This is a genomic window from Ensifer sp. Root1252 (assembly GCF_001425885.1).
Lineage (GTDB): Bacteria > Pseudomonadota > Alphaproteobacteria > Rhizobiales > Rhizobiaceae > Ensifer > Ensifer canadensis.
The window spans coordinates 615,787-670,738 of sequence record NZ_LMDT01000012.1; the positions used below are offsets into that span (position 1 = coordinate 615,787).

General features: G+C 61.8%; 55 protein-coding genes and 1 pseudogene (1 of these 56 cut by a window edge). 27 read left to right on the forward strand and 29 right to left on the reverse strand.

Annotated elements, in window-relative coordinates:
• Positions 1–92 precede the first annotated feature (92 nt).
• A complete protein-coding gene (locus tag ASD02_RS15545) occupies positions 93–446 on the forward strand; it encodes a DMT family protein (RefSeq protein WP_025427294.1) in 354 nt (117 codons plus the stop codon).
• A gap of 25 nt (positions 447–471) precedes the next feature.
• Here the strand turns inward: ASD02_RS15545 and ASD02_RS15550 are convergent, their stop codons facing one another.
• From ASD02_RS15550 to ASD02_RS15575, 6 genes are all read right to left on the reverse strand, one after another.
• Entirely contained in the window at positions 472–1,200 is a 729-nt protein-coding gene (locus ASD02_RS15550; RefSeq protein WP_082555547.1) for an RDD family protein, read from the reverse strand.
• Between the two features lie 354 nt (positions 1,201–1,554).
• Positions 1,555–2,379 (reverse strand): ATP-binding cassette domain-containing protein, encoded by an 825-nt coding sequence (locus ASD02_RS15555; protein ID WP_025427292.1) that lies wholly within the window; start codon positions 2,377–2,379, stop codon positions 1,555–1,557.
• 51 nt (positions 2,380–2,430) lie between these two features.
• Positions 2,431–3,213 (reverse strand): ABC transporter permease subunit, encoded by a 783-nt coding sequence (locus ASD02_RS15560; RefSeq protein ID WP_051509170.1) that lies wholly within the window; start codon positions 3,211–3,213, stop codon positions 2,431–2,433.
• A 101-nt stretch (positions 3,214–3,314) separates the two neighbouring features.
• Complete coding sequence (locus ASD02_RS15565; RefSeq protein WP_025427290.1) at positions 3,315–4,268, reverse strand: aliphatic sulfonate ABC transporter substrate-binding protein; 954 nt, start codon at positions 4,266–4,268, stop codon at positions 3,315–3,317.
• Positions 4,269–4,458: 190 nt separating this feature from the next.
• Positions 4,459–5,049: a hypothetical protein gene (locus tag ASD02_RS15570; RefSeq protein WP_025427289.1), complete on the reverse strand. Its 591-nt coding sequence runs from the start codon at positions 5,047–5,049 to the stop codon at positions 4,459–4,461.
• 11 nt (positions 5,050–5,060) lie between these two features.
• Positions 5,061–5,447 (reverse strand): acyl-CoA thioesterase, encoded by a 387-nt coding sequence (locus tag ASD02_RS15575; protein WP_025427288.1) that lies wholly within the window; start codon positions 5,445–5,447, stop codon positions 5,061–5,063.
• A gap of 213 nt (positions 5,448–5,660) precedes the next feature.
• On the opposite strand from ASD02_RS15575, the gene ASD02_RS15580 reads away from it, so the two are divergent.
• From ASD02_RS15580 to ASD02_RS15620, 9 genes are all read left to right on the forward strand, one after another.
• Positions 5,661–7,475, forward strand: coding sequence for a methyl-accepting chemotaxis protein (locus ASD02_RS15580; RefSeq protein WP_057214291.1), 1,815 nt, complete (start codon positions 5,661–5,663; stop codon positions 7,473–7,475).
• A 286-nt stretch (positions 7,476–7,761) separates the two neighbouring features.
• Positions 7,762–8,313 (forward strand): Kazal-type serine protease inhibitor domain-containing protein, encoded by a 552-nt coding sequence (locus tag ASD02_RS15585; RefSeq protein ID WP_025427286.1) that lies wholly within the window; start codon positions 7,762–7,764, stop codon positions 8,311–8,313.
• Positions 8,314–8,812: 499 nt separating this feature from the next.
• Positions 8,813–10,066: an extensin family protein gene (locus ASD02_RS15590; RefSeq protein ID WP_025427285.1), complete on the forward strand. Its 1,254-nt coding sequence runs from the start codon at positions 8,813–8,815 to the stop codon at positions 10,064–10,066.
• A 245-nt stretch (positions 10,067–10,311) separates the two neighbouring features.
• Positions 10,312–11,133, forward strand: coding sequence for a sulfite exporter TauE/SafE family protein (locus tag ASD02_RS15595; protein ID WP_025427284.1), 822 nt, complete (start codon positions 10,312–10,314; stop codon positions 11,131–11,133).
• Positions 11,134–11,434: 301 nt separating this feature from the next.
• Complete coding sequence (locus ASD02_RS15600) at positions 11,435–11,767, forward strand: metalloregulator ArsR/SmtB family transcription factor (protein WP_025427283.1); 333 nt, start codon at positions 11,435–11,437, stop codon at positions 11,765–11,767.
• A complete protein-coding gene (locus ASD02_RS15605) occupies positions 11,764–12,171 on the forward strand; it encodes a YeeE/YedE family protein (protein WP_025427282.1) in 408 nt (135 codons plus the stop codon). The genes ASD02_RS15600 and ASD02_RS15605 overlap by 4 nt, the downstream gene beginning before the upstream one ends.
• The gene (locus ASD02_RS15610; protein ID WP_025427281.1) at positions 12,168–12,656 is read left to right on the forward strand and encodes a YeeE/YedE family protein; all 489 of its coding nucleotides are present in this window, start codon (positions 12,168–12,170) and stop codon (positions 12,654–12,656) included. Before ASD02_RS15605 ends, ASD02_RS15610 begins: the two co-directional genes overlap by 4 nt.
• Before the next feature lie 112 nt (positions 12,657–12,768).
• Positions 12,769–13,695, forward strand: a complete 927-nt coding sequence (locus tag ASD02_RS15615) for an ABC transporter ATP-binding protein (RefSeq protein ID WP_025427280.1) — start codon at positions 12,769–12,771, stop codon at positions 13,693–13,695.
• A complete protein-coding gene (locus ASD02_RS15620) occupies positions 13,692–14,453 on the forward strand; it encodes an ABC transporter permease (RefSeq protein WP_025427279.1) in 762 nt (253 codons plus the stop codon). The genes ASD02_RS15615 and ASD02_RS15620 overlap by 4 nt, the downstream gene beginning before the upstream one ends.
• 36 nt (positions 14,454–14,489) lie before the next feature.
• On the opposite strand, the gene ASD02_RS15625 is transcribed toward ASD02_RS15620, so the two are convergent.
• The 4 genes from ASD02_RS15625 to ASD02_RS15640 form a co-directional block, all read right to left on the reverse strand.
• Positions 14,490–15,158, reverse strand: coding sequence for a hypothetical protein (locus ASD02_RS15625; RefSeq protein ID WP_057214295.1), 669 nt, complete (start codon positions 15,156–15,158; stop codon positions 14,490–14,492).
• A gap of 116 nt (positions 15,159–15,274) precedes the next feature.
• A complete protein-coding gene (locus ASD02_RS15630) occupies positions 15,275–15,976 on the reverse strand; it encodes a TIGR02281 family clan AA aspartic protease (RefSeq protein ID WP_025427277.1) in 702 nt (233 codons plus the stop codon).
• Positions 15,973–16,194 carry a DUF1289 domain-containing protein gene (locus ASD02_RS15635; protein ID WP_025427276.1) on the reverse strand — a complete coding sequence of 74 codons (222 nt, stop codon included), beginning with the start codon at positions 16,192–16,194 and terminating at the stop codon, positions 15,973–15,975. The genes ASD02_RS15630 and ASD02_RS15635 overlap by 4 nt, the downstream gene beginning before the upstream one ends.
• A gap of 165 nt (positions 16,195–16,359) precedes the next feature.
• Positions 16,360–17,148 carry an adenosylcobinamide-GDP ribazoletransferase gene (locus ASD02_RS15640; RefSeq protein ID WP_057220815.1) on the reverse strand — a complete coding sequence of 263 codons (789 nt, stop codon included), beginning with the start codon at positions 17,146–17,148 and terminating at the stop codon, positions 16,360–16,362.
• A gap of 151 nt (positions 17,149–17,299) precedes the next feature.
• Here ASD02_RS15640 and cobT point away from each other — a divergent pair, with 151 nt between their 5' ends.
• Both cobT and ASD02_RS15650 read left to right on the forward strand, forming a co-directional pair.
• Positions 17,300–18,316 carry a nicotinate-nucleotide--dimethylbenzimidazole phosphoribosyltransferase gene (cobT, locus tag ASD02_RS15645; RefSeq protein ID WP_025427274.1) on the forward strand — a complete coding sequence of 339 codons (1,017 nt, stop codon included), beginning with the start codon at positions 17,300–17,302 and terminating at the stop codon, positions 18,314–18,316.
• Between the two features lie 226 nt (positions 18,317–18,542).
• Entirely contained in the window at positions 18,543–18,956 is a 414-nt protein-coding gene (locus ASD02_RS15650; RefSeq protein ID WP_025427273.1) for a diacylglycerol kinase, read from the forward strand.
• A gap of 100 nt (positions 18,957–19,056) precedes the next feature.
• Here the strand turns inward: ASD02_RS15650 and ASD02_RS15655 are convergent, their stop codons facing one another.
• Together ASD02_RS15655 and ASD02_RS15660 are read right to left on the reverse strand one after the other, a co-directional pair.
• Positions 19,057–19,599 carry a GNAT family N-acetyltransferase gene (locus ASD02_RS15655; RefSeq protein ID WP_025427272.1) on the reverse strand — a complete coding sequence of 181 codons (543 nt, stop codon included), beginning with the start codon at positions 19,597–19,599 and terminating at the stop codon, positions 19,057–19,059.
• Between the two features lie 3 nt (positions 19,600–19,602).
• Positions 19,603–21,138 (reverse strand): HAMP domain-containing sensor histidine kinase, encoded by a 1,536-nt coding sequence (locus tag ASD02_RS15660; protein ID WP_025427271.1) that lies wholly within the window; start codon positions 21,136–21,138, stop codon positions 19,603–19,605.
• 150 nt (positions 21,139–21,288) lie between these two features.
• Between ASD02_RS15660 and ASD02_RS15665 the strand changes: the two genes are divergently transcribed.
• The 3 genes from ASD02_RS15665 to ASD02_RS15675 all read left to right on the forward strand — a co-directional run bounded on the left by ASD02_RS15665 (position 21,289) and on the right by ASD02_RS15675 (position 23,129).
• Entirely contained in the window at positions 21,289–21,948 is a 660-nt protein-coding gene (locus tag ASD02_RS15665) for a thermonuclease family protein (protein WP_081788859.1), read from the forward strand.
• Entirely contained in the window at positions 21,941–22,576 is a 636-nt protein-coding gene (locus ASD02_RS15670) for a uracil-DNA glycosylase family protein (protein ID WP_057208708.1), read from the forward strand. The genes ASD02_RS15665 and ASD02_RS15670 overlap by 8 nt, the downstream gene beginning before the upstream one ends.
• Before the next feature lie 64 nt (positions 22,577–22,640).
• Positions 22,641–23,129 (forward strand): Lrp/AsnC family transcriptional regulator, encoded by a 489-nt coding sequence (locus ASD02_RS15675; protein WP_025427268.1) that lies wholly within the window; start codon positions 22,641–22,643, stop codon positions 23,127–23,129.
• A gap of 31 nt (positions 23,130–23,160) precedes the next feature.
• Here ASD02_RS15675 and ASD02_RS15680 read toward each other — a convergent pair.
• The 4 genes and pseudogenes from ASD02_RS15680 to ASD02_RS15695 all read right to left on the reverse strand — a co-directional run bounded on the left by ASD02_RS15680 (position 23,161) and on the right by ASD02_RS15695 (position 26,934).
• A pseudogene (locus ASD02_RS15680) lies at positions 23,161–24,152 on the reverse strand (carbon-nitrogen hydrolase family protein).
• A gap of 254 nt (positions 24,153–24,406) precedes the next feature.
• Positions 24,407–25,129, reverse strand: coding sequence for a DNA alkylation repair protein (locus tag ASD02_RS15685; RefSeq protein WP_025427266.1), 723 nt, complete (start codon positions 25,127–25,129; stop codon positions 24,407–24,409).
• Positions 25,126–25,995, reverse strand: coding sequence for an NAD(P)-dependent oxidoreductase (locus tag ASD02_RS15690; RefSeq protein ID WP_025427265.1), 870 nt, complete (start codon positions 25,993–25,995; stop codon positions 25,126–25,128). The genes ASD02_RS15685 and ASD02_RS15690 overlap by 4 nt, the downstream gene beginning before the upstream one ends.
• Positions 25,996–26,106: 111 nt before the next feature.
• Entirely contained in the window at positions 26,107–26,934 is an 828-nt protein-coding gene (locus tag ASD02_RS15695) for a class I SAM-dependent methyltransferase (RefSeq protein ID WP_057208705.1), read from the reverse strand.
• Positions 26,935–27,116: 182 nt separating this feature from the next.
• On the opposite strand from ASD02_RS15695, the gene ASD02_RS15700 reads away from it, so the two are divergent.
• Complete coding sequence (locus tag ASD02_RS15700; protein WP_025427263.1) at positions 27,117–27,842, forward strand: DUF2270 domain-containing protein; 726 nt, start codon at positions 27,117–27,119, stop codon at positions 27,840–27,842.
• A gap of 153 nt (positions 27,843–27,995) precedes the next feature.
• On the opposite strand, the gene ASD02_RS15705 is transcribed toward ASD02_RS15700, so the two are convergent.
• The 4 genes from ASD02_RS15705 to ASD02_RS15720 all read right to left on the reverse strand — a co-directional run bounded on the left by ASD02_RS15705 (position 27,996) and on the right by ASD02_RS15720 (position 31,020).
• Positions 27,996–28,262, reverse strand: a complete 267-nt coding sequence (locus tag ASD02_RS15705; protein ID WP_025427262.1) for an usg protein — start codon at positions 28,260–28,262, stop codon at positions 27,996–27,998.
• A gap of 175 nt (positions 28,263–28,437) precedes the next feature.
• Positions 28,438–29,268, reverse strand: a complete 831-nt coding sequence (locus ASD02_RS15710; protein ID WP_025427261.1) for an ABC transporter permease — start codon at positions 29,266–29,268, stop codon at positions 28,438–28,440.
• The gene (locus tag ASD02_RS15715; RefSeq protein ID WP_025427260.1) at positions 29,265–30,068 is read right to left on the reverse strand and encodes an ABC transporter permease; all 804 of its coding nucleotides are present in this window, start codon (positions 30,066–30,068) and stop codon (positions 29,265–29,267) included. Before ASD02_RS15715 ends, ASD02_RS15710 begins: the two co-directional genes overlap by 4 nt.
• Positions 30,069–30,237: 169 nt before the next feature.
• Positions 30,238–31,020 (reverse strand): ABC transporter substrate-binding protein, encoded by a 783-nt coding sequence (locus ASD02_RS15720; protein WP_057208703.1) that lies wholly within the window; start codon positions 31,018–31,020, stop codon positions 30,238–30,240.
• A gap of 415 nt (positions 31,021–31,435) precedes the next feature.
• Here ASD02_RS15720 and ASD02_RS15725 point away from each other — a divergent pair, with 415 nt between their 5' ends.
• Together ASD02_RS15725 and ASD02_RS15730 are read left to right on the forward strand one after the other, a co-directional pair.
• On the forward strand, positions 31,436–33,784 hold the full coding sequence (locus ASD02_RS15725) for an OmpA family protein (RefSeq protein WP_025427258.1): 2,349 nt from the start codon (positions 31,436–31,438) through the stop codon (positions 33,782–33,784).
• Positions 33,785–33,884: 100 nt separating this feature from the next.
• Entirely contained in the window at positions 33,885–34,628 is a 744-nt protein-coding gene (locus tag ASD02_RS15730; protein ID WP_025427257.1) for a polysaccharide deacetylase family protein, read from the forward strand.
• A 75-nt stretch (positions 34,629–34,703) separates the two neighbouring features.
• Here ASD02_RS15730 and mobB read toward each other — a convergent pair whose 3' ends face one another.
• The 3 genes from mobB to ASD02_RS15745 are packed head-to-tail and all read right to left on the reverse strand — an operon-like array spanning position 34,704 to position 36,818.
• Positions 34,704–35,231, reverse strand: a complete 528-nt coding sequence (mobB, locus tag ASD02_RS15735) for a molybdopterin-guanine dinucleotide biosynthesis protein B (RefSeq protein ID WP_025427256.1) — start codon at positions 35,229–35,231, stop codon at positions 34,704–34,706.
• Positions 35,228–35,893 carry a molybdenum cofactor guanylyltransferase MobA gene (gene mobA, locus ASD02_RS15740; RefSeq protein WP_051509168.1) on the reverse strand — a complete coding sequence of 222 codons (666 nt, stop codon included), beginning with the start codon at positions 35,891–35,893 and terminating at the stop codon, positions 35,228–35,230. Before mobA ends, mobB begins: the two co-directional genes overlap by 4 nt.
• A 16-nt stretch (positions 35,894–35,909) precedes the next feature.
• Positions 35,910–36,818 carry a DMT family transporter gene (locus tag ASD02_RS15745; RefSeq protein WP_025427254.1) on the reverse strand — a complete coding sequence of 303 codons (909 nt, stop codon included), beginning with the start codon at positions 36,816–36,818 and terminating at the stop codon, positions 35,910–35,912.
• Between the two features lie 455 nt (positions 36,819–37,273).
• On the opposite strand from ASD02_RS15745, the gene ASD02_RS15750 reads away from it, so the two are divergent.
• Positions 37,274–39,826: a methyl-accepting chemotaxis protein gene (locus tag ASD02_RS15750; protein WP_025427253.1), complete on the forward strand. Its 2,553-nt coding sequence runs from the start codon at positions 37,274–37,276 to the stop codon at positions 39,824–39,826.
• A 266-nt stretch (positions 39,827–40,092) separates the two neighbouring features.
• On the opposite strand, the gene moaA is transcribed toward ASD02_RS15750, so the two are convergent.
• A complete protein-coding gene (moaA, locus tag ASD02_RS15755; protein WP_025427252.1) occupies positions 40,093–41,142 on the reverse strand; it encodes a GTP 3',8-cyclase MoaA in 1,050 nt (349 codons plus the stop codon).
• A gap of 148 nt (positions 41,143–41,290) precedes the next feature.
• On the opposite strand from moaA, the gene ASD02_RS15760 reads away from it, so the two are divergent.
• Both ASD02_RS15760 and ASD02_RS15765 read left to right on the forward strand, forming a co-directional pair.
• Positions 41,291–41,665, forward strand: coding sequence for a DUF971 domain-containing protein (locus tag ASD02_RS15760; protein ID WP_025427251.1), 375 nt, complete (start codon positions 41,291–41,293; stop codon positions 41,663–41,665).
• Positions 41,666–41,689: 24 nt separating this feature from the next.
• Positions 41,690–43,510 carry a monovalent cation:proton antiporter-2 (CPA2) family protein gene (locus ASD02_RS15765; protein ID WP_057220816.1) on the forward strand — a complete coding sequence of 607 codons (1,821 nt, stop codon included), beginning with the start codon at positions 41,690–41,692 and terminating at the stop codon, positions 43,508–43,510.
• Between the two features lie 26 nt (positions 43,511–43,536).
• On the opposite strand, the gene ASD02_RS15770 is transcribed toward ASD02_RS15765, so the two are convergent.
• On the reverse strand, positions 43,537–44,022 hold the full coding sequence (locus tag ASD02_RS15770; protein ID WP_025427249.1) for a MarR family transcriptional regulator: 486 nt from the start codon (positions 44,020–44,022) through the stop codon (positions 43,537–43,539).
• Between the two features lie 47 nt (positions 44,023–44,069).
• Between ASD02_RS15770 and ASD02_RS15775 the strand changes: the two genes are divergently transcribed.
• The 3 genes from ASD02_RS15775 (at position 44,070) to ASD02_RS15785 (ending at position 46,670) form a co-directional block, all read left to right on the forward strand.
• Positions 44,070–44,978 (forward strand): alpha/beta fold hydrolase, encoded by a 909-nt coding sequence (locus ASD02_RS15775; RefSeq protein ID WP_025427248.1) that lies wholly within the window; start codon positions 44,070–44,072, stop codon positions 44,976–44,978.
• 212 nt (positions 44,979–45,190) lie between these two features.
• On the forward strand, positions 45,191–45,799 hold the full coding sequence (locus ASD02_RS15780; RefSeq protein WP_025427247.1) for a pyridoxamine 5'-phosphate oxidase family protein: 609 nt from the start codon (positions 45,191–45,193) through the stop codon (positions 45,797–45,799).
• A 64-nt stretch (positions 45,800–45,863) separates the two neighbouring features.
• The gene (locus tag ASD02_RS15785; RefSeq protein WP_038576151.1) at positions 45,864–46,670 is read left to right on the forward strand and encodes a M15 family metallopeptidase; all 807 of its coding nucleotides are present in this window, start codon (positions 45,864–45,866) and stop codon (positions 46,668–46,670) included.
• A 33-nt stretch (positions 46,671–46,703) separates the two neighbouring features.
• Here ASD02_RS15785 and ASD02_RS15790 read toward each other — a convergent pair whose 3' ends face one another.
• The 3 genes from ASD02_RS15790 to fumC form a co-directional block, all read right to left on the reverse strand.
• Positions 46,704–47,348 (reverse strand): L,D-transpeptidase, encoded by a 645-nt coding sequence (locus ASD02_RS15790; protein WP_025427245.1) that lies wholly within the window; start codon positions 47,346–47,348, stop codon positions 46,704–46,706.
• 175 nt (positions 47,349–47,523) lie between these two features.
• Positions 47,524–48,594, reverse strand: coding sequence for a GGDEF domain-containing protein (locus ASD02_RS15795; protein ID WP_025427244.1), 1,071 nt, complete (start codon positions 48,592–48,594; stop codon positions 47,524–47,526).
• 189 nt (positions 48,595–48,783) lie between these two features.
• Positions 48,784–50,205: a class II fumarate hydratase gene (gene fumC, locus ASD02_RS15800; RefSeq protein WP_107027596.1), complete on the reverse strand. Its 1,422-nt coding sequence runs from the start codon at positions 50,203–50,205 to the stop codon at positions 48,784–48,786.
• Positions 50,206–50,708: 503 nt separating this feature from the next.
• On the opposite strand from fumC, the gene ASD02_RS15805 reads away from it, so the two are divergent.
• Positions 50,709–52,604: a murein L,D-transpeptidase gene (locus ASD02_RS15805; RefSeq protein ID WP_025427242.1), complete on the forward strand. Its 1,896-nt coding sequence runs from the start codon at positions 50,709–50,711 to the stop codon at positions 52,602–52,604.
• Between the two features lie 253 nt (positions 52,605–52,857).
• On the opposite strand, the gene ASD02_RS15810 is transcribed toward ASD02_RS15805, so the two are convergent.
• Positions 52,858–53,535 carry an HAD family hydrolase gene (locus ASD02_RS15810; RefSeq protein WP_025427241.1) on the reverse strand — a complete coding sequence of 226 codons (678 nt, stop codon included), beginning with the start codon at positions 53,533–53,535 and terminating at the stop codon, positions 52,858–52,860.
• Between the two features lie 223 nt (positions 53,536–53,758).
• Between ASD02_RS15810 and rpiA the strand changes: the two genes are divergently transcribed.
• Together rpiA and ASD02_RS15820 are read left to right on the forward strand one after the other, a co-directional pair.
• Positions 53,759–54,454 carry a ribose-5-phosphate isomerase RpiA gene (gene rpiA / locus ASD02_RS15815; protein WP_025427240.1) on the forward strand — a complete coding sequence of 232 codons (696 nt, stop codon included), beginning with the start codon at positions 53,759–53,761 and terminating at the stop codon, positions 54,452–54,454.
• A 121-nt stretch (positions 54,455–54,575) separates the two neighbouring features.
• A protein-coding gene (locus tag ASD02_RS15820; RefSeq protein WP_025427239.1) for a DUF2059 domain-containing protein crosses the window boundary here: on the forward strand, positions 54,576–54,952 show its 5' portion. Its footprint extends 172 nt past the window's final position; 377 of the gene's 549 nt are visible here — the first part of the coding sequence; it begins with the start codon at positions 54,576–54,578; the stop codon falls past the right edge of the window.

Consider the following 54,952-nt stretch of genomic DNA (forward strand, 5'->3'; position numbering starts at 1 on the left):
GCCGATCGCGCGTCTCAGATGATGTTTGCGCTTGTCATAGCGCGAGCGGCAAGATCATCCTGCCGGAACGATTCGCGCCTTCGAGGATCCTCATGTCGTTCTCCATCAATCCGGCCTATCTCTGGCCGATCCTGCTGCTCCTGATCTCCAACGTCTTCATGACATTCGCCTGGTATGGGCACCTGAAATACACGTCGTCGCCGCTGTACATGGCGATCGTCGCCAGTTGGGGCATTGCCTTCTTCGAATATTGTCTGGCCGTGCCGGCAAATCGTATCGGCCACGAGGTCTACTCCGCGGCACAGTTGAAGACGATGCAGGAGGTAATCACGCTCTTGGTGTTCGCGGCGTTCTCGGTCTTCTGGCTGAAGGAATCGATCGGCTGGAACCATCTCGTCGGCTTCTCCCTGATCGCCATCGGTGCCTCGTTCATCTTCAAGGGGTGAGCGGGTCAGCCTACTGCATAATTCCTTAAATCGAATCTGCTTTAGCGGTAAAATTATGCAGATAGTTCAAAGCGTTACAGCGTTCTTGGCGCGTCCTGTTTGACGCGCGGCGCTGTAATGGCGTCATCTGTCCGTCAGGACGCTGTCGCTGCAGGTGAACCCGCCGTTCGCTGAACGGTTCGCCTGACGCGACATGGGAGCCAGTCAGACGATCGTAGATTGTCTGGCCGCGCCAGCGCATGAAGGGAAAAACCCACCAGATCAGAGCGAAAAGCGTGAAGACCAGAAAGCTGGCCAACAGGATGACCTGGGCGGGAGCGCCGAAAACAGTCACGGTTTCGACTGCATCCATCAGAATGTCGCCGGTGCCAAAGATCGCTAACGCCGACAGGAGCATCATCGGCGCACCGAATACAGTGAGCAGTATTGACGGCAGCATCCGTAACGTCTCTCGCTTGGCGGCCGAGGCAAACGGCAGCGGTTCGCCGTTGCCCTGAACCACGCGCAAGGCGAGCAGCCGTTTGCCGGGCGTGGTGCCGAAGCGTGCTATGAAGCCGGCACTGCACAAGCAGAAGAAAACCAGCGGCGCGAGTTGGTCCAGAACGCCGCGTCCGACCTGCATGGATTCAAATTCAATCGGCTTGCCGGTCTCGTCGATCGCAAGACTGATCGAGCGTTGTGCCGGTTTGTCATCAACATCGATCAATGTTGAAACGAACGCCCTGCCTTCGGGCACTCCCCATATGGACGTCATGCAGATCTGGTTCTCACGCGTCTGTCCTGTGGCGAGCGGCCATTCGCGGTCGATTCTATCTGCAAGCGCGCTCTGCCCGGCAGGTTCGCATTGGGTTGTCGCGGAAACGAAGAAGCGTGGCGCTCAGGGAAGAACGAACGCAAGGGTGACCGCAATAACGATTGCGACGACGTAAAAGAGCAGAGTGTCAATCACAAAGGCTGCGAAGCGGCGCCAGAAGAAACGCGGAGGAACGGTATCGGCGGTCGCTGAGTTCATGTTCCAACCTACTATGCGGGCAATGATTGCATTGCTTCCACGGAGGGTTGTGTTCGTCAATGGGCATCGTCCCAAACAGCGATCGAAAGCGGCACCTTATCCCCGGCCGAACAATCGATCCAGGATTTGCCCTTCGAGCCGGGCGGTTTCGGGGCTGCCATGTCGGCGCGGGCGGGCGAGCGGGATCGACAGGTCGAGCGCAATGCGGCCTTCATCGATGACGACGACGCGGTCGGCAAGCGCCACGGCCTCGGCCACATCGTGGGTGACAAGTACGGCGGTAAAGTTCTGTTGTTGCCAGATGCGCTCCAGGAGCTGCTGCATCTCGATGCGCGTCAGGGCGTCGAGTGCGCCAAGCGGCTCGTCAAGCGCCAGGATGAAGGGGTGAGCGACCAGCGCCCGGGCCAGCGCCACGCGCTGCTTCTGCCCACCCGACAGCACCGACGGCCATTCCTCAGCGCGGTCGACAAGACCGACGTCTTTAAGGATCTGGAGCGAGAGGTCGCGGGCGACTTCGCCCTTGGCGATGCCGGTGAGGCCGATTTCGACATTGCGGCCGATCCTCGCCCAGGGCAAAAGCCGCGGCTCCTGAAACATGATGCGGCTGCGCCGCTCCGACGCCCTGCCGCCGGCAACGGTCAGGGTGCCACTCGTTGGGCTATCCAGCCCGGCGAGGATGCGCAGCAAGGTGCTCTTGCCGCAGCCGCTCTTGCCGATAACGGCGACGAACTGCCCCTGCGGTACATCGAGATCGATGCCGTCGAGAACGGTCTTGTCACCGAAGCGTTTGGTGATGCCGCGGAGCGAGAAGGCGAGCGGAGCGTTTGTCGAAACTGGTGACGGCGAGGTGGGAGCCAGGCTGGTCGCGGGGGTGTCGCTCGCTTCCTGTTTCTGTTTTGGATGTAGGGCGATGACGGACATCGGGATTGCTCCATTTTTCCTCGGGATCGGGCTCGTCCAGTTCAACGGCAATCAGGCCGGCTGGAAGGCCGGGTGCCATTGCAGCGTCAGTCGCTCGAGCAACCGTGCGAAGCTATCTGCGAGTTTGCCGAGCAGCGCGTAGATCAGGATCGACAGGATGACGACATCGATCAGCAGGAACTCCCGTGCCTGCATCGCCATGTAGCCGAGGCCTGAGGAGGCCGCGATCGTCTCGGCCACAATCAGCGTCAGCCACATGATGCCGAGCGCATAGCGCAGGCCGACGAAGATTGCCGGCAGGGCGCCTGGCAGGATGACGCGGAAGAAGAGTTCGCGCCTCGACATGCCGTAGATCCGGCCCATCTCCACGAGCTGCGGGTCGACTCCCTGGATGCCGAGCAGCGTGTTGACGTAGATCGGGAAGAAGACGCCGAGCGCGACGAGGAACAGCTTGGCCTCTTCGTCGATGCCGAACCACAGGATGACCAGCGGGATCAGTGCCAGATGCGGAATGTTGCGCACCATCTGCAGCGTCGTGTCGGTCAGATCCCGGCTCAAGCGTGACAGGCCGTTGGCAAGTCCGAACGCAAAACCGATCGAACCGCCGATGACAAAACCCGAAAGTGCCCGCAGCGTGCTGATGCCGATGTTTTCGACAAGCTCTCCCGAGGCGAGGAGACGGACGAAGGCGGCAAGCACGGCCGAGGGCGGCGCCATCACGCTCTCGGAAATCAGGCCCGCGCGGGAAGCCGCTTCCCAGGCAAGGATCAGGGCGGCGGGCAGCAGCCAGCCCGCAAGGTTGCGCGCGACGGTGTTCGGTGCGGTTCTCACCATGGCTTAGGTCCTCGTCTGTTCGGGGCCTTCTGTCTTCGCGGCGCCGGCGCCGAAACTTCCGTCTCGACGCCGGCCGGTTCTCGCCTTGGGAGGGAGAGGGATCAGTTGCCCGGCGCCGTCCAGACAGCATCGGAAATGGTGATCTGCTTGGGGATGAGCCCGAGCTTGAAGAAGCGATCGGCGGTCTGCTGCTGGCCGGCGACGATATCGTCGGTGATCGGCCCGATCGAAAAGACGCTGCGGTTCGCCGCGATCGTCTGTGCCTCAAGCGGCACGCCGGTCACCTCATGCAAGGCGGCCGCCACCTTGTCGCGGTTGGCGTCGGCCCAGACGGAGGCCTCCTTCAGCGCTGCAATCGTGGTGGTGACGGCGTCTGCATGGTTGGCAGCGAAGTCGCGGTTGGCGAGGAAATAGGTGTTGACCTTCAAGGTCTCGGCCGACGTCGTCAGAATGCGTGGCTTGTAGCGCGTTTCGGCGATGGCGAAGAATGGATCCCAGACAGCCCAGGCATCGATCTTGTCGCTGGCGAAGGCGGCCGCCGCATCGGCGGGGCTCAGATAAACAGGGGTAACGTCGCCGAAGCCGATGCCTGCCTTCTCCAGAGCAGCGACCACCAGATTGTGGGCGCTGGTGCCCTTGCCGACACCGATCTTCTTGCCCTTGAGATCCGCGAGCGTCTGGATCGGCGAGCCCGGCTTGACGAAGATCGCTTCGCCCTTGCCGTTCGACGGAAGTGCAGCGGCATAGACGATCGCCGAGCCGGCGGCCTGGCCGAAGATCGGCGGTGCGTCGCCGGTCCAGCCGACATCGATGGAACCGACGTTCAACGCTTCGACCAGCGGTGGCCCGGCGGTGAACTCCACCCAGGAAACGGCGATGCCTTTCGGCTCCAGCGCTTTCTCGATAACCTTCTGCTGCTGGGCGACAACAGGCAGGCCGGTCTTTTGGAAGCCGATGCGGAATTCCTTCAGCTCTTCGGCCATGACGCCGAAGGAGGCCAGTACTGCGGCGGTGAAGAGGCCGGTGCCGAAAAGCCGTCTGGTCAGTTTGAACATCTGTCCCGCTCCTGTTTGCTGGCGGGCCTAGGGCGCCGTCCGGTGAACTGGGATCAGTGTAAGAGAAGAATATAAAATTTATGGAGTTTGTTTGTTTTGTTGTCGGCGCATTTTGCGGAACGCTTTTGCGGCAGGAGAGGCAGCTCGGGAATAACGTCATTGTGGTGGTCAAGAACAGCCTTGGCGGTGTTCAATCCAAGAGGTCGAAGGCGCGGTACATCCAGACAAGCTGATAGGTGACGGCGCCGATGAGGAACGCGGCATGGAAACGCCGGTTCGGCGTCCAGGCGGCGATCAGGCAGAGCACAATGTAGGTCACGTTGCGGATCGGGTATTCCAGTCCGTAGGACGTGAAATAGGCCTTGCCCTTGAGCGCGGTGTCGACGAGGTCGACGGCAAAGGCGAGTGCCAGAAACGCAAAGAACCAGCTTCGCCGCGACATGAAGTAATGCTCGTAGTCGCTGTAATCCTCCAGTGTCGTCGGAAACAAGAGCACGCAAAGAAAGAAGAAGACGCAGCAATAGAGGATGAGAAAGAGATAGACGGTGACGTCAAGCACAGGCAGGGCATGGAGGTGGAATTCCCACCACCAGAAGTGCACGAGAAAGACGAACATGAACAGGACCCAGCCGAGGTGGATCCAGTAGACCCCGGTCTTTCCCGGATGCTGCACGAAGAGGGCAAGCCCGCTCAGCAGTCTCGCAAGGCTGAGACTGACGACCATGCCCATGACGACGCGGATATGCGAGAAAATCGCCGGATCAGGTAGGGTCGGATCCATGAACGCTCCTCCTATTCCTCCGGTACCGCCTTCGGCTTGCCATTTTCGTCGAGCGCGACCATGACGAAGATCGCGTCGGTCACCTTTTCCATCAGATGCGAGAGATAGCGCTGCGCCCAGGCCTCGACCTTGAGCGTCATCGATGTGCGTCCGACCTTGACGACATCGGTGTAGATGCAGAGCGTATCGCCGATCTTGATCGGTAGCGCGAAGGCCATTTCCTTCACCGCTGCCGTCACCACGCGGCCACGGGCCCGCTCGGCGGCGCGAATGCCGCAGGAAAGGTCCATCTGCGCCATGACCCAGCCGCCGAAAATATCGCCGGCGGCATTGGCGTCGGCAGGCATTGCGAGCGTGCGCAAGGTCAGTTCGCCGGTCGGTTTGTTGTCTGCGGTCATGCGGCCTGTCTCCCTGTGTCGGGAAAGATGTAGCGCATGGTTGCTTCGTCAGGGAAGAGCGGCGGGCGACAAATCGCGTTAGTCCATGATGGCGAACGCCATTCCTTTCGAAGGTGATAATTCAGAATTGTAAAAATTAGGGATCGTTTGTTAGGGGCTTTGCAAAGCGCGGTCCCTATCCTGCACGCTTCTACTGGAGGCAGGGGACTGGGGATGAAACGATTCAGGATTTCGGTGCGGCTCTACGCGCTCGTCGCGTTCGCACTTTTGACCATGGCGGCGGCGCTGACCTTCGGTCTGCTTCAGGCGCAGGACAAGCTCGTGGGCGAACGCAAGGCGATGCTGTCGGCAATGAACGAGAACGCCATTGCGGTGTTCGACGCCTACCACAAACAGGAAGTGGCCGGCACGCTGTCGCGCGAAGACGCGCAGAAGCGCGCCCTCGAAGCGATCAAGGCGATGCGCTACCAGGGCAGCGGTTACTTCTGGATCAACGACATGCATCCGACGATGATCATGCATCCGATCAAGCCGGAACTGGATGGCAGGGATCTTTCCGCCAACAAGGATCCCAATGGCAAGCACCTCTTTGTCGAATTTGTGAAGACGGTGGAAAAGAGCGGGCAGGGCTTCGTCGACTACTACTGGCCGAAGCCGGGCGCCGACGAGCCTGTGCTGAAGTATTCGCACCTCGCCGGCTTCAGGCCCTGGGGCTGGGTGGTCGGCACCGGCGTCTATTCCGACGACCTCACCGCCATGTTCCGTGAACGCGCGTGGCAGGTGGCCGGCATTCTTCTCGCCGCGGCGCTGGCGATCGTGATGGCGGCGCTGGCGATCGTGCGCAGCGTCGTCAAGCCGGTCGAAAAGCTGAAGGCCTCGATGCGGTCGATTGCCGATGAGGACCTGTCATCCGAAGTGCCGGAAACCGACCGCGGAGACGAGATCGGCCAGATGGCCAAGGTTCTCGTCGTGCTGCGCGACTCGGTGCGCGAGCGACTGGAGCTGCGCTTCCGCGAGGCCGAGCAACAGGACAGGCTGGCGTCCGAGCGGCGCGGCAATGAGCAGCGCCAGCGGGCAACGGCCGACGCACAGGCCGATGCGATGGAGACAGTCGGTGCCGCCCTCGAACTGCTGGCAAGCGGTGACCTGACGGCTGAAATTGGCGATATCGCCCCTGAGTACGGCAAGCTGAGGCAGGACTTCAACACGGCCGTTGCTGCTCTGCGCGATGTCATCGGTTCAATCTCGCATTCGACCGAGATCGTCACCGCCAGCGCTGGAGACATTTCGGAGGCGGCCAACAACCTGTCGCGCCGTACCGAACAGCAGGCGGCGGCACTGGAAGAGACGGCAGCTGCCCTCGACGAGATTACGTCGACGGTGCGTCATTCCTCCGACCGGGCCAACGAAGCGCGCAACATGGTCGATGAGACCAGGGCGAGTGCTGCGAAATCCGGCGGCATCGTGCGCAATGCCATCGACGCCATGGGGCGGATCGAGACCTCATCGAGCCGGATCAGCCAGATCATCGGCGTGATCGACGAGATCGCCTTCCAGACCAACCTTCTGGCGCTGAACGCCGGCGTCGAAGCGGCGCGGGCAGGCGAAGCCGGCCGTGGCTTTGCCGTGGTTGCGCAGGAAGTGCGCGAACTGGCGCAACGTTCTGCCGGTGCCGCCAAGGAGATCAAGGCACTGATCGGAACATCGGTGCGCGAAGTTGGCGCCGGCGTCGAGCTCGTGCGCTCGACCGGCGATGCGCTGACGGAGATCGAAGCGCTGGTCAACCGCGTCAACGAACAGGTCGCCTTGATTGCAACGGCAGCCCGCGAACAGGCGACCGGCCTGGCGGAGGTCAATACCGCCGTCAACAGCATGGACCAGATGACCCAGCAGAACGCCGCCATGGTGGAGGAGACGACGGCAGCAAGCCAGACGCTCGCAGCCGAGAGCCGCGAACTGAAGATGCTGCTGACCAAGTTCCGGTTGCGGGAAACAGCAAGGCAGACCGCTTACGGTCGCGCTGCCTGAGCACGACGCCAGCGTGATCAATGAAGGGCCTGTGTGCGGCAGCACGCGGGCCTTTCTGCATTTCGGACTGTATGCGGCACGCGCCGATCAAGCTGAAATTTGAGTGCGGTGTGAGGCGGGTTCGGCTTGCTCCCGTTCGTTGACGACCGAGCAGTTCAACCATTGGTTTGTCGAAGCGGGAGCGGGCTTGACCAATCCGTGTGCGGAGATAGATACGGCTGAACGGGAGGTGGAATGACGCGGCATGGCGCCGGGTCGCCTGTCTGCCGGTGTTAGAGGGATATTGATGGCGCTTCTCAGACTTCTTTTTACGCGGCCGGGGGCGGCAATTCTGTTGGCATTCGGATTTCTGTCCGCGTGTACCGTCGTGGTTGACGAGCCGAGGCCCGGTCCGGGGCCGATCCGTCCGCCGATGTGCACGATGGAATATGCGCCGGTCTGCGGGGCGCGGGGCAACCGCACGCGTACCTTCTCGAATTCGTGCCAGGCGCGGGCCGACGGCTTCAACGTAATCCACCGCGGCGAGTGCCGCCCGGATTACCGTCCGCCGGAGCCGCAGCCGCAGGCCTGCACGCGTGAATATGCTCCGGTGTGCGGCCAGCGCGGTCGCCAGCAGCAGACGTTCTCGAATGCCTGCATGGCGCGGGCCGATGGCTTCCGGGTGGTTTCGCCAGGCGAATGCCGCCGCGACGACGACCGTCCGCCGCAGGGCCAGTTCTGCACCCGCGAATACGCACCGGTCTGCGGTCAACGCGGCAGCAGAGTTCAGACCTTCCCGAATTCCTGCGAAGCGGGCGGCGCCGGCTTCCGGGTCGTACACCCCGGTGAGTGCCGCTAAGCACGCCTACTGCATGTTTCCTCAAATCGTATTCGATTTAAGGATAAAAACTGCAGCAATTCAAAGTGCTACAGCGACCTTTGCGCGTCTAATAAGACGCGCGGCGCTGTAAGCTGTAAGAACAAAGGCCCGCGTCGAGCAATCTGCGCGGGCCTTTTTGCGTCGGCATGCCATCGGTATCGCTGATGCCGGCGTCGCCGCGGAGAAAATCATGCCGCAGGTTTCATGCGTTACAGCGTCCTTTGCGCGTCAGCGCGGCGCTGTAAGCCCGACACGATTTCGACTGCCGACCTGCTTGATGTTGGGTGTGCCTCGCAAGGCTTCATTTACCGTGTTTGCATAAAATAGGTTCCAAATCGGGCTTTTTCGGCGGCGTGCCCGGTTTGCGACACAGGCGGCCTGCACCGTTTTGATTTCGGGTGGGTGCGCACGTATGGGCTTCTTCGAAAATCGATGCCGATTTTCGGGCGCATACGCTGGATGAAGGCGGCAAATCGGTATGGCGTATGTTTCCTCACTCCATCGTCCGTTGGCGGCGCTCGCGCTGTCGCTCTCTCTTGTCGCCTGCACGACCGATGTATTGACGCCCTCGGCCCGTATCGACGGCGGCGAACGCGTCGGTGCGATCAGGCCCGTTCCTGTCGATGCCGTGCCCGAGCAGGAGGTAGCCGCCTATCCTTCCGGAGAGCCGGTTTCGACTTTCAGCAACAGCGGCGGCACAACAATGCCTGCCTCGACGCATCAGCAGAAACGCCGCGCCTTGCCGATGATCGACAGCGAGGAGGCGGCGCGTTCGGGCGCCCAGCAGGTCAACACTGGTTCGACCGCCATTCCGTCCGAAGGCGTCAACATGGATCAGATGCTTGGCGTGGAGCCGGTGGTCGGGCTGGCGGAGGAGCAGAGCAACGAGATCGCCGAGGGCAATGCCAGCCAGCCTGTCGTCGGTGGTATCGGCGAGGACAATGTCCGCCAACTTGGCAGTCCGCCGCAGACCTTGAACGAGGCGCAGGCGAGCCTTGGCGGCGACCCGGATCTGCCACCGCTGACGGAAGAACAGATTGCAGCCGAAGAGGCTGAGCGTATCCGTGCCTTCGAGCGGCAAAAGGCGATGCAGCGCGCTCAGGAGCCGCAGCAGGTGGCGATGCTGCCGCGCACCCGCAATCCGATGGCGGAGCCGGAATCACAATATACCGGCCAGATGCCTCGCTCTGAAGTCGCCTGCCGCCAGCGGCTGCGCAAGCTCGGCGTCGAGTTCCGCGATATCCCGCGCATCAGCAACGGCCCTTCCTGCGGCATCGACTATCCGATCGAACTCGGCGGTCTGTCGGGCGGCATCGACGTCAAGCCCGCCGTCAAGCTCAACTGCGAAGTGACCGAAGCCTTCGCGAAGTGGGTGAAATACGAGCTGGCGCCATCGTCGCGCTATCGCTACTGGTCCGGCGTCAAGACGATCAAGCCGCTCGGCGGCTACTCCTGCCGCACCATGAACTCGCGCCGGGGCAACCCGATGTCCGAGCATGCGCATGGCAACGCCATCGATGTCGGCAAGTTCGTGCTGAAGAACGGCAAGGAAATCGACGTGCGCAAGAAGGGCTTCTTCGCCTTTCGCGAGAAGGGGCTTTTGAAGGCCGTTCGCACCGACAGCTGCAAATACTTCAATACGGTTCTCGGCCCCGGCAGCGATCCCTTTCACAAGGATCATTTCCACTTCGACCTGCGGACGCGCAAGACCGGTTATCGTCACTGTGATTGAGCATCCGTCAGCATCGCGCCTATCGTGAGCCGGCAAAAAAAGAGGCCGGCGGAGGTGGTGCCGGCCTGTATCCGGAGAAAGGGGGAGGCTCCGGAGATCAAGTGATGCGTGCAAATCACGTGGCGGGCGTGCCGCGTGCCACGCCAAACTGATTGAAAAGCATCACCGTTTTGTGACAGAACTGCCGCGTCGGCGGCAATGTTGCGTTCGTTCGCCGGATTCCCACTATTACGATGGAGCACGCCGTGCCGCCGGTTTCGGAACTGATGATGTTTGCCCTGGCGCTGGCCGCCGCCGGCGTGGTCGCAGGGCTGCTTGCCGGTCTCTTTGGCATTGGCGGCGGAGCGATCCTCGTTCCCGTCTTTTACCAGGTCTTTGGGCTGCTCGGCATCGACGATGCGGTTCGCATGCATCTTTCGGTCGGGACGTCGCTTGCCATCATCGTGCCGACCTCGGTGCGGTCCTTCCTGTCGCACTACAAACGCGGCGTCGTCGACATGGCGCTGTTGCGAAACTGGACCATTGCCGTGCCGCTTGGCGCGATCCTTGCGTCGGTCATCGCGGCTTCTATCAGCAGCGGAACGCTTCGGCTGATCTTTGCGGTGATCGCGCTTGCCGTCGCCTTTCGCATGCTGCTCAACCGCGCGAGCTGGCGGCTTGGATCCGACCTGCCGGCCAATCCGGTGAAATGGCTGGTCGGCGTGGCGATCGGCATCCTCTCGGGGCTGATGGGCATCGGTGGCGGCGTTCTCAACAACACCTTCATGACGCTCTATAACCGCCCGATTCACCAGGCGGTCGCGACGTCTGCGGGCGTCGGTGTGTTGATCTCTATCCCTGGTCTGTTCGGCTACGTCTGGGCCGGGTGGGGCATGCCGGGCCTGCCGCCGTTTTCGACCGGCTTCATCAACTGGATCGCCGTTGGCCTGATCATACCGATCACCCTGCTGGTTGCGCCACTCGGCGTGCGCGCCGCTCACGCCATGAACCGCCGGCAGCTCGAGGTCGGATTCGGCATTTTCATGATTCTGATTGCAGCCCGTTTTTTCTACAGCCTGTACGGTTAAGCCGTTTTTATACCGTAGGTTTTAGCGCTTCCTCATGGTTGATTTCAGGAATCGACCCAACTTTGGCGCGTCGTTCTCCCGTGGTGCGCAATTGTAACAAGCTGAATTTGCGGTATTATTTTCTCTGTGAGGATCGGTGCGGGCCGAAGTGGGTCGGTAACGCGTTTGTGTGTCGTCTGGCTTGCGTATAAGTAATATGATATTATATTACTTCATATAACAATCATGGATAGAATCCGGGCTTGTCCCGGACGCATTGTTTTAGGGTTCTACTCACTCCTTGATACGACGGGAGGACGGCATGGGAACTGTGATGCGATTTCCCGGCGTGCGCGCCGACATGACCGCGCATGCCACAGAAGTTTCGAAGATCCTGCGCACGCTTGCCAATCGCAACAGACTGCTGATCGTGACGACGCTTCTCGAAGGGGAGCATTCGGTGGCGGCACTTGAGGAATTGCTCGGAATCCGACAGCCGACGCTCTCACAGCAACTGACTGTGCTGCGGGAAGCCGGCGTCGTTTCGACGCGGCGGCAGGCCAAGCAGGTTTTCTATCGCCTGAGCCATGATAAGGTCGCCCGGCTCGTGGGCACGCTTTGTCAAATCTTCTGTCGCGAAGGCGCGAAAAAATGAATGAGTACTGGAATGCGCTTGCCGGAGGCCTGCTGATCGGGCTTTCGGCGGCAATACTGATGGTGGCAAACGGACGTGTGGCCGGTGTCAGCGGAATTGCCGGCAGGCTGCTGCAGGGTGTGCAGGCCTCGACCGGCATCGTCTTCGTTCTTGGCCTGCTGGCTGGCCCGGTGATCTACCGTCTTTTCTCCGGCATCTGGCCAACCGTCACCGTCACCTCCTCCTGGCCGTTGCTGGTGGTCGGCGGGTTGCTTGTCGGCTTTGGCTCGCGCATGGGTTCAGGCTGCACCAGCGGACATGGTGTCGTCGGTCTCGCCCGGCTTTCCCGCCGGTCGATTGCAGCGGTTGCGACCTTCATGATCGCTGCCGTCGTCACCGTCTATCTCCAAGGTTTCGTCCAATGAACGGCAGCGCCTTCCCGCGCCTGTTGGCAACGCTTGCCTCCGGCGTGATCTTCGGTATCGGCCTGTCGCTCTCCGGCATGTTGGATCCGGCCCGCGTTCGCGGCTTTCTCGACGTCACGCGCGACTGGAACCCGAGCCTTGCCTTCGTGCTCGGAGGCGCTGTCGCCGTCTCGGCGCTTGGCGTTCTCTTGACCCGGCGCATGCGGCGCCCGCTGCTCGACGATGCCTTTCATCTGCCTTCGAACCGCGTGATCGACCGTCGCTTGATCATAGGCTCGGCGATCTTCGGTGTCGGCTGGGGCCTTGTCGGCCTATGTCCTGGCCCCGCGCTGGCATCGCTGTCGCTCGGGTTGCCGGCGACGGCACTCTTCGTGGTCGCCATGCTTGCCGGCATGGTGCTGCACGACCGGTTGCCGCGGGTGGGATCGCGTCAGCAAGGTGAGGGCCGAGGTCCGATCGGAATGGAAAGCGGCCGATTGTCCTGATGTTGACGCTCTGTCACCTTGTTTTTTGCGGGGCGCGGGCTGCAAATCGTGATGAAACGGCCCATATAGGCGTGACCTGCCGACTTCGCCCCCCGCATTCCGGATCAGCTTCATGGCACCAATCGTTTCCGTTTCCAATCTTTCGAAGACCTATGCCTCGGGCTTCAAGGCGCTGAAAGGCGTTAGCCTCGATATCGAGCAGGGCGAGATCCTGGCCCTGCTTGGTCCGAACGGGGCGGGCAAGACCACGCTGATCTCGATCATCTGCGGCATCGTCAACCCGAGTGGTGGTACCGTGACGGTCAACGGCCATGACGTCGTGCGCGATTTTCGCGAGACGCGGTCGATGATCGGTCTGGTGCCGCAGGAACTGACGACGGACGCCTTCGAGACCGTCTGGAACACCGTCACCTTTTCGCGCGGCCTGCACGGCAAGAAGCCGAACCCGGCCCATATCGAAAAGGTGCTGAAGGATCTGTCGCTGTGGGACAAGAAGGACAACATGCTGCGCGAGCTTTCCGGCGGCATGAAGCGTCGTGTGCTGATCGCCAAGGCGCTGTCGCATGAACCGCGCGTGCTCTTCCTCGACGAGCCGACGGCCGGCGTCGACGTCAGCCTGCGCAAGAGCATGTGGGAAGTCGTCGAGCGGCTGCGCGCCTCGGGCGTGACGATCATCCTGACGACGCACTACATCGAAGAGGCAGAAGAGATCGCCGACCGCATCGGGGTGATCAACGGCGGCGAGATTCTGCTGGTCGAGGACAAGACGGCGCTGATGTCGAAGCTTGGGCGCAAGCAGTTGCGGGTCGACCTGTCGCATCCGCTGGAAGCCGTGCCCGAAACGCTCTCGGGCTACAACCTGATGCTTGAGGGTGATGGTCATTGTCTGATCTACGATTATGACACCAGCGCCGACCGCACCGGCATAACCTCGCTGCTGGCGGCTCTTGCCGAGGCCGGCGTGCGCCTCAAGGATATTTCCACGCGGCAGAGCTCGCTGGAGGATATTTTCGTCGAGATCGTGGGAGCAGGACGATGAACATCGAAGCGATCAAGTCGATCTATTTCTTCGAGATGGCGCGCACGCGGCGCACCCTGTTGCAGAGCGTGGTGTCGCCGGTCATTTCCACCTCGCTCTACTTCATCGTCTTCGGCGCGGCGATCGGCGCGCGCATCCAGGAGATCAACGGCGTCTCCTATGGCGCCTTCATCACGCCGGGCCTGATCATGCTGACGCTTCTGACGCAGTGCATCGGCAACGGCTCGTTCGGCATCTATTTTCCGAAGTTCACCGGCACGATCTACGAGGTGCTGTCCTCGCCGGTCTCGATGATCGAGATCGTGCTCGGCTATGTCGGCGCGGCGGCGACCAAGGGGTTGATGATCGGCACGATCATCCTGTTGACGGCTTCGCTGTTCGTCGATCTTTCGATCGCCCATCCCATCGCGATGGTGTTCTTCTTCGTGCTGACAGCCGTGTCGTTCAGCCTGTTCGGCTTCATCATCGGTATCTGGGCCAAGGACTTCGAGCAGTTGAACCTGATCCCGATGCTGGTCATTCCGCCGCTGGTGTTCCTGGGCGGCAGCTTCTACTCGATCGACATGCTGCCGCCGTTCTGGCAGGCGGTCAGCCACTTCAACCCGGTGCTCTATCTCATCAGCGGTTTCCGTTGGAGCTTCTTTGAAGTGTCCGACGTCAACCCAGTCTTCAGCGCCGCGATCATCCTGGTGTTCCTGACGATCTGCCTGTCGGTTCTCGCTTGGATCTTCCGCACCGGCTACCGGCTGCGGAACTGACGGCGGAGAGCCAAAACCTGCGGGCGCCAGCCGATATCAGGCGGGCGTTGCGCCTGTGCCGAAGACGATAGCGGCGCCAACCAGGAAAATAGCGATCAGCGCTTGAAACAAAGTCCACACGACGCGCAGGGCCGCCTGTGATGTCGACAGACCGAGGTCGGACTTGAACCAGCGCGTTTCGACGATCACGTACCAGACGAACGCGACAAGGATGAAGGCGAGGCCTGCGGCAAGCGCCTTCTGGTTTTCCGCTCGGGAGAGCAGCGTACCGATGCTGAGTGCAAGCGCGAACGGCGCCGTGATGTAACATTGGCTGTAGAAGGGCGCCCTCAGCGTGTGTCTGGTCAGCCGCACGCCCTTGCGGTGCAGCAACTTGACTGCCATCAGCAGCGGCAGAATGCTGAAGGCGACGGCGCGAAACATCAACAGATTGGAATGGCTTGCAAGCAGCGGCGGCGGTGCCCAAGGCGTCGTCTGGTTGACAAGCCCGAGTTCGACGCCGTGGGCGAGCAGCAGAAAGAGTGGCGGGCTCAGCGTCTCGGTATATTGCTCGGACACATCGTCCGTCAGCTCCACATCAGCATAGCGCATCATCGCCTGCGGTTGCCGCAGTGTGCGCCACATCGTCAGCGGATAGAACAGCAGCCATGACACGAGTTCATAGAGAAGCTCTTCGATCGACTTCAGCAATCGCATGAAATCCATGAGGCGCTTCTCCTTGACGTCTGTCGTGCAAAAATAATCGGCGGTTTTGCGATGGCGATAGGCGCAGGCCGGATCTCGCCAACATGCACGAAGACGCGTTCGCCGCAAATGCCCGATCAATCGCGCAGTCGAAGCTCGTCGGTGCGCATCTGCAGGAAGTCGAGCGTCGAGAGGAAGGTCATGCCGAGCAGGCTCTGGTCGAGCTTGCCTTCAGCGGCGACCGTCGCACGGATGTCGTTGCGCACGATCGGGCCGATCGCGACCTCGGAAAGCAATACGGGTGCGGCCATCGCCTGCCCATTGGCGGTCATGACCGTCATCGTGTAGCTCAGATTCGCCGGATCGAGACCGATACGCTCAGCATCTTCATAGGTCAGCGCAATGCTGCTGGCGCCGGTATCGACCAGCATGTTGATTTCCTTGCCGTTGACCGCGGCATTGGTCTCGAAATGACCGTTGATCATCTTCTGCAGCACCACTTCCTGACGACCCTCGCTGTCGGTGATCACAGTCGCGCGGCCCGGCATCAGACCGGAGAGCACCCGGTTGCCGAAGCCCTGAAACTCGAAGCGGTAGACATAGGCCGAGACGAGCGCCAGCACGATGAGCAGCCAGATCGCAGCCTGTCGGGCGCCTTCGCCAAAGCGGCGGCGGCTTTGCCAGATGCCGGCACTCAAGAGCGTGGCAATTGCGCCGAGTGAAACGAGCTGGCCGAAATCGTCATTTGCCAGTCCGAAGGTGCGGCCGACGTCGTGATTGACGATCAGCAGCAGGAGGCCGATCGCAAGGATCGAGAGCAGGATCAAAAGACGTGTCATGCGTCGCCGCGTTCCCTGGCCATGCGCGCGCGGCGCGTTTCGCGCCGGGGCTTTCGCACCATTGTTTCAAGCCTTGCCGGGAGCGCCAGCATGATCGCGTGTCTGTCGGCATCGGTGTAGAGCGTCCAGGCGCCGATCTCGTTTCGTGTGCGACCGCAGCCGAAACAGTAGCCGGTCTTTTCATCGATAGAACAGACGAGAATGCAGGGAGATTCCATGGTCCTGAACTGACGGTCCCGGGTTGCCGCGAATGGGACTGCATGTTCCTCAAATCCCATCCGGTTTGGGGAAACATGCAGCATTTCAAAGTGCTACAGCGACCTTTGCACGTCTGACAAGACGTGCGGCACTGTAGCGTTGTTTCGAATGATTATATCGGCGTTTCAAACTGTCAGCGCAAGGGCGCTGAGAACAGCGATCTCCGTCAGTTGCTGGGTAGCGCCGATGGTGTCGCCGGTGTGGCCGCCGATCTTGCGGGTGGCCAGACGGCCGAAGGCGGCAACGGTTGCGATGAAAGCGACGAGCGAGAGGATGAGGGCAAGGGCCGGGGCCTTGGCGAAATAGAAGAGCAGCATGGCGGCGAGCACGCCCGAGGTAAGCGCGAAGGATGTCGCTGCCGGGTCCGGTTCGCCGGCCGAGGCGGCAACCCCGTCGCGGCGTGCCGGCGGCAGCCGTGACCAGTGCCAGACCATGGCCGCACGGCTGAGGGCGGCGGCACCGAGGATCATGAGGCCTGCGCCAGTCGGCGTGAACAGCGGCAGGAAGGATGCAAGCGCCGACACGCGAAGGCCGAAGGAAAGGATCAGCGCCACGGCGCCATAGGAGCCGATGCGGCTGTCCTTCATGATCACCAGCGCCGCCTCCCGGTCTCGCCCGCCGCCGAAACCATCGGCGGTGTCGCCGAGCCCGTCCTCGTGCAGGCAGCCGGTGATGAGCGCCTGCACCGCGACGACCACGAAAGCGGTGAAGAGGGAGCTGACCTGAAGCCCAATCAGCAAGGAGGCGACCGCGGCTGCGGGCAGGGCGATCAGCATGCCCGCCAGCGGAAAGGCGCGAACGGCGCGATTGAGCCGGCCGTCATAGTCAACGAAATGGCGTTGCGGCATGTGGATGCGGCTGAGGAAGGCGACCGAGCGCGCCACATCGTCACAAAATTCGCGAAGATAGGTCATGGCCCCTCCAAATTCCGGTGCGCCGAATCGCCGCGCGTTCGGCGGATCATGCTCCGGCGACGCGGATTGGCGCAAATGTCGTTGCCCGAAATTTCCTCGCCCTCTATGAGGAGCGTGGATTGAACTTCACGAAATGCAAGGATTCTTCTCCATGAGCGCCAGCGGCCTGCCGTTTGATGATTTCCGCGAATTGTTGCGCAACCTGCCAGGCCCGAATTCGGCCGCGCTGGTTGCCGCGCGCGATCGCGATGCGCAACTGACGAAGCCGCCGGGCGCGCTCGGGCGGCTCGAGGAGATCGCCTTCTGGCTCGCCGCCTGGACGGGCAAGCCGCCGGCGGTCAACCGGCCGCTCGTCGCGATCTTCGCCGGCAACCACGGCGTCACCCGCCAGGGCGTGACGCCATTTCCCTCGTCGGTGACGGCACAGATGGTCGAGAACTTTGCCGCAGGCGGTGCCGCGATCAATCAGATCTGCGTCAGCCACGATCTCGGCCTGAAGGTCTTCGATCTGGCGCTCGACTATCCGACCGGTGATATCACCGAGGAGGCAGCACTTTCCGAGCGCGACTGCGCGGCAACGATGGCCTTCGGCATGGAGGCTGTCGCCGGCGGTACCGACCTCTTGTGCATCGGCGAGATGGGCATCGGCAACACGACCATCGCCGCGGCGATCAATCTCGGCCTTTACGGCGGTTCTGCCGAAGACTGGGTCGGTCCGGGCACCGGTTCGGAAGGAGAGGTGCTGAAGCGCAAGATCGCCGCCGTCGAAAAGGCAGTCGCGCTGCACCGCAACCATCTGTCCGACCCGCTCGAGTTGATGCGCCGCCTCGGCGGCCGTGAGATCGCGGCCATGGCCGGCGCCATCCTGGCAGCCCGCATGCAGCAGGTGCCTGTCATCATCGACGGTTACGTCGCGACGGCCGCTGGCGCCATCCTCAAGGCTGCCAATCCTTCGGCGCTCGACCATTGCCTGATCGGCCACGTCTCCGGCGAGCCCGGGCATATGCGGGCGATCGAGAAGCTCGGCAAGACGCCGCTGCTGGCGCTCGGCATGCGGCTTGGCGAGGGCACGGGTGCAGCCCTTGCCGCCGGCATCGTCAAGGCGGCTGCCGCCTGCCACGGCGGCATGGCGACGTTTGCGCAGGCCGGCGTCAGCAACAAGAACTGACGAAGAAACGGCGGGCCTTTGAGCAAAGGCCCGCCGTTTGCTGTCGATTGGCTGTCGTCGCTGCTTCGCTACGCGTGTCGGGCCTTGCTGGCCGCATTCTTCTCGCCTATCCAGAGGCGCAGATGCACGCCGCAGCCACCTGCCGGCGTCTCTGCAACCGAGACCGCCTTGCATTCGCCTCAATGACGATGTCGAAGCAGCGCAGTTTATAGCCAGTCGAGATGAAATGGACGCCAACAACACCACGCCCCGCCGCGGCCAGACCGGCCCCGTCGAAAAGCAGACCGGGATCCGCCATCTGTTCGCTGCCGCCAGCTATTCGCTGGGCGGCGCCAAACGGCTGATCGGCGAGGCGGCGTTCCGGCACGAGCTGATCGCCTTCGCGGTGGCGATGGTCGCGTTCGCCATCGCCGGCGCCACCTTCTTCCAGTATGTCGCCATGGCGATCCTGTTCCTGCTGATGATGGCGTTCGAGGCGATCAACACGGCGATCGAAGAGATCGTCGATCGCGTCTCGCCGGAAATCTCGGAGATGGGCAAGAATGCCAAGGACCTCGGCTCCTTCGCCTGCCTCTGCCTCATCGTCGCCAACGCCGTCTATGCCGGCTACGTGGTGATCTTCGTCGGCTTCATGAGCTGAGCACGAGAGCGTTTCCGGTTTCCACGGACTCGTAGAAACGCTCGATCTCCTTTTTCAACATTTCATTGCGGAAAACGCGTCGCATTTTTCCAAGGAATGCTCATCGGTCAGCCGGACTGATCCGATAAAGCACGTGCGGCCGCAGCGGATTGCCTTCGGGCACCGTGACGTCGTCGAAATCCTCAGCCGGATCGGTCCGCATTCCCAGCTTTTCCATCAATGCCCGTGAGGGATGGTTGATCTGCGAGGTGTAGCCGATGACTTCGGCAAGTCCGAGCGTCGTCCAGGCATATTGCATGCAAGCGCAGGCCGCCTCCAGCGCATAGCCGTTGCCCCAGTAGGGCCTTCCGAGGATCCAGCCGATCTCGACATGCGGACCATCAGGAATTTCGTTACCGGCAATGGAAAGGCCGAGCCCGCCGATGAGGGCCGCATCCGTGTTGCGCTCCAGTGCGATGAAGGCAAAGCCGTGTTGGCGCAAGTGGGCATCACACTCTGCGATGACGCCCGCGGTTTCTTCAGGTGTCAGGATGGCGGGATAGTAGTAGCGCCGGACTTCAGGATCGGCATTGATGACCGCAAAAGGCGAGACGTCGCGCTCCTGCCAGGGCCGGAGCCGCAGGCGTTGTGTCTCAATCTGCATGGATCAAGCGAAGCTTTTGCGGCGGCGGGCAGGGGCGGGCACATCCTCGACCGCGGGCAGGCTTTCGAGCACGCGGCGGGCCGGCAGGATGGCGATGGCTTCGGTGCCTTCGCGCAGCTTGGAGCGCAGGATGAACTCGCCATTGTGCTTGGCTAGGATCGCCTGCACGATCGGCAGGCCGAGGCCAGTGCCCTGTTCGGCGCTCTTGATGGCGATGGAACCCTGACCGAAGGCCGAAAGCACGATCGGGATCTCCTCATCGGGAATGCCCGGGCCATTGTCCTTGATCGAGAGATATTGACCGCCGCCGGCCGTCCAGCCGACCTTGACGGTGACTTCCCCGCCGGAACTGGTGAACTTCACCGCATTCGACAGCAGGTTGAGGATCACCTGGCGCATGGCCTTTTCGTCGACCCAGACGGCAGGCATGCCCTGCTCGAACTGCGCGTGGATGGCAATCGTCTTGGCGCGGGCGCGAAGCTGGACCATGCCGATGCAATCGTCGGCGATATCGACCAGGCTGACGGCCTCTTCGTTGAGGTCGTAGCGGCCGGCCTCGATACGCGACAGATCGAGGATCTCGTTGATCAGGTTCAGGAGATGTTCGCCCGAGCGGTGGATGTCGCTGGTATATTCCTTGTAGGTCGGGTTGTTGAGCGGCCCGAGAACTTCGGTCGACATGACCTCGGAGAAGCCGAGAATGGCGTTGAGCGGCGTGCGCAGCTCGTGCGACATCGAGGCGAGGAACCGCGACTTGGCAAGGTTCGCTTCCTCGGCGCGCCGACGGGCTTCGTCCGACATCGATTTTGCCACTTCGAGCTCGGCAATCAGGTCGTCCTTCTCCGATTGCATCGACAGAATGTGCACATTGGCGCGGTTCATGCGGTCGGTCATGAAGACGAGGAACAGCAGAGACAGCGAGATCACGCCGGTGAGACCGACGTGAACCGGATCGGCCGTGGTCAGCGAGGAAAAGGCGAGAGCGGCGACGACAGGTACGAACGTGTAGAGCAGGGCATTGCGCAGCAGGAAGGTGCCCATCGCGGTGGCAGCAAGCGCGATCAACAGGCCGGCGCCTTCGAACAGGCCATAGCGGATATCGCCGCAGGTTGCGCAGTCCTGCGTGACGAACGTCGCCCAGCAAAGGCCCATCAGCAGCTGGCCGATCAGGAAGCGGCGGCGCCACACCGGCACCTTATCGGCGGCGATGTCCTCCTTGCGCGCCTTTCGCGCCAGGAAGACGGTGACGGCGTGAGTCGAAAGCGTCATCACGGCCCAGACGACGATGCTCAGATTGCCAGAAAGGTAGATGCCGACCGCAGTGATGAGCGCAACCAGCAACGGCACGGCAATGGCGCCATGCAAGGCGGACCCGATATAGAGATTGAGCATTTCGCGTTCAAAGCCGGAAGGGGCGGACGAACCGGTTTGCAGCCGTTCGCGCGTCGCGCGTACCGTCTTCGAAACAGCCTTGTTTCGATGGCTTCGCGACTTGTCGACGATGATCTTATCTGTCGAGGTGCTGACGGCGATACTCATGCTCATATATGCAAAGGTTACAGCTGGTTGCAGTCTAGACAGCAATCCTTAAGAAGTTGCTGCCTCAGGTGAAGGATTCGACAACCATTGTGGCGCGATCGTGTTTGGCGATCGCCTTGAGACACCGAAAAACAAGGGGATGCGGACAAGTTGAGATCGGGCAGATCGAGATATCGGTTCACGGGCGGAGGCGGAAAGGGCGCGCCTGCCGGGCACATCGGGACCATCGGCGGTTGGGTCATTTTCCTGCTGCTCTGCGCCGGCGCCTATGTCGCCTCGCAACTGCCGCCGCCAGAGCGGACCGTGACAGGAGAACTCTCGGGGTTTGCGACCGCGAGCGATGGCGACAGCCTGCGCCTTGACGGCCGGCGCATACGCCTAGAAGGCATCGATGCGCCCGAGATCGGCCAGACCTGCAGACGCGATGGAGCGGAGTGGGACTGTGGGGCGGATGCCCGCAAGCGGTTGAAGGCAATGGTCTCGGGCGGCACGACGCTGTGTCGCCTGCATGGACGCGACAAATATGGCCGCGATCTCGGCACCTGCGAGACCAATGGGCGAGACGTCGGGCGCCAGATGGTGGCGACCGGCTATGCCGTGAGCTACGGCCGCTATCAGAAGGAGGAGGCAACGGCCGAAAGGCAGAGGGTCGGGCTTTGGGCCGGCGAGTTCACCCGGCCGCAGGCCTGGCGCCGCAGCAACCGCCATGCGGAAGAGGCGCCGCATGTGGTTGACGGTTGGCTTGAGGCGATCCGGCTTTGGCTGTTCGACCACCTATCGGCGCTGTTTGCGAGGATCGGCGATGGGTGAGGAACGGGATGATCTCGCAGCACTTCGCGCCGCTATCGCCGCCTGCCGTATCTGTCGCGACCAGCCGGCGCGCGGGGCGGAAGACCGGCTGCCGCACGAGCCGCGACCGGTTGCGGTCATTTCCAGCTCCGCGCGGGTGCTGATCGCGGGTCAAGCACCGGGCCTGCGGGTGCATGAAAGCGGATTGCCCTTCAACGACGCCTCCGGCGACCGGCTGCGGCAATGGCTCGCTGTCGATCGCGAGACGTTTTACGACAGGGACAAGCTGGCGATCGTGCCTATGGGGTTCTGTTTCCCCGGCTACGATGCCCATGGCAGCGATCTGCCGCCGCGGCGGGAATGCGCGCCTTATTGGCGCACGAGCGTGATGGCGGCGATGCCGCAGGTGGAGCTGGTGCTGGCCATCGGTCACTATGCGCAGCGCTGGCATATCGGGCCGGACTGTCCGAAATCAATGACCGCGACCGTCGTCGGCTGGCGTCGTTACGCCATGCGCAACGCCATGCCTGCGATCCTGCCATTGCCGCATCCGAGCTGGCGCAATACCGGCTGGCTGAAGCGCAATCCGTGGTTCGAAGCGGAGGTTTTGCCGTTCCTGCGCGAGCGCGTCGGTCTGTTGATTGTCTGAAAAAATATTCTTTATCTTTGTCGATTTCACGCTATAGAAAGAAAAATAATTCGAGAGGGACATCATGGATCGTCTAGACCGCAAAATCCTGCGCCTGTTGCAGGAGGATTCCACGCTGGCTGTTGCTGACCTCGCCAAGAAGGTGGGCCTGTCGACCACACCTTGCTGGCGGCGCATCCAGAAGATGGAAGAGGACGGCGTCATCCGCCGCCGTGTGGCGCTGCTCGATCCGGTGAAGATCAACACCAAGGTTACGGTGTTCGTGTCGATCCGCACCAACACGCATTCGATCGAATGGCTCCGGCGCTTCTCGGAAGTGGTCGGCGAATTCCCCGAAGTCGTCGAGTTCTACCGCATGAGCGGCGACGTCGACTACCTGCTGCGGGTTGTCGTTCCCGATATCGCCGCCTATGACGCCTTCTACAAGCGGCTGATCGCCAAGATCGAGATCCGTGACGTCTCCTCAGCTTTCGCGATGGAGCAGATCAAGTACACGACCGAGCTTCCGCTCGACTACATGATGATCGATCAGGCGAAATCCAGCGAGGATTGAGGCTTGGTAAACGGGCGGCGGAGAACGCCGCTTAGAATGTGTTGCGGCCGTCGCTCCTTGGATCACTGTGGATCTGATGCGGCATGTAAAGATCGGCCCGGCCGTTCGTCTCCATAGCCGTGCAGGATGCTCCGGATTGGGATTGATATCCGCGATAGCGATTGCGGGGGTGCCGTCTGACGAAGATTGCGCGGCCCATTGAGCGTCGGGCGCGGCTATTCCCGAGGGAACGACTACACTTTGGCGCGCATGGGCGGAATAGCTGACCCAAAATGCGTTGCTCGCGGCATGGCCCAGCACCTCAGCCGCGAAAGCCGGCGCAGCGGAAGGGACTTCGCCTGTCGTTGAGAAGAGGACGCAATCGACGTCCAGCCCTTCATATTCTCGGAAGATTTCGGGATAATGCGTTTCCATACCCAGTGCGCATCCGAAGCGGACGCCATCAACCTCAAATGTCACCGGGATTTTCCCTGGCGCGTACATGAACGAGATCTTCGTGTTCGACAGCATGCGCTCGTCGTAGCGCGTCACCAGTTCTCCGTGATCGGAAACGACATAAAGGCTGTTATGCGGGCAATGTGGTGGCGTGAGTTGATGGACCGAGCCAAATACCGTCCACAGCTTGAGTTCTCTCGCTAGCTGGCTGGTTACGCTTAGCTCCTCACGCAAAACCGTCCATTCGAACCTGCTCCAATCGGATGGGCCGATCTCTCTGGGACCGGTTTCAGACATGATGCGCTTGTTGGGCGCGCACGTTGCTCCCTCGGGGAAATGTATTAAGCGCGCGCCGGTCTCGCGTGCTTCCCGCATGAGGCGTCGCATTTCCATTCCGCTGGCACGAAGGCCTGAAATGTCGTGGGGGTCGTCGAAGAGCGACGTTTGCGCGACAGCCAAACGCACCGATTTGGCGCCGGGATGATCAGGGGATGTTTGCCGAACGTGTCTGAGAGCTGATGTATAGGACTCGCCCGTTTTGGCTGCGCGAGCACGGACGCGGCGCTTGAGATTTCCATTTTTTGTCATTGTCGGGCCTTTCACGTCGCGGACGTCAGTTCCCCAGCAACCACGTCCGAAACGATCGGACCAAGACAATAGCCCGAGACAGAAGTCCCTTTGCCTCCGTTTAAGACCATGCTGAGGAAGGCCTTGGGAGGTTAGGCGAAGGTCACGCCAAGGGAAGGATGGCGTTGCCGTTTTGATTCGTCAAGCTCTTGAGAAGACCCGGATCGTTCGGTTTGCGCCCGACAAAGCAGCCGTCTTGTGTTGGGCGATCCGATCTAGGATTGAGCGCGATCCGTGCTGGCGCCGACGACACCGAGCCTCGCCAATACCTTGTCGCTGCTCAGTTCACGCAGGGCGTCCTTGCCGATCCACCTTGCTGTGCGATCGGTGCTGCCTGCGAGTTTTTGGGCAAGTGCCAGTGCAGGACCATGACAGGCGGCGTTGCGCTTGCCGATCTGGCGCAGCGCCCAGTTGACCGCCTTCTTGACGAAGTTGCGTTCATCTTTGGCGTGGCGCTCGATCAGCGGCAGCCAGGCAAGAAGGCTTGCATCCGGCTCCTTCTTCAGATGCACCGCGGCGGTCGCGATCATCGCGAATGCGATGCGGCGAACGAATTCTCGGGTGTCCGCCGCGAACTCCGGGATCAGGACCTGTTCGAAGCGCGCAGCCACGAAGACGTCGGCGATGGTGTCGACGACCTCCCAGGAATTGCAATCATCGGCCCAGAGCCTTGCATCATCGAGCGTCAACGTCTTCGGGTCGGCGGTGAAGGCGGCGAGAATACGTGCCTCGCGGATGCCGGACTGCCATAGTTCGAGCGCGCGGGCATGGTTGACCTTCACCAGCCGCGTGATCCGGTGGAGCTCGACATTCGAGAGCCCAAGCGCCGTCTCGGTGACGATGCCGAACCGTGCCATGCCGGCGAGGTTCTCCTGCGAACGCAGCGTCCGCAAGTGCTCGATGATGTCGCCGGCGCCCGAGGTCGGCGAAAGGCTCATTTTTCCAGCCGAGCGAGCAGCGAAGACGTATCCCAGCGGTTTCCGCCCATGGCCTGCACGTCGCCATAAAACTGGTCGACGAGGGCGGTCACCGGCAGCTTGGCGCCGTTGCGGCGCGCTTCCGTCAGCACGATGTCGAGATCCTTGCGCATCCAGTCGACGGCAAAGCCGAAATCATATTTGCCGGCATTCATCGTCTTGTGGCGGTTTTCCATCTGCCAGGAGCCTGCAGCGCCCTTGGAGATGACGTCGATGACTTTCTCGATGTCGAGACCGGCCTTCTTGCCGAAGTGAATGCCTTCGGCGAGGCCCTGGACGAGACCGGCAATGCAGATCTGGTTGATCATCTTGGTGATCTGGCCGGCGCCGGCCGGTCCCATCAAGCCGACCATGCGGGCAAAGGCGTCGATCACCGGCTTGGCGCGCTCGAAGGCAGGCTCGTCACCGCCGCACATCACCGTCAGCGCGCCGTTCTCGGCGCCGGCCTGACCGCCGGACACGGGCGCATCGACGAAATGGGCGCCACGGGCCTGGGCCGCCTCGTAAAGTTCACGGGCGACTTCGGCCGAGGCCGTGGTGTTATCAATGAAGATGGCGTCAGCCGCCAGCGTTTCGAAGGCGCCGTCCTTGCCTGTGGTGACCGAGCGCAGGTCGTCGTCGTTGCCGACGCAGGCGAAGACGAAATCGGCGCCATCGGCCGCTTCCGCCGGCGTCTTGACTGCACGTCCGCCGAACTCGGCGGCCCACTTCTCGGCCTTGGCGAAGGTGCGGTTATAGACCGTCAGTTCGTGTCCGCCACGTACCCTAAGGTGGCCGGCCATGGGGTAACCCATCACGCCGAGACCGATGAATGCGACCTTTGCCATTTCCAAAACACTCCCGATTGCTCTGGGTGAGGTTTAGCCGATGGCGCGGGTGCGCGAAAGGGGCGAGGGAACAGGCGGACGCCTGTTCCCTCGCAAGCTTTTGTTTTCTGCTTAAGGTTTGAAGCGGGCGATCACGAGGTGGCCGGCGATCGGCTCGCCTTCTTCCATGCGTACGGTGATGTCGCCGACTTCGATTACTTCGAAACCGGTCGCCGTCAGGCGTTCGCGCAGATAGGTCTCGGCATGGGCAAAGCGCTGGTGCGCGCCGACCATGAAGGGGCGACCGGCGAAGATCTCGGCCGGCAACGTTTCGCTCGAAAAGATGAACAGGCCGCCGGGTACGAGATTGTCGACGGCGCCGAAGAACAATGCCTCGAGCGCGCCCATATAGGGCAGAACGTCGGTTGCGACGATCAGGTCGAAGGGTTCGTCGTCGTTGTCGTCGAGAAAGTCCACCGCTTCGGCGACGTAGAGGGTGTCGTAGAGCTCCTTCTCGTGGGCGATCTCAACCATGTTTTCGGAGAGGTCGATGCCGGTGATGTCTTCGGCCATGTCGCGCAGGGCGCCGCCGGTCAGGCCCGTGCCACAGCCAAGGTCGAGCACGCGGTTGAAAGGACCGAGTTCGAGCGCCTGCAGGCGCTGGCGCACGAGCAGCGGCACGCAGTAGCCAAGCTGCTCGACAAGCACGTTGTCGAACACGTCGGCATGCTGATCGAAGAGCGTCGCGACATAGGCGTCCGGCGCCTTCACCGGTGTTTCGCCGCGCCCCATCGAGGCGAGCCGCACGGATGCGCCGCCGTGATCCTCGGGATCGAGCGCCAGCACTTCGGCATAGGCATCGGCGGCGGCATCGAAGTTGCCGGATTTTTCCAGGGTGAGGGCGCGGTTGTAGGCTTCCGCCAGCGCTTCCTCGTCGATTTTCGTGGTGTTCTGGGTCATGCGCGCTTCTTACGTCCGAAGGCCGCTTTTGGCAATGCGCCGCAAGATGCAGCCCGCCGAGATCCTTGGGTCTCCGGGGCGCCGAAAATGCAAAAAACGACGGCCGGCGGCGAGCACGGGATTTATCCGGAGGGGGAAAGGGTTCATGATCGCAACAACAAGAAAAGACGGAGGAAATGCCGATGGCTGCCGAACTCAGTCCGCTGCTTGTGGGCACGGAAATCAAGGAGCCGAAGGGCCCGCCACTGCCCCAGACCTCGCAGGAGCAGATCAATGCCGTCGTGCATTATTATCGCGGCGAATTGGGGCGGATGGCCGGCTGGCGGGATCGCATCGACCGCACGTCCAACTGGGCGATTACCGTGGTCGCCGCCCTGCTGTCGGTATCGTTGTCGACGCCCAACTCCCATCACGGCGTGCTGCTGTTCGCGATGCTGCTGATCACGTTACTGCTTCTGATCGAGGCTCGCCGCTATCGCTTCTTCGACGTCTACCGCGCCCGCGTGCGCCAGCTCGAGCGCGGGTATTTCGCGCAGATCCTGGCGCCGGACGGCACTGCCAACCTTAACTGGGCCGCGTCGATTGCCAAGAGCCTGCGCAAACCGGCGTTCCTGATGAGCTACCGCGAGGCGTTGTGCCGCCGGCTGCAGCGCAACTACTGCTGGATGTACCTGATCCTGCTGCTCGCCTGGGCCCTCAAGATCTCGTCGCCGAAACTGTCGACCAATGGCGAGCCCTTCGGGCACGTGCGCTCCTGGATCGATGTCACGGAGAATGCAGCGCTAGGCCCTTTGCCCGGCTGGCCCGTCATCATGGTGGTGGTGCTGTTCTACGCAGTGGTGCTTTACGGCTCGCTGCACAAGGAACCGGGCGAGGGCGAGCTTGCCCATGGCGAGGTCCATGTCTGACGCGGCATAGGCGCCAAGGATTGTTGCATTTGTGGCCGACGGCGGTGCGTCGTTCTCTACAGCACCGCGCGTCAAGTGTGACGGGCCGGGCGCGCAGCAACCTGGCTGCATGATTTTGCGCTCAATAGAAACCTGATGCAGCGGAGGGCGGGTTCAGTGCAGGATGAACTCGCCGTTGAGTGCCCGCCATTCGGTGGCCGAGATCAGCTTGCGGTGGACGTAGCGTACCGAATGCAACGGGCCATCCAGCTTTTCCTGCCAGAACTTCAGGAAGCTGCGCATCTCCGGGAAATCCGGGGCGATGTCGTAGTGCTGCCAGATGTAGGTCTGCAGGAATGTCGGATGATCCGGCATGCGGTAGAGGATCTGGGCCGTGGTCACGCCGTAGCCCTTCAGCTGCAGTTCCATTTCGTTCGTCATATGAACCTCACTTCTCGCAAAGGTTGGTCTTTATGATGAAACGCTTGATTTATTAATCAAGTTCTAATATTTGCTTCAATATGAAATTTAGGCGTAAAAACAATAGCTTGGCAGCACTCCATGCAGAGTGCTGCCACGCTATTTCATTTCAACTCGGTCTTGGCGAGATAACGCTTTAGCGCTTCAGATGCCGGGTCAGGCGGTTTTCGAGCCAGGCCCAGATATTGCGCAGCACTTCCACCATCAGGAGATAGAGGATCGCCGCCCAGACATACATCTGGTAGTCGAAGGTGCGCGAAAAGGCGCGGCGCGTTTCACCCATCAGGTCGAACACGGTGACGATCGCGACGATGGCCGAACCCTTGATCATCAGGATGATCTCGTTGCCGTAGGGGCGCAGCGCCACGATCATCGCCTGCGGCAGGATGATCTTGTAGAAAGCGATGCGCTCCGGCAGCCCGAGGGCGGCTGCACCTTCGCGCTGACCGCGCGGCACGCTCTCGATCGAGCCGCGCAGGATTTCCGCCTGGTAGGCGGCGGTGTTCAGCGTGAAGGTAAAGAGGGCGCAGTTCCAGGCCTCGCGAAAGAACCACCAGAGGCCGACGGATTCGAGCTGCGGGCGGAAACTGCCGAGGCCGTAGTAGATCAGGAAGAGCTGGGCGATCAGCGGCGTGCCGCGGAAGAAGTAGACGTAGCCATAGGCAAGCCAAGACCAGATCTTGTTCTTCGACATGCGGCCGAGCGCGACCGGCAGCGACAGGAGGGCGCCGAGCACCACCGAGCAGGCGACCAGCATCAAGGTGACGCCAAGACCCGACAGGAAGCTCGGACCGTATTTGGCGAATTTCGCCGGATCCCAGCCGTTGACGACAGTCAGGAAGACGCCGACGCCGAGGGCGAGCCAGATGCCGAGCGTTACGCTGCCGACGAAGCGCGCCAGGGTGTAAGGCTTGGGCGGCGCCGGTGGCGGCGCTTGCGGCGGGATCATCGTTTCGACGAAGCTCATCGACCCATCTCCGCGCGTTTGGTCCAGCGTTCAAGGTTCGAGAATATGATCGACGAAACCATGGCCAGCACCAAGAAGAGAATGCAGGCCATGCCGAAGAACTCGAAGGCCTGCTTGGTGACGCGGGCGGCAATGCCGGTCTGGCGCAGGATGTCGGGCAGACCGACGACCGAGACCAGAGCCGTATCCTTGAGCAGCGCCATCCAGAGATTGCCGAGGCCCGGCAAGGCGATGCGCACGAGCTGCGGCAGGATGATCAGCCGCATGGTGCGGCCGCGATGGAGCCCGAGTGCCGCACCCGCCTCGTACTGGCCATGCGGGATCGCCTTGAAGGCCGACAGCAGAACCTCGGAGCAATAGGCCGAGAAGACCACGCCAAGCGCGATCATGCCGGCAAAGAAGGCGTTGATCTCGACCGGCCCTTCGTAGCCGAACGATGCCAGAAGCTGCTGCACCAGAATCTGCAGGCCGTAGTAGACGATGAACAGCGTCAACAGTTCCGGCAGACCGCGGAAGATGGTGGTGTAGATGTTCGATGCCAGGCGGACCGTGCGCTCTTCTGACTGTTTGCCGAGTGCAACGAAGAAGCCGATCAGAAGGCCGACCGGCAAGGTCGCGATGGCAAGGCTTGCGGTGACAACGAAGCCGTAGGCGATCTCGTCGCCCCAGCCGGCGTCGCCGCAGGCAAGGAGCGTACCGGGTGCCAGCCAGCGAAAGACGCCGACAGGGCCGCACAATGGATCCACGATGGAGCCGATCCAGGCTAGGATCGAGTAGAAGCCGGTAAACAACCCGCTCATGTCAGAGAATTCCCCTTTGCGCTGTTCTTATGGATATGGATCGCGCTTATGTTTTAGTTTCTTGTCAAACAAAAACGGCGGAAGGGCAAGCCATCCGCCGTTGCATTTTTTTCATCAACCAACGTTTTTCCGGCATGATTCACTAGGAAAACAGGCCGGAAGCCGTCGATCAGCTGCCATAAACGTCGAACGGGAAGTACTTTTCGTTGATTTCCTTGTACTTGCCGTTGGCGCGGATGGCTTCGATCGCCTTGTTGAACTTCTCGCGCAGCGCGTCATCGCCCTTGCGCACCGCGATGCCGGCGCCTTCGCCGTTGATGACAGGATCAACCGGCAGCGTGCCGAGCAGCTTGCAGCATGCGCCGTCAGCCGACTTCAGCCACTCGGAAAGAACGACGACGTCGTCGATCACCGCGTCGATGCGGCCGTTGACGATGTCGAGCTTGTACTCTTCAGCGGTCGGATAGAGCTTGATGTCCGCTTCCTTCATATGCGCTTCGGCATAGTTGGAGTGGGTGGTCGAGCCCTGAGCACCAAGCGACTTGCCGGCAAGTGCTGCCTCGGTTGCTTCGGTGATCGGCGAATCCTTCGGCACCACGATCGCCGGCGGCGTGTTGTAGTACTTGTTGGTGAAGTCGACCTTTTCCTTGCGCTCGGCAGTGATCGACATGGAGGCGATGATTGCATCGAACTTCTTGGCGATTAGTGCCGGAATGATGCCGTCCCAGTCCTGCGTCACGAACGTGCATTCGACCTTCATCTCGACGCAGAGGGCCTTGGCGATGTCGACGTCGAAGCCGGTCAGCGTGCCGTCTGATTCGAGATTGTTGAAGGGCGGGTAGGCGCCTTCCGTGCCGATAACGACCTTTTCGCCATCTGCCATGGCAGAGCCAGCCATGAGCACGAAAACGGCAGCCGATGCGGCGGCTGCCAGCCGTCTGGAAATACGCATGATAGTCCTCTCTGTTGGCCGACATCCGGTTTCTTGTTCTTCACGGATGCCTATCTTGACCGGGGCGCTTGCCACCGGTTGAGGCGATATTCGTACTGTTTTCCCGCAAAAATCAACTGGAAAGCGACAACGCTCGCCGGGAAAAGAATTTCGACCGGAGATTGCACTGGCCATGATCCAAGCGAACATGAACGGTGCGTTCAGGGGCGGTTAATCTTGCTTTGGTTAGCCCTATTACGGGAACCGATCTGAGGTGCGGGCGTTGGGTTGGCGGCTCGTTTGGCCGGCAACACAAAAAAGCCGGAAGCTTGGATCAAGGCCCTTGAGAATTCACGCCTACCCCCTGTTGCCGAACTGGCTGTCCGGTGGGTAACAGTGGCAGGTAAGGGACCTCCCAGGACGAGGAAGGAAGACTATGTCGATTCGATCCAGACTATTCGCAACCGTGGCGCTACCGGTGCTCTCGGTGTCGCTTGCGGTGCAACCAGCCCTTGCCGACAGCCTGATGAAGCCGTTCGAAGTGGCGCAGGAAGGAAGCGGGCAGCCATCGGAAGAAGAGCTTCTGCTGCAGCAGCGCCAGGCGGAAGAGCAGCAGCGCGCAGCGGAAGAACAACAGCGGGCCGCTGAGGAGCAGCAGCGTGCGGCGGAAGCCGAAGCGCAGCGCCAGCAACAGGAACAGCAGGCCGCCGAACAGCAGAAGGCCGCCGAAGAGGAGGCTGCCCGCCAGGCGGCCGAGCAGCAGCGCGCTGCCGAGGAAGAGGCCGCACGCCAGGCCGCCGAGCAGGAGAAGGCTGCCGAAGCGCAGCGAGCTGCGGAAGAGGAAGCCGCGCGGAAACAGCAGGAACAGCAAGCGGCTGAGCAGCAGAAGGCGGCTGAAGAAGAAGCCGCACGCCAGGCCGCCGAGCAGGAAAAGGCTGCCGAAGCCCAGAAGGCTGCCGAAGAGGAGGCGGCCCGTCAGGCGGCAGAACAACAGAAGGCCGCCGAACAGCAGAAGGCGGCCGAAGACGAAGCTGCGCGCCAGGCTGCCGAACAGGAAAAGGCCGCCGAAGCCCAGAAGGCCGCCGACGAGCAGAAGGCTGCCGAAGGCGAAGCCCAGCAGAAGGCCGCGGACGAGCAGAAGGCTGCGGACGAAGCCGCCCGCCAGGCGGCCGAGCAGCAGAAGGCCGCCGAGGAAGAAGCCAAGCGCCAGGCCGATGAAGCCAAGAAGGCCCAGCAGGGCGAGTGCGTCGTGCCGGAAGGCCAGGATGCATCCACCGCTTGCCCGCCGGCTGGTGGCGAAGCGACGACCGGTCAGCCGCCGGCGACCGAAGGCCAGAACGCCGGTGAACAGCCGCCTGCAACCGACGGGCAGAATGCCGGCGAAGCCGTAGCACCCGCCGTCGAGCCTCAAACCGAGCCGCAGACAGGCGAGGGACAGCCGGCTCCGGGCACCGAGCAGCCGGCGACGGCTGAGCAGCAGCCTCAGGTCCAGCCAGTACCGGAGGTGGTCGACACCCGCACCGAGGAAGAAAAGCAGAAGATCGCCGAAGATCCCGCGGCGTCAGACGAAACTGTCGTTCTGCCGGTTGAAAACGGCGCTGCCGTTCTCGACAGCGACAAGGACGCCGACAATGCCGGCGGCAACAAGTCGCGCGAAGACCGACAGAAGCAGCGCGAAGAACTGCGTGCGCAGGAAGAAGCCGCTCCGGCGCCGACCGATGACGCCTCTTCGCAGGCGCAGATACCGGCAGAGATTCAGGCTGACTTGCCTCAGAAGATCGAAGCGAACCTGAACGAGAAGGGCACGCGCGTCGAGGAAGTGCCGGTATTCGCCGTTCCCGAGACGACCAACATCGTCAACAACACCATTGTCAACAACACGGTGATCAACAACAACACGACCGTCAACAACGTGACGAACAACGTCACCAATGTGGAGGTGGTGCAGGAGATTGACAACCGCGTCATCCTCGGCGTTGGCGACCAGATCTTCGTTCGCGGCGACGATCGTCCACGCCTTCGCCGCGATGCGGAAGAGACCTTCTACGACGAGCTGCCGCGTGGCCGCACCCGCGAAACCATCGTTCGTCCCGGCGGCTACCGGATCGTCACGGTCTACAACCGCTATGGCGACATCCTGCAGCGCTCGCGTGTCGACCGTGATGGCAACGAGTACCTGATGATCTACGCGCCTGAGCGCGACGAAGGTCCGCGTCCGGCGATCATCGACGTCGGCTACGAGCTGCCGCCGATGCGCCTGCGCATCCCGGTTCGCGAATACATCGCCGATGTTTCCGAAGATCCGGACCGTGACTACTACGACTTCCTGGCCGAACCGCCGGTGGAGCGCGTAGAGCGCGTCTATACGATCGACGAAGTGCGGCACTCCGCGCGTCTGCGCGACAAGGTTCGCCGCATCGACCTCGACACCATCACCTTCCCGACGGGCAGTGCCGAAGTGTCGATGTCGCAGGCAAAGACCATGCGCAGCGTTGCCGCCGCCATGGAGAAGGTGCTGGCCAAGGATCCGGGTGAAACCTTCTTCATCGAAGGTCATACCGACGCTGTCGGCTCCGACCGCTCGAACCTGGTGCTTTCCGACCAGCGCGCCGAATCGGTCGCCTCGCTTCTGACCGAGGTCTACGGCATTCCTGCCGAAAACCTGGTGACGCAGGGCTATGGCGAGCGCTTCCTCAAGGTTCGCACCGAGGTCGCCGAGCAGCAGAACCGCCGCGTTACCATTCGCCGCGTGACGCCGCTGGTTCGCCCGGTCGCCCAGCGCTGATCAAAGCGCGGGCACAGTCGCCCGCGCAAATCTTCGGAAACCCGCCCGTCACAGGGCGGGTTTCTGCCGTTTCCATTCTTCTTCTTCATTCCGGATTGCCATGAAAACCGCTGCTCTTCTCATTGCCTCCCTTGCCCTGTTTGCCCAGTCCGCCACTGCGGCGCCGGCACTCGTCGAACCGGACCTGCGGCTTCCGAGCAATCCTTTGGGCAGGGACCAACCTCCGCGCGTGGCGTTGACGCTTGACGCCTGCAGCGGCGCAACCGACATGCGCATCCTCGGAACCCTGATCGAGAACCGCATTCCGGCGACGATCTTTGTGACGGCGCGCTGGTTGAAGCGCAACGGGCTGGTGGTCGAGATGATGAAGGCGCACCCGGACCTGTTCGAGATCGAGGATCATGGCGCCATGCATGTGCCGCCGATCGACATCAAGGTCTCTGTCTATGGGTTGGCTGCGGCAGGCTCGAGCGCTGCCGTTGCGGCCGAGGTCGACGGTGGCGCGGCCGCAATCAAGGCGCATGGCCTTGCCGCACCACGCTGGTTCCGCGGCGCGACGGCGAAATACACCCACACCTCGATGAGCCAGATCCGCGAAATGGGCTACCGCATCGCCGGCTATTCCGTAAATGGCGACGGCGGGTCGCTGCTCGGGGCGGCCATGGCAGAGAAGCGCATCCGCAACGCCCGGGACGGCGACGTCATCATCGCCCATATCAACCAGCCGACGCACGCCGCCGGCGCCGGCGTCGCTCGCGGTATTCTCGACTTAAAGGCAAAGGGCTACAGCTTCGTCCGCCTCAACGATATTCCCGATGAAATGACAGTCGGCGCCACCAACTGACTCTGTTCGACCGCGTGTCGTGACTTCGCGCGGGTAAGCCCTGCGTTTCGCTTGCTCAGCAATGACATGACGGCGTTAACGAGCGCCGCTGTTGCTTTGCAAGCCGGTCACGCGCTCGACAAAATCGGCAATCGTATTCGTGTCGTCGAGATCGAACACGGGCAGATCCGTGTCCGTAACCGGGTGATCGGCGGCAATGGCGCAGATATGCGGATCGGTCGGAGCCAGAGGTTCGCGGTTGGCCGATTCCAGCCGACGGGACTCGATCTTCGGGATCGGCTCGCGCTTGTAGCCTTCGACCAGAACCAGATCGCACGGGGCGAGCCGGGCGATGATTTCCTCGAAACTCGGTTCCGGCCCGCCGCGCAGTTCATGCATGATCGCGAAGCGCGTGCCTGACACGATCGTGACTTCGTGGGCGCCTGCCTCCCGGTGGCGGTAGCTGTCGGCGCCCACCTTGTCGATGTCGAAGTCATGATGAGCGTGCTTGACGGTCGAGACGACGAAGCCGCGCCGTGTCAGTTCGCTGACAAGCCGGACCATAAGCCCGGTCTTGCCGGAATTCTTCCAGCCGGCGATGCCGAAGATTTTCGTCGCAGTCATGCGCTGTTCTCCCCGAGAATGCGAAGCCATTCCTCTGCCCGCAGCAGATCGTCTGGTGTGTTGACGTTGAAGAAGGGGTCGAACAATCCACTGGCTGTGGTGGTCATCGGAAAATCGACCGTGACCGATGGATGGCGCTCGATGAAGGCGCGCACGCGGCGTTTTGGGTCGGTTGTGATCCAGTGTTCTAGGTCATCGGCGAGCGCGACCGGCCATAGGGCAAAAAGCGGATGCAGGGCGTCATCGGATAACGCAACGGCAATCTGCTCGCGCTGCGTCATCGCATCGGTCAGGCGTTGGGCGAGGTCGTGCGGGAAGAAGGGCGTATCGGTGGGCACGACGAGGACATGCGTTGCTGCCGGCGTGATGGCGGCCGTGTGGCGCATGGCGGTCAATACACCGGCGAGTGGGCCAAGAAAGCCGGGCACGGTATCGGCGATGACAGGATGCCCCACGATCGTCTTCTGCTCGGCTGCGCCGTTGAGGTTGATGGCGATGCTTGCGACCTGTGGCCGGAGCCTGTCGATAATCCGCGATAGCATCGTCTTTCCGCCGAGGCTCAATCCGGACTTCGGATGACCCATCCGGCGTGAAAGCCCGCCGGCAAGGATCACGGCCGGCCACGGTGGGTGTCTCGCATCTGGTGTCTTGACTGTTGGCATCGGGCTTTCGTTGTTCCTATTCGAGCGGTCCGGTCAGCGAGCTTTGGGCTATCGGCTTCTTGCCGCGCCGGCTCTCGCGATAGAAGGTGTAGAGGCCGGAACCGATGATCACGGCAACACCAAGCAGCATCCATGCATCCGGCTTCTCCGAGAAGAAGAAAATGCCGATCGTGATCGCAAACAGCAGGCTGGTGTAGCGAAAGGGCGCGATAACGGAGATATCGCCACCGCGCATGGCAAGCACGATCGTCTGGTATCCGACCATCAGAAGCAGGCTTGCGGCAGCGATGTGGGTCAGCGTGGTCGAGGACATCGACTGCCATCCGCCAAGCGGTACGATCATTGCGGCACCGACCAGGGTCGTCACGAGCGCCGTCGTCACCGTGATGTAGAGCGAGGGGATGTCGTGGTCGATGCGGCGGGTGCAAAGATCGCGCGTGGCTGTGCAGAAGACACAGGCAACGACCGTGAGTGCGGCCGGTGTAAAACCTTCCGGCCCCGGGCGAAGGACGATCAGCACGCCGATGAAGCCGACGAAGATGGCGGTCCAGCGCCGCCAGCCGACCGGCTCGCCGAGGAATACGGCGGCGCCGAGCGTCACGGCCAGCGGCAGCGCCTGCATGATCGCGGATGCATTGGCGAGCGGAATCTGTCCGAGCGCCGAGATGTAGGTGATGGACGCCAGCGCCTCCATGATGATGCGCAGGATGATGACCGGCTTCATCATGGTGCGAAGCGGACGAAATGCCCGGAAATGCCGGGCGATGACGATCACCATCAAGGTGGTCAGCAGCCCGCGCACGAACAGGATTTGGCCGACATTCATCGCCCCGGTCACCGATTTCACCAAGGCGTCGTTGCAGGAGAAGGCGACCATCGCCAGGCACATGAAGACGATGCCGCGGAAATTGCTGGAGGATTGCATGCGGGCTGTCCTGCGGCGCCGGATCGGGCGGAAACCTGACGGCGGATGGGAAGGCGAATCCGTTGCCGGATCTCGCATACCGTTTAAGCATCGGCCGCCATTTTGTGCAAACACCAACCCGCCGACGGCGGATTTTTCTTCCAGCGCAAGTAGAATTTTCGGGCAATGGCGAGATCAACCCGGACGAAGACTGTCCGCCGTGCAGAAAATGCGTTCTCCCGAACCGGTTTCTATTCGCGGAATCTTAAGTTTCACTGCCTATCGTCATCGATGATTCCGCTTCCAATCGCATGACGCGATCGGTGGATGGCGTGCGCCGGAACCTTGGCGGCGCGTCATTCCAGAGATGTCGGTCGGGGCCTGGGAGGTGCTTCCGCCGATATTTCACCCGTGCTTCCAGCAAGAAGAAGCCACCGCGCGGACATGTCTCACATAAGAATAATCTGGGGTCCGCAATGTCTTTCATCGATCGTCTATTACAGCGACTGCGAATCGTCACGAAGGTTCTGCTCTTCGTGGTTCCTCTGGTGGCTCTGATCGCGGGTATCGGCCTCATCGGCTTCTTCACGGCGCGAACGCTGAACGGCCACATGACCGTGACGCGCGAAACCATCAACAATCTCTCGGATTTCCAGGCGCTGCGCAGCGCGCTCCAGAGTTTTGCCGATGCGCCGAGCGAAGAAACGCGAGGGGCGCTCAGCGCCCAGATCGACGAACAGGAAAGCGGCGTCCGTTCGCTTGACGGCTTACTGACGCGCGAGGCTGACAAGTCAGAGATCGCCTCCGTGCTGTCGCTCGGTGAAGCCATGCGCGCCCAGACCGAAAAGCTCTGGTCGATCAAGGTCGAACAGGATCAGGTGACGGCTTCGCTCGAGGCGGCGCTGACAGACATGACGACGCAGGGCAACAGCGCCTACAAACAGATCGACATCATCCGCAAGGAATCGGGTGAGAAGGAAGCGTTTGCCAAGGCGCTGCTGTTCGATGCCGCCGCCTATCAGGGGATCGCCGAGCGGATCAAGAAATTCCGCCTACCGGTGACGATGGCGGCGAACGCCGACGCCAAGATCGATCAGGCGGGCAAGTTGCTGCCGCACCTCATCAAGCAGATCGAGGACGCCGAGACGATCGCTTCCGAAAAGGTTCAAAAGCCGATTGCCGAGCTGAAGGATTTGGCGCTGAAGGTCCAGGCGATCCTTGCCGGCGCTGAAGACAGCGAGACCAAGAAGAACGCGTTGGTGCCGATCCTCAGCAAGTTCTCGAAATACGAGGCCGACTTCGCCAAGGAAGCGGCCAAGAACTCCGACACAGCCGCCAAGCGTTTCGTCGGCATGGACAGCGAGATCTCGCAGTTGAAGACGCTGATCGCGCTGATGGGCGATACCTTCAAGGGGCTAGACAGCACGCGGCTGCATATCAGCGAGCTACACCGCAAGCTCGACGCGGAAGGCCGCGATCTGGTGCTGGCCGATATTCAGGCCGTTCGTGACAGCGCGGCGAAACTGTCGGAGCTTGGTGGCAAGAATGCCGCGCTGCGTGACCTGCCGGCCAAGCTCAAGCCGTCGCTCGACAACATCGACAAGGGCACGGCCGCGCTGATCGACGTCGGCGGGCGCTGGCAGGAAGCCAAGACCGCGGCCTCGACACTGGTTGCCGGTGCGAGTGCGACGCTGGAAAGCTTCGTCAGCAGCGCCCAGGAAGCCGGCAAGGTCGACAGCCAGCGTTCGGCTGACATGTCGATCGTGGCGATGGTGGCCGGAACGCTGCTTGCAATCGTCGGCGGCCTGATGCTGGTCGAGACCCTGCGCGGCCCGTTGAAGCGCGTGACCGAGACGATGACCCGGCTTGCCAACGGCGATCTCGACGTGGCGATCGAAGGCCGCAACCGCGGCGACGAGATCGGCGACATGGTGCGTTCTGTAGCGGTGTTCCGCGACAACGCGGTCGAAAACGTCCGGTTGGGACGCGAGGCGGAGGCCGCCCGTACGTTATCGGCGGAAGACGAAGCCCGCCGCGCCGAAGAGCGTGCCAGGATCGAGGCCGAACAGATGCAGGCGCTTAACGCGCTTTCTGACGTGCTGGCGGAGCTTGCCGCCGGCAATCTCGAAGAAGGCATGGCGGAAGACCTGCCGGCCGACTACGTGATCATGGCGCGCACCTACAACAACGCTGTCGAGGCACTGCGCGCCACGCTCAGCGATGTGCGTATGGTGACCGGCGAGATCACCGGCGGCACCAGCAATCTCTCGGCCTCGGCCGACGATCTGGCGCGGCGGACGGAGCAGCAGGCGGCCGCGCTCGAGGAAAGCTCGCGCGCCTTGCGCCAGCTGACAGAGATCGTTCGCTCGACGGCCGAAAGCGCCCGCAAGACCACTGTCTCGGTCGACGAGACCAATTCCTACGCCAAGCATTCTGGCCAGGTCGTCGCCAAGGCGATCGACGCCATGGCGGAGATCAACCGCTCGTCCGAGAAGATCAGCACGATCATCAGCGTCATCGACGAGATCGCCTTCCAGACCAACCTTCTGGCGCTCAATGCCGGCGTCGAGGCGGCGCGGGCGGGCGAGGCGGGTCGCGGCTTTGCCGTGGTCGCGCAGGAGGTACGGGAGCTCGCCCAGCGTTGTGCTGGTGCTGCGCGTGAGATTAAGGGGTTGATTTCCGACAGTTCGGCGCAGGTCAGAAGCGGCGTGGCGCTGGTGAAGGAAACCGGCGACGCGCTTGCAGTGATCAACGACCACATCGGCACCATCCATCAGCTCGTCAGCAACATCGAGGCCGCCGCCGCCGACCAATATACGGGGCTCAACGAGGTCAACTCGGCGGTGCACGAGGTCGAGCTGCTCACCCAGCAGAATGCGGCCATGGTGGAGGAAAACACCGCCGAGATCCACGGCCTGCGCCGGCAGGTCGAGGCGCTCAACGAAAAGATCGAGCGTTTCAAGACCGGTACCTCGACGGTCGCGAGCCAGGCCTATGGCCGTGGCTATGGATCGAACTACGCGGCTTGAGCGAGCCGGCGGGCGGCATCTGCCGGCTGCCCCTCACCCTAATCCTCTCCCCGCAGACGGGGAGAGGGCACGTGCCACGCGACAGGTTTTCGACTGCTTCGGCTCGTTTACGGCGCCATTCCCAACATGTCGATCGCGCATCCTTGCCCGACTCACTTCGTAGCGGTTGACCTTTGTCCGGCCCGCCGCGCAGGCTCAAGGCTCAAGGGAGGCGAGAGCGCTGCCACGCGTGCTCTTCTCCCCGCTGGCGGGGAGAAGAGGGCGGATCAGCCGCCGGTGACGCTCATGTGGCGGGCAACGGCCGGGCGGTTGTGCTCACGATCGATGATGAAGTCGTGGCCCTTCGGCTTGCGGCCGATTGCCTCGTCGATCACCTGGCCGAGATACACGTCGTCGTCCGAGGCCCGCAGTGCTGTGCGCAGGTCGGCGGCGTCATTCTGGCCGAGGCACATGTAAAGCGTGCCGGTGCAGGTCAGCCGGACGCGATTGCAGCTTTCGCAGAAATTATGGGTCATCGGCGTGATGAGGCCGAGTCGGCCGCCGGTTTCGGCGACCTCGACATAACGGGCCGGTCCGCCGGTCTTGTAGGCGATGTCGGACAGCGTGAACTGCTGCTCAAGCTGCCGGCGCATTTCCGACAGCGGCATGTAGTGATCGGTGCGATCTTCCTCGATCTCGCCCATCGGCATGGTTTCGATCAATGTCAGGTCCATGTCGCGACCGTGCGCCCAGCGCATCAGGTCGGGGATCTCGGCGTCGTTGAAGCCTTTCAGCGCAACGGCATTGATCTTGACCTTGATGCCGGCGGCTTGGGCCGCGTCGATGCCTTCGATGACCTTGCCGAGATCGCCCCAGCGGGTGATCTGGTGGAATTTCGCGGGATCGAGCGTGTCGAGCGAGACGTTGATGCGGCGCACGCCGCAATCGGCCAGTTCCGCGGCGTGTTTCGCAAGTTGCGAACCGTTGGTCGTCAGCGTCAGCTCATCAAGGCGCCCGGCCTCGATCTCGCGGCCGAGTTCGCGCACCAGAAACATGATGTTCTTGCGTACCAGCGGTTCGCCGCCGGTCAACCGCAGCTTGCGCACACCCTTGGCGATAAAGGCGGAACAGAGCCGGTGAAGTTCTTCCAGCGTCAGAAGATCCTTCTTCGGCAGGAAGGTCATGTGTTCCGCCATGCAATAGGTGCAGCGGAAATCGCAACGATCGGTAACGGACACGCGCAGATAGGTGATCGCCCGGCCGAACGGATCGATCATCGGGGCGGTTCTGTCCTCAAGCGGCCTTGCGCCGGCTTTCACTATCGCTGCTGTGTTCAAATGTCTTTCTCCCAGCCCCTTCAATGTCGCCAGCAAACGTGGTCGCGTCAAGGCGCATCCTGTCGCAAAGTGTTGATTGGAAAAGCCGGGTAATTCTCCACGGGCGATTCTTCAGTTAAGCGTGAGCTTGAAAACAGGAGCAGACATCATGAGCGAAATCTGGCCGACGGAACTGCGTGTATCGAAAGATCGCCACCGCCTCGTCGTCGCCTTCAATGACGGCGCAACCTTCGACCTTTCGGCGGAGATGATGCGGGTGCTTTCGCCGTCTGCCGAGGTGCAGGGGCATGGACCGGGTCAGCGGGTGACCGTGCCGGGCAAGCGCAACGTCCAGATCATCTCGGTGCAGCCGACCGGAAACTACGCCGTGCGGATCGGCTTCGACGATTTTCACGATACCGGCATCTTTACCTGGACCTATCTCCGCGAGCTGGGCGAGAAGGGCGAGGAGCTTTTTGCGGCTTACGAGCAGGAACTCGCCGACAAGGGCATGTCGCGCGACAAGACCGAAAAGCCACGCTGAACCATCTGAAAAGGAGAGGGTCTATTGGCCGAAGCACCTGATGCGAATGACCTGATGCAGGTGGTCGTGCTGTTGACCGCCGGTGTCGTTGCCGTGCCGCTGTTCAAGCGCATCGGGCTCGGGTCGGTGCTCGGCTATCTCATTGCTGGATTGGTGATCGGCCCGTTCGGCCTGCGCTTCTTCACCGAGCCGCAGGCGATCCTCCATGTGGCCGAACTCGGCGTCGTGATGTTCCTGTTCATCATCGGGCTGGAAATGCAGCCGTCGAAGCTCTGGAGCATGCGCAAGGATATCTTTGGCCTTGGCGCGGCACAGGTGCTCGCCTGCATTGCCGGCCTGACCGGTGTCGGGTTAGAGCTCGGCTTTGCGCCCATTCCCTCCTTCATCGCCGGCACCGGCTTCGTGCTGACCTCGACGGCGATCGTCATGCAGATGCTGCAGGAGCGAAACGAGATTTCGACGCTGAAGGGCCAGCGCATGATCGCGATCCTCCTGTTCGAGGATCTGGCAATCGTGCCGCTGCTGGTGCTCGTGACCCTGCTTGGCAGCAGCGGGGCTGCGAGCGAGCCGTCGGAGCGCTGGATGGCGATCGGCATTGCTTTTGCAGCGCTTGTGGCGCTGGTGATCGCCGGTCGTTACCTGTTGAACCCGCTGTTCCGGCTGTTGGCAGCCGCGGGCGCACGCGAGGTGATGACCGCAGCGGCGCTGCTTGTGGTCCTCGGTTCGGCGCTGGCGATGCAGCAGAGCGGCCTGTCGATGGCGATGGGTGCCTTCCTTGCCGGCGTGCTGCTTTCTGAGTCTGCATTCCGCCACCAGCTCGAAGCCGATATCGAGCCGTTTCGCGGCATCCTGCTCGGCCTGTTCTTCCTTGGTGCCGGCATGGCGATCGACCTGTCGGTGATCGCCGCCAACTGGCAGGTCGTTGTGATTTCCGTGCTCGCCTATATGGCGCTGAAGGGCGTGCTGATCTATGCGGTCGCGCGGCTGCTGCGTGCCTGCCACAGCGAAAGTCTGGAGCGGGCGGTGCTGATGGCGCAGGGCGGCGAATTCGCCTTCGTGCTCTATGCCGCCGCCGTCTCGGCCGGCATCATCGATGCCGAAGCCAATGCGACGCTAACGGCGACGATCATCCTGTCGATGATGCTGACCCCGATCGCGATCTTCATCCATGGCCGTCTCGCCAAACCCGAGCCGCCGAAGACTGACGATCTGGAAGTGCCTGAGAATGTCGAAGGCACGGTGCTGATGATCGGCTTCGGCCGTTTCGGCCAGATCGTCAGCCAGCCGTTGCTGGCGCGCGGTTACAAGCTCTCGCTGATCGACAAGGATGCGGACTTCGTGCGCGACGCTTCGAACTTCGGCTTCCGGGTCTTTTACGGCGATGGATCCCGCAGCGATATCCTGCACGCGGCAGGCGCAGCCACCGCAAGGGCAATCCTCATCTGCGTCGACGACAAGGCGGCGGCGATCAAGATCGCCCACACCGCCAAGGAGGAGTTTCCGCTGGTGCCCGTGCTGGCGCGCGCGTTCGACCGCGGTCATGCCATCGACCTCCTGCACGCCGGGGTGGACTTCGAGATCCGCGAGACGTTCGAATCGGCGCTCGCTTTTGGCACTGAAGTGCTGAATGTTCTGGGCGAGGATGCTGAAACAGCTGCGGATGTGATCGAAGAGTTCCGCGACCTCGACAAGGAGCGCTTTGCGCTCGAAACCATCGGCGGCATCTATGCCGGGCGACAGCTGATCCGAGGCAACGCGCAGCCGTCCGACATTATCGCCTCGCGAACCGCGCGCGAGCGGGCGGAAGCGGAAGCCCGCGAGGCACAGGAAGGCTCAGCCAGCTAAAGACTGGCTCGTGCCCGGTCCGGCAGTCAGGCGAGTTCGTTCTCGTCCCTGAGCAGAACGGCGATGAGCCGCTCCATGGATTGTGCCACGACCATGCAGTCCTCGAGCGGTGCGCCCTCCATCGACTTTTCGATGAGGCCGGTCTGAACCTCCATGGCCTCTTCCGTCAGCGTGCGCCCGGTGGGTGTCAGCGACAGCCGAAGCACGCGCTTGTCCTTGTCGTCGCCGCGGCGCTCGATCAGCCCGCGTTTTTCCAGCTGCGGCAGCAGCATGCTCATGTTGGACCGCCCCACCAGCAGCTTGCGGGCAAGCTCCTGCTGCGAGATCCCGTCAAAGCGATAGAGGTTGATCAGGATGTCGAGATGAGGCGGCTTGATGTCGAGATGCGCGAGCGAGCGCGTCATCGTCTGCTGCATCAACTGACAGGCGCGCGCGACTGCAATCCAGCTACGAAAACGCGGGTGGTCCCAGGGGAAATGATGCTGTTCGTTCATCACTTGCTTTTTGTTCATCGTTGTACAATAATGTTCAGCATTGAACATATCAAGAGATTCTCACTATGGCATCCTTTGCGATCAAGGTCATCCGCCATGCGCTTGCCGGCGTGTCGGTCATTTCTCCCGAGGCCGCCGGCCGGCTCGCCTTCAAACTGTTCAGTGTTACGCCCGGCCGCAAGCCGAAGAGCGCCAAGGAACGCGCGGCCCTTGCCGCTGCCGTCCCGGTGATCGCCAAGGGCGAGCCGGTGACGCTTTCCTATGCCGGCGGGTGGGTCCTAGCACGGCATTTCGCGAGCCCGCGCAATGCCGCCAACGCCAAGCGCGTGCTGCTGGTTCACGGCTGGGGATCGCGCAGCGATTATCTCGCCACCATGATCGAAGGGCTGGTTGCCAGCGGAGCCGAGGTGGTAACACTTGACTGGCCCGGGCATGGCGCCTCGCCGGGGCGGACGCTGACGATGCCGGCCGCCGTCAGGGCGATCGATGCCGCCTGGCGGCATTTCGGGGGCTTTGACGTCAGCGTCGGCCATTCCTTCGGAGGCGCCAGCCTTGCCTGTGCGGCCGGTGGTCTCGTTTGCGACGTGCCTAGTCATGTCGCAAAAAAGCTTGTCCTGATCGGTGCACCGAGCGAGATGACCTGGCTTTTCAAGGGCTTCGGAAAAGTTCTTCGCCTTTCACCCAAAACCCAGGGCGCCTTCGAAGGCGTCGTCGAACGCCTGTCCGGCCGCCGGCTGGAGGATTTCGATGCGGCCAGGATCCTTGAGGTGCGGGCCGTTCCGACATTGATCATCCATGCGGAAGATGACAAGGAGGTTTCGGCCGACCATGCGCGCCGCTATGCGGCGGCCGGACCCAATGTCGAGCTTCACTGGGCGAATGGCTACGGCCATCGCCGCATCGTATCGGCAAGCCCGGTGATCGACAGGATCAATGCTTTCGTCCATGCCGAGGATCGAAAGGCTGCTGCCTGACCGAAGGCTGGTCGCGCATCCGCGTTCTCGCGTCCGATACGGCTTCGGAAGATTTCGCTGATGCCGTCATATGCCCGTCATGCTATCCGTCGAAAGGATCACTTCGACCGCGGTGTTACCGTCTTTCGCGAGGCGAGCGCCGCTGCTGATATTGAGTTGGCTGCATGAAGCCGGATAACGGTTTGGGCATCATGCATTTGCGGGAGGACGGCATGTCGATCATCACCTCGGTCGAGGAATTGAACGCGCTTTACGGCGGCGTCAGCGAGGCATCGGTGGCAAAGGTCACCAAAGTGCTGACCGCAGAGTACCGGCAGATGATCGAGGCATCTCCCTTTGCCGCACTTGCGACCGTAGGTCCCGAAGGGCTCGACTGTTCTCCGCGCGGCGACGACGAATGCGTTGTCCGGGTCGCCGACGACAAGACGGTTCTGATGCCCGACTGGCGCGGCAACAACCGCGTCGATTCGCTCGCCAACATCGTGCGCGACCCGCGCGTGGCGCTGATGTTCCTGGTGCCTGGATCCAACACCACCATGCGCATCAACGGCACCGCCGTCGTCAGCATCGATCCGGCGCTGACTGACTCCTTCGAGATCGATGGCAGGAACCCGCGCAGCGTCCTCGTCGTCACCATCGGCGAGGTCTATTTCCAGTGCGCCCGCGCCTTGATGCGATCGCAGATCTGGAATCCTGAGCGCTTCATCGATCCCGCGACGCTTCCGACGCCCGGTGCGTTGCTGAAGGCCGCCAAGGCCGATTTCGATCGGGATACCTATGACCGCGAATGGCCGGAGCGCGCAGCCCAGACCATGTGGTAGGCTGAACGGCCGAGCGGGTTTGCGAACGACCGCGGAGCCGACGCAAGCCAGAGATGGAAACGTGATGCGACGTGGATCTATAAGCGCGTGTCTTGGTGCCGCCGTTCTGCTTGTCTCGGCCTGTGTCAGCAGAGGCTTGGCGGCCGAGCCGACGCTCAGCGAAAAGCTCGAACTGCTCGCCAGGGCCTATCCGGAGGCGGTCGCCGAGGTCGGCCAAGACACGCTGACCCTGCGCGATGGCGGCCCGGCGCTGCCGATCGATGATGGCAGGCAGAAGAGCCACGCCGAAAAGCTCGCATCCGGCGATATCGAGGACAGTCTTTCGCAGATCTATCCGCTTGGTCCCTGTGCCAAGCCGCCGGGTGTGGATTTCGATCCGGGCCGCATCCGCAGCGAAGCCTTGATGAAACGTCTTTATGGGGGCAGTGCTGCGGGCGTCAGGCGCGATCTTGTCGTGGTTGACTGGTTCGGCGAGCGCCTGAGCGTCACCAGCAGGCACGGTGTGGCCAAGGCGTTGCAGGCGGTCGGGCGCGAGCTTGCCTCACGACCAAAGCTGAAGCGGTATCTCGTGCCCAGTGCCGGGACCTTCAACTGGCGCAACATTGCCGGCGCGCACACGCTCTCGGTGCACAGTTTTGGCGCGGCGATCGATCTCAACACCGGCTTTGCCGACTACTGGCGCTGGGCGGGCGGAGGCAAGAGCGGCGCGGCGCCCTACCGCAACCGCTATCCGCTGGAGATCGTCGAGGTCTTCGAGAAGCATGGTTTCATCTGGGGCGGCCGCTGGTATCATTTCGACACCATGCATTTCGAGTACCGGCCGGAACTGATCGCCATTGCAAGACAGGCGGGTGCCTCCGCCTGTCGATAGGCTGAGTGTGGACGCCTTGCCTTGACTGGTCGGTCAGTCGCGAACGACCACAGTCGTGCCGAGCTGGACATTGGCATAAAGGTGCTCGACATCCTCGTTGGCCATGCGGATGCAGCCTGATGACATCGCCTTGCCGATCGACAGCGGCTGGTTGGTCCCGTGAATGCGGTAGATCGTCGAGCCGAGATACATGGCGCGGGCACCGAGCGGATTGTCGATGCCGCCCTCCATGCTGGCGGGCAGCACCTTGCCCTTCTTGGCTTCACGAACGCGCATGTCCTCGGGCGGCACCCAGGTGGGCCATTCGGCCTTGCGGCTCACGGTGTTGGTTCCGGTCCACAGAAACCCCTTCCGCCCAACGCTGACGGCGTATTTGACTGCGATGCCGCGGCCGACGACGTGGTAGAGGCGACGCTCGGAATTGTCGATGATGATGGTGCCGGGAGCGGCGGTCTCAGGGAAGGCGACGAGTTCTCGCGCGATCGGTGACTGGCTGATGTCGCCGCGCTTGGCCTTATAGCTGGCGCCGCCTTGCGACAGGACCTGAAGCCAACCGGTCTTGGCGGCGTTGCTGTCGAGGGAGGCGACGGTGATCTGACCCTGTGCCTTTTCGCCGGCGATTGCGGCTGATCCTGTCATCAAGACGATCGCGGTGACGGCTGCAAAAATGCGCTTCATGTCGGTTCTCCCCCTCGGATTGTGGGAACCGATCGTGCTTTCCGTAGCCGTTGGTCCCTGTTGCAACTGTTCTAGCGATTGCAATCAGGCCTGGCTGTTTCCAAGGGAACGAGAGTGCTGACATGAAAATGGCGCCCGATGGACGCCATTTTCATGAAGGGTATCTCGGACGTTGCTAACGTCGGTAGATCAGCCAGTTGCGGCCGGATTCCTTGCGCATGCCGTCTTCGAACAGCATCGTCTTGTTGCGGCCGGCATTCTTGGCGGAATAGAGCGCGATATCCGCCTTGTTGTAGAGATCGACGGCATCCTCCGCGGCGGTCGCCATGCAGACGCCGACCGACAGGGTGATCGGGCCATAATTGACGCCGGTCTTGGAATTTCTAAAGGGCGTGCCGGCCAGTACGGTGCGAATGCGATCGGCGACCTGCAGGCATTCTTCCTGGCTGCTGTCTTTGAGTATGACCGCGAACTCCTCTCCGCCGGTGCGGGCGACAAAGGCGTCGCGGCGGACATTGGCGCGGATGACGCTGCCGACCGTCGCCAGGATCTTGTCGCCGACCGGATGGCCGAACGTGTCGTTCACCTTCTTGAAGTGGTCGATATCGGCAACCAGCAGGCCGGTGAAGTTCTTCTCATGATCGTTGTTGTAGACGGCGGCGAGATTGTCGTCGAAGGCACGGCGGTTGGCGAGCCGCGTCAGCGAATCCGTATTGGCGATCCGCTTGTATTCGTCGAGTTCCTGGCGGATGACCTCCATCTCGAAGGACTTCTGCACCACGGTCTGCACGCGCTCCTTGCCCTGGCTCATCGTGTCGGCGGTCGCCTCGGTGAGGATACCGATGGCGTGGCGCAGGATGTCGGCGCTGGACGCGCTCTTGCTCGTTATGTTGACATAGGCTTCGTCGAGAACCTTGTTGTAAGTCTCGAGCGCATATTGCTCGTCCTTCAACAGGTTGACCAGTTCGGTCAGCTTGGCCGCAAGGCTGGTGTGGGCGCGCTCGATACCGGTCGAGCGATGGATATGGCTGAAATATTGTGCGCCGATCGCGTCGAGTTCCTCCTGGGTCGCGCGGCTGCCGAGAGCTGCGAGTTCCTTGGACAATTGCGGATTCGAACCGAGGTAGGCTTCGTAATAAAGCTCGTAATTGCGCGGTATCGGCGACACGCCCATCATGCGCATCGCATGAGTTACTTGTGCTGCGATATCCGGAGCTTGCGTTTTTCCAGAGGTGGCCGTTTGCATTCGCAAACCCCCAATATTACTCATTGCTTACAGGTACTGATTTTTAGGGGCAAATGATTTGCGAAGTCTTAATGATTGCTTCTGCGAATGAAGACAATTCGACTTAACGCAGACAATGCAATGTCCCGTCGATCCGGGCGAGGGCCGAGCCGCGACGCGGATTAAGGCGCCGCGGCAGGGGTATACGGATCAGGCCGGGCTGATCATCGTTTCCGGACGCACGATGGCGTCGAACTCTTCGTTGGTGACGTAACCGCCGCCGACGGCTTCTTCGCGCAGTGTCGTGCCGTTCTTGTGGGCGGTCTTAGCGATCTTGGCCGCGTTGTCGTAGCCGATCTTCGGCGCCAGCGCCGTCACCAGCATCAGCGAGCGGTCGAGCGCTGCCTTGATGTTGTCTTCGCGGGCCTCGATGCCGACGACGCAGTTGTCGGTGAAGGAGATCGCGGCATCGGCGAGCAACTGTACCGACTGCAGGAAGTTATAGGCCATCAGCGGGTTGAAGACGTTGAGCTCGAAATGGCCCTGGCTGCCGGCAAAGGTCAGTGCGGCGTTGTTGCCGAACACCTGGACGCAGACCTGTGTGAGCGCTTCGCACTGGGTCGGGTTGACCTTGCCCGGCATGATCGACGAACCCGGTTCGTTTTCCGGCAGCGAGAGCTCGCCGAGGCCCGAGCGCGGGCCGGAGCCGAGGAAGCGAATGTCGTTGGCAATCTTGAAGAGGGCAGCTGCTGCGGCGTTGATAGCGCCGTGGCTGAAGACCATCGAATCGTGGGCGGCAAGCGCTTCGAACTTGTTCGGTGCCGTGGTGAAGGCAATGCCGGTGATCTTGGCGATTTCTTCCGCGACCTTCTCGGCAAAGCCGATGGGTGCATTGAGGCCGGTACCCACGGCGGTACCGCCCTGCGCGAGCTCGCAAAGGCCGGGCAGGGTCAACTCGATGCGCTTGATCGAGGACGCGACCTGGGCGGCATAACCGGAGAATTCCTGGCCGAGCGTCAGCGGGGTTGCGTCCTGGGTGTGGGTGCGGCCGATCTTGATGATGTGATCGAACGCCTTGACCTTGGCTTCGAGCGCCTCGTGCAGGTGCTTTAGCGCCGGCAGCAGATCATGGATCACCCGCTCCGCGCAGGCGATGTGCATCGCCGTCGGATAGGTATCGTTGGACGATTGGCTCATGTTGACGTGGTCGTTCGGATGCACCGGCGTCTTCGAGCCCATGACGCCGCCGAGCATTTCGATTGCGCGGTTCGAGATGACCTCGTTGGCGTTCATGTTCGACTGGGTGCCGGAGCCTGTTTGCCAGACAACCAACGGGAAGTGGTCATTGAGCTTGCCGTCGATGACTTCCTGCGAGGCCTTGACGATGGCATCGGCAATGGTTGCATCCAGGCGACCGAGCGCCATGTTGGTGCGGGCCGCGGCCTGCTTGACGATGCCGAGCGCGCTGACGATTGCGACCGGCTGTTTTTCCCAGCCGATCTTGAAGTTGCCGAGGGAACGCTCGGCCTGGGCGCCCCAATAGCGGTCGTTTGCCACTTGGATGGGGCCGAACGTATCTGTTTCCGTGCGCGTCGATGTCATCGTGATCCCTGCCTTCGTCATGCGGTTCATGAAGTCTGGGCGAGGGGACGCGGTCGCAACCGGCTGTCCCTTCCCCAAGGTGCCGGGCCTCTCTCTGCCCCGGCTGGCAAGGCTTGTAAAGAGGTGGCCCCGGAGCTGGCAATGCTACAATCGTTTGAAAGGCGGGCGTGCGACAAAGAGCGGCCTTTGCAGTCGTGCAGCGGCTGATTCGCGTGCGCGCGGCGAACCCGGATTCCTTGTGGCGTTTCAGTCACATTCGTTGCCTTCCTTTAAGGCTCGCATTGCTCGCCTTGCCGTGCGGGCCGGGTGGCAACGACACTAATGTCGATGCAAATCAAATTTTTACGCCCCCTCGAACGTCCTGGAAATCAAGCGGTTTTTTTACCACGCAGAGGTGTTTTCATGCACGTTCGGGGAGGCGCGTTTCCTTTTCATTCACCATCCTTTTCTATAAGTTTTAGAGCACGAGGGCGTGGCGAGAATCTGGCTAAAGCCGAGTTCGGCGACAACGCGATACGGGGACGTAGTTTCACATGAGAATTTTCAAGACGGCAGCGATCGTAGCGCTCATGAGCAGCTGTTCGATTGCAACCTTCGATGTGCGGCCGGCTGCGGCCATCACGTTGATGGACCTTATCCGCGGCGGCAGACAGAAGACGCCGAAGCAGGAGATGCAGTCCGGCCAGCCGCTGCCCGGTGTCGGTTCCATGGGGCAGCCGCAGCAGAGGACGGTCTCCACGCCGCTGCCGAAGGTGACCGGCCCTCGCTATTATACCTACAAGGCGGAACCTCTGCGCCGGGTCGATACCGGTAGGCTGCTCGATCCGGTCGTCACCGGTTCTGTGCGCAACGAAGCGCTGCCGCCAATGCTGCGTGCGGCGCTCACCGATGCCCGTCAATTCATGCCTGACGTTGAGGTTCGCACGACCTCGAATGTGGCAAAAGCCATCGAGACCCATTACGGCTCGCGTTCTGATTTCGTCTGGATCGACGGCACCGGTGTCAACGCGCGCGCAAAGGGGGCGATTGCCGTTCTTGCCGATGCAGCAAAGGTCGGTCTCGATCCGCAGGATTATGCCGTTCAGGTGCCTGCTGATGAATTCGACCGCGGCGATATGATCGCGCGCGAAAAGGAACTTGTTCAGTTCGAAATCGCGCTGTCGGCGGCAACGCTTTCCTATGTCGAGGACACGGTGCGTGGCCGCATCGATCCCAACAAGATCTCCGGCTATCACGATTTCAAGCGCAAGACCGTCGATCTCTCAGCCTTCCTCGATAGGATGTCGGCAAGCTCCGATGTTGCCACGCTGCTCAACGATCAGAACCCGAAGAGCGAACAATTCGCTGCATTGTCGGTTGAACTCGAGCGCCTTCGTGCAGAGAAGAGCGTGGAACAGCGTGTCGAGATCGCGCCGGGCACGCTCCTGAAGCCGGGCCAAAGCAATCCGGAACTTGCCAACATCGTCGCCGGGATCCGCATCAAGGGTTCCGAGACGCTGAAGTCGGATCACGCCGCAGTGCTCGCGGCCTATCAAGGAACCCCTGAGTACACGCCTGAGCTGGTTCTGCTCGTCGAAGCGTTCCAGAAGGAGAATGGCCTGAAGGCCGATGGCGTCGTCGGTCAGGCGTCGCTGCGACTCCTGACCGGTGGCGACACCGTGGCAAGCAAGATCAACAAGCTCGAAGTCGCGATGGAACAGGCGCGCTGGCTTCCCGATGGGCTCGGCAACCGCTACGTCTTCATCAACCAGCCGGCCTTTACCGCGTCCTATAGCGACAATGGCGCCGAGCAGTTTTCGATGCGCGTCGTCGTCGGTTCAAAGGCGAACCAGACCTATTTCTTCCAGGATGAGATTCAGACCGTCGAGGTCAATCCATACTGGGGCGTGCCGCAGTCGATCATCATCAACGAGATGCTGCCGAAGCTGCGCAACGACCCTGGTTATCTCGATCGGATGGGCTATCAGGTTGAGATAGGCGGGCGCTCAGTGCCGTCGTCTTCCGTCAACTGGACCGGATCGACCGCCTCGGTTGCCGTGCGCCAGCCGCCGAGCAGCGACAACGCGCTTGGCGAACTGAAGATCCTGTTCCCGAATGCGCATGCCATCTACATGCACGACACGCCGTCGAAGAGCTTCTTCAAGCGTGACCAGCGCGCACTCAGCCACGGTTGCGTGCGGCTCGCCGATCCGCGCCGGATGGCAGCGGCCGTGCTTGGCACCAGCGTCGAGGATGTCGGCAAGGAAATCGGCGGCGGCAGCAACAAGGCGTTGCAGGTGCCGCAGAAGGTTCCTGTTTACGTCGCCTATTTTACCGCCTGGCCGAACAAGGACGGTGTCATCGAGTATTTCGACGACGTGTATGAGCGCGACATGTACGTGAACCGCGCCCTCGACGCCACCCGCGACGCTCGCCGGGCCGAGGGGTAAGTCCCAATTAGGCGATGGCGCCACTCGCACTGGCACCGTGTTCGACGACAGAATTTCAGACCCCGTGGAGCTTCTCCATGGGGTTTTTCGTTTAGGTGGTGGTGACGCGAGAGGAACGTAGCGTGTTTTTGCGATGCGAGAAGCGGCGCGACGCAGGAACCTGCTACGTGCGCGCTGCCAATGACGATTGATCTTAGTGGGCTCTATCCTCGATCAGATGCGGATCAAAACCTCAGGCCCAGCGCCCGCGCGCTTACTTGCCGTTGAAAAGCCCTGTCACCAGCGCCGGCGTCAACTCGTCGAAGTGGCGGATGATCACTGTCGGCTCCAGGCTTTCGATCGGCACGTCGGAATAGCCGAACGGCACGGCGATCGACGGGATCGCGGCGTTTCGGGCGACCAGAATATCGTTGAGGCTGTCACCGATCATCACCGAGTGCGCGGCACTGCCGCCGGCATTGGCGATCGTGCGCAGCAGGTGGTCGGCATTCGGCTTGCGGATTTCGAACGTGTCGCCACCGGAAACCGCCGCGAAGCGATCGATGAGGCCTAGGCGCTCGAGCAGCCGGTTTGCCAGCATCTCCGGCTTGTTGGTGCAGACTGCGAGCTTGAAGCCCGCCGCCGACAGCCGGTCGAGTGCGTTGAGCATGCCCGGGTAAGGCAGGGAATCACCCGGCATCGAGCCATGATAGAAGTCGACGAACTCCTTCATCTGCCAGGCCAACGCTTCTTCATCGAGCGGCTTGTTGCGAAGCGCAAAAGTCCGCTCGATCATCGCGCGGGCACCGTGGCCAACGAGATGGGTGAGGTCGCGGTAGGTGACCGGCTCGACGCCGGCCTGGGTCACCGCATGGTTGAGGCTCGCCACCAGATCCGGCGCCGTATCGACAAGGGTTCCGTCGAGATCAAAGACGACAATGGGGGAAGACAAGAGGTGAACCTCGCGTAGCCGGAAAGAGTTGTCGTTCGGGTAGGCGAAGTTGCAAGAGAATGCAATGGCAAGTGTGTGTGGGAAGGGACCAGGAATCCGGGCCGGGCCCCTGATTTTGGCTTTTGTTTGCAGCTTTGGGCGTGTAAGTGTCTCAGCGGAAAACGGATGGAGAAGGTGGGTAACCGCATCCACATCCGGTGGGTAAAAAGGGAGCGACTGGCGTATGGACGCCCGCCAAATGAAAATCAAAGCCGCGGCAGCGGCGCTCGAACATGTCGAAGACGGCATGCGTCTCGGCATTGGGACGGGATCGACTGCCGAGGAGTTCGTTCGGCTCCTGGCCGAGAAGGTCGCTGCGGGCTTCCGCATCGAAGGCGTTCCGACCTCCGAGCGTACTGCGCGGCTGTGCCTGGAGCTTGGCGTGCAGTTGAAGTCGCTGGACGAACTTCCGGAACTGGACCTGACGATCGATGGTGCCGACGAAGTCGATGGTCAGTTGCGACTGATTAAGGGCGGCGGCGGCGCATTGCTGCGCGAGAAGATCGTCGCGGCCGCTTCCAAGCGCATGATTGTCATCGCCGATGAATCGAAAGTCGTCGATGTTCTCGGCGCATTCAAGCTGCCGATCGAGGTCAATCCCTTCGGCCAGGTGGCAACGCGCATCGCCATCGAAAAGGTGGCCTCGCGTCTCGGTCTTTCCGGTGACATCTCCGTGCGCAACTCAGGCGACGGCCCCTTCAAGACGGACGGTGGACACCTCATTCTTGATGCATCTTTTGGCCGTATTCCTGATGCAGATGCGCTCGCGGGAGAGCTGAATGCCATTCCGGGCGTGGTCGAGCATGGACTTTTCATAGGCATCGCGTCGCTGGCAATTATTGCCGGACCGGAAGAGGCACGCATTCTGACCGCATCTTGAGCCGGTTCCCGTCGCTCCCTGGGGAGCAGGGGCCGGTGAAGAAAACAGGTTACCACACATGCGGGCCTGGCGGCGGCAATCGCCCCGGCAGCATGCGACAAACACAGGAGCATGGATAAAAATGAACAAACTCGCAGGTCTTGTCCGCACTTTCGCAGCCACCGCGGTTCTCCTTTCTGCATCCATTCCGGTTCAGGCTCAGGACGTGTCCGACGCCCAGATCAAGGCCGCGCGTGCGACCATCGCTGCACTCGGCGTGACCAACAACTTCGACAACATTCTGCCGAACCTCGCCGAGCGTCTGAAGAATACTCTGATCCAGGCTTCGCCGAACTTCCAGGAGCTGATCACCGCGACCGTCGACGAAAAGGCTTTGACCCTGGCAGCGCGTCGCGCCGATCTCGAAAACGAAGCCGCGACGATCTACGCCAAGACCTTTACGCTTGAAGAGCTGAACGCCATTACCGAGTTCTACAAGTCGACGGCCGGCAAGAAGCT

Bases quoted from the DNA above. Each gene is read 5' to 3' on its own strand.
- ASD02_RS15565 (WP_025427290.1), bottom strand. From the start codon at position 4,268: ATGTTCAAACTGACCAGACGGCTTTTCGGCACCGGCCTCTTCACCGCC.
- ASD02_RS15705 (WP_025427262.1), bottom strand. From the start codon at position 28,262: ATGACGAACGAAATGGAACTGCAGCTGAAGGGCTACGGCGTGACCACG.
- ASD02_RS15615 (WP_025427280.1), top strand. From the start codon at position 12,769: ATGGCACCAATCGTTTCCGTTTCCAATCTTTCGAAGACCTATGCCTCG.
- ASD02_RS15795 (WP_025427244.1), bottom strand. From the start codon at position 48,594: ATGCAAACGGCCACCTCTGGAAAAACGCAAGCTCCGGATATCGCAGCA.
- ASD02_RS15605 (WP_025427282.1), top strand. From the start codon at position 11,764: ATGAATGAGTACTGGAATGCGCTTGCCGGAGGCCTGCTGATCGGGCTT.
- ASD02_RS15785 (WP_038576151.1), top strand. From the start codon at position 45,864: ATGCGACGTGGATCTATAAGCGCGTGTCTTGGTGCCGCCGTTCTGCTT.
- ASD02_RS15630 (WP_025427277.1), bottom strand. From the start codon at position 15,976: ATGACACGTCTTTTGATCCTGCTCTCGATCCTTGCGATCGGCCTCCTG.
- ASD02_RS15640 (WP_057220815.1), bottom strand. From the start codon at position 17,148: ATGACCTATCTTCGCGAATTTTGTGACGATGTGGCGCGCTCGGTCGCC.
- ASD02_RS15555 (WP_025427292.1), bottom strand. From the start codon at position 2,379: ATGTCCGTCATCGCCCTACATCCAAAACAGAAACAGGAAGCGAGCGAC.
- mobA (WP_051509168.1), bottom strand. From the start codon at position 35,893: ATGCCAACAGTCAAGACACCAGATGCGAGACACCCACCGTGGCCGGCC.
- ASD02_RS15690 (WP_025427265.1), bottom strand. From the start codon at position 25,995: ATGGCAAAGGTCGCATTCATCGGTCTCGGCGTGATGGGTTACCCCATG.
- ASD02_RS15780 (WP_025427247.1), top strand. From the start codon at position 45,191: ATGTCGATCATCACCTCGGTCGAGGAATTGAACGCGCTTTACGGCGGC.
- ASD02_RS15610 (WP_025427281.1), top strand. From the start codon at position 12,168: ATGAACGGCAGCGCCTTCCCGCGCCTGTTGGCAACGCTTGCCTCCGGC.
- ASD02_RS15805 (WP_025427242.1), top strand. From the start codon at position 50,709: ATGAGAATTTTCAAGACGGCAGCGATCGTAGCGCTCATGAGCAGCTGT.
- ASD02_RS15675 (WP_025427268.1), top strand. From the start codon at position 22,641: ATGGATCGTCTAGACCGCAAAATCCTGCGCCTGTTGCAGGAGGATTCC.
- ASD02_RS15715 (WP_025427260.1), bottom strand. From the start codon at position 30,068: ATGAGCGGGTTGTTTACCGGCTTCTACTCGATCCTAGCCTGGATCGGC.
- ASD02_RS15745 (WP_025427254.1), bottom strand. From the start codon at position 36,818: ATGCAATCCTCCAGCAATTTCCGCGGCATCGTCTTCATGTGCCTGGCG.
- ASD02_RS15650 (WP_025427273.1), top strand. From the start codon at position 18,543: ATGGACGCCAACAACACCACGCCCCGCCGCGGCCAGACCGGCCCCGTC.
- ASD02_RS15570 (WP_025427289.1), bottom strand. From the start codon at position 5,049: ATGGATCCGACCCTACCTGATCCGGCGATTTTCTCGCATATCCGCGTC.
- ASD02_RS15560 (WP_051509170.1), bottom strand. From the start codon at position 3,213: ATGGTGAGAACCGCACCGAACACCGTCGCGCGCAACCTTGCGGGCTGG.
- ASD02_RS15710 (WP_025427261.1), bottom strand. From the start codon at position 29,268: ATGAGCTTCGTCGAAACGATGATCCCGCCGCAAGCGCCGCCACCGGCG.
- ASD02_RS15790 (WP_025427245.1), bottom strand. From the start codon at position 47,348: ATGAAGCGCATTTTTGCAGCCGTCACCGCGATCGTCTTGATGACAGGA.
- ASD02_RS15635 (WP_025427276.1), bottom strand. From the start codon at position 16,194: ATGGAATCTCCCTGCATTCTCGTCTGTTCTATCGATGAAAAGACCGGC.
- ASD02_RS15660 (WP_025427271.1), bottom strand. From the start codon at position 21,138: ATGAGTATCGCCGTCAGCACCTCGACAGATAAGATCATCGTCGACAAG.
- ASD02_RS15575 (WP_025427288.1), bottom strand. From the start codon at position 5,447: ATGACCGCAGACAACAAACCGACCGGCGAACTGACCTTGCGCACGCTC.
- ASD02_RS15695 (WP_057208705.1), bottom strand. From the start codon at position 26,934: ATGACCCAGAACACCACGAAAATCGACGAGGAAGCGCTGGCGGAAGCC.
- cobT (WP_025427274.1), top strand. From the start codon at position 17,300: ATGAGCGCCAGCGGCCTGCCGTTTGATGATTTCCGCGAATTGTTGCGC.
- ASD02_RS15730 (WP_025427257.1), top strand. From the start codon at position 33,885: ATGAAAACCGCTGCTCTTCTCATTGCCTCCCTTGCCCTGTTTGCCCAG.
- ASD02_RS15685 (WP_025427266.1), bottom strand. From the start codon at position 25,129: ATGAGCCTTTCGCCGACCTCGGGCGCCGGCGACATCATCGAGCACTTG.
- ASD02_RS15625 (WP_057214295.1), bottom strand. From the start codon at position 15,158: ATGGATTTCATGCGATTGCTGAAGTCGATCGAAGAGCTTCTCTATGAA.
- ASD02_RS15770 (WP_025427249.1), bottom strand. From the start codon at position 44,022: ATGAACAAAAAGCAAGTGATGAACGAACAGCATCATTTCCCCTGGGAC.
- ASD02_RS15775 (WP_025427248.1), top strand. From the start codon at position 44,070: ATGGCATCCTTTGCGATCAAGGTCATCCGCCATGCGCTTGCCGGCGTG.
- ASD02_RS15760 (WP_025427251.1), top strand. From the start codon at position 41,291: ATGAGCGAAATCTGGCCGACGGAACTGCGTGTATCGAAAGATCGCCAC.
- ASD02_RS15655 (WP_025427272.1), bottom strand. From the start codon at position 19,599: ATGCAGATTGAGACACAACGCCTGCGGCTCCGGCCCTGGCAGGAGCGC.
- fumC (WP_107027596.1), bottom strand. From the start codon at position 50,205: ATGAACCGCATGACGAAGGCAGGGATCACGATGACATCGACGCGCACG.
- ASD02_RS15750 (WP_025427253.1), top strand. From the start codon at position 37,274: ATGTCTTTCATCGATCGTCTATTACAGCGACTGCGAATCGTCACGAAG.
- ASD02_RS15580 (WP_057214291.1), top strand. From the start codon at position 5,661: ATGAAACGATTCAGGATTTCGGTGCGGCTCTACGCGCTCGTCGCGTTC.
- mobB (WP_025427256.1), bottom strand. From the start codon at position 35,231: ATGACTGCGACGAAAATCTTCGGCATCGCCGGCTGGAAGAATTCCGGC.
- ASD02_RS15590 (WP_025427285.1), top strand. From the start codon at position 8,813: ATGGCGTATGTTTCCTCACTCCATCGTCCGTTGGCGGCGCTCGCGCTG.
- ASD02_RS15545 (WP_025427294.1), top strand. From the start codon at position 93: ATGTCGTTCTCCATCAATCCGGCCTATCTCTGGCCGATCCTGCTGCTC.
- ASD02_RS15670 (WP_057208708.1), top strand. From the start codon at position 21,941: ATGGGTGAGGAACGGGATGATCTCGCAGCACTTCGCGCCGCTATCGCC.
- ASD02_RS15700 (WP_025427263.1), top strand. From the start codon at position 27,117: ATGGCTGCCGAACTCAGTCCGCTGCTTGTGGGCACGGAAATCAAGGAG.
- ASD02_RS15725 (WP_025427258.1), top strand. From the start codon at position 31,436: ATGTCGATTCGATCCAGACTATTCGCAACCGTGGCGCTACCGGTGCTC.
- ASD02_RS15585 (WP_025427286.1), top strand. From the start codon at position 7,762: ATGGCGCTTCTCAGACTTCTTTTTACGCGGCCGGGGGCGGCAATTCTG.
- ASD02_RS15720 (WP_057208703.1), bottom strand. From the start codon at position 31,020: ATGCGTATTTCCAGACGGCTGGCAGCCGCCGCATCGGCTGCCGTTTTC.
- rpiA (WP_025427240.1), top strand. From the start codon at position 53,759: ATGGACGCCCGCCAAATGAAAATCAAAGCCGCGGCAGCGGCGCTCGAA.
- ASD02_RS15550 (WP_082555547.1), bottom strand. From the start codon at position 1,200: ATGACGTCCATATGGGGAGTGCCCGAAGGCAGGGCGTTCGTTTCAACA.
- ASD02_RS15620 (WP_025427279.1), top strand. From the start codon at position 13,692: ATGAACATCGAAGCGATCAAGTCGATCTATTTCTTCGAGATGGCGCGC.
- ASD02_RS15600 (WP_025427283.1), top strand. From the start codon at position 11,435: ATGGGAACTGTGATGCGATTTCCCGGCGTGCGCGCCGACATGACCGCG.